Annotated in this window: 42 protein-coding genes and 2 pseudogenes; 22 read left to right on the top strand and 22 right to left on the bottom strand. The window is 45.9% G+C overall.

Going from position 1 to position 42,610, the window contains the following annotated elements; all coding sequences use genetic code 11:
- On the bottom strand, nt 1-2,818 hold a 2,818-nt coding region (locus QUA36_RS24385), incomplete at its 3' end, for a DUF4347 domain-containing protein (protein WP_333459365.1).
- A gap of 95 nt (nt 2,819-2,913) precedes the next feature.
- Here QUA36_RS24385 and QUA36_RS24380 point away from each other — a divergent pair.
- The gene (locus QUA36_RS24380) at nt 2,914-3,990 is read left to right on the top strand and encodes a TIGR03032 family protein (protein ID WP_333459364.1); all 1,077 of its coding nucleotides are present in this window, start codon (nt 2,914-2,916) and stop codon (nt 3,988-3,990) included.
- 97 nt (nt 3,991-4,087) lie between these two features.
- On the opposite strand, the gene QUA36_RS24375 is transcribed toward QUA36_RS24380, so the two are convergent.
- Nucleotides 4,088-4,726 carry a pentapeptide repeat-containing protein gene (locus tag QUA36_RS24375; protein WP_333459363.1) on the bottom strand — a complete coding sequence of 213 codons (639 nt, stop codon included), beginning with the start codon at nt 4,724-4,726 and terminating at the stop codon, nt 4,088-4,090.
- A 57-nt stretch (nt 4,727-4,783) separates the two neighbouring features.
- Between QUA36_RS24375 and QUA36_RS24370 the strand changes: the two genes are divergently transcribed.
- Together QUA36_RS24370 and QUA36_RS24365 are read left to right on the top strand one after the other, a co-directional pair.
- Nucleotides 4,784-5,329, top strand: coding sequence for a dual specificity protein phosphatase family protein (locus tag QUA36_RS24370; RefSeq protein ID WP_333454426.1), 546 nt, complete (start codon nt 4,784-4,786; stop codon nt 5,327-5,329).
- Between the two features lie 63 nt (nt 5,330-5,392).
- Nucleotides 5,393-5,527 (top strand): annotated as a pseudogene (locus QUA36_RS24365) (glycosyltransferase family 2 protein); the annotation flags it as partial.
- 88 nt (nt 5,528-5,615) lie between these two features.
- Here QUA36_RS24365 and QUA36_RS24360 read toward each other — a convergent pair.
- From QUA36_RS24360 to QUA36_RS24325, 8 genes are all read right to left on the bottom strand, one after another.
- Nucleotides 5,616-5,774 carry a hypothetical protein gene (locus tag QUA36_RS24360; protein ID WP_333459362.1) on the bottom strand — a complete coding sequence of 53 codons (159 nt, stop codon included), beginning with the start codon at nt 5,772-5,774 and terminating at the stop codon, nt 5,616-5,618.
- A 492-nt stretch (nt 5,775-6,266) separates the two neighbouring features.
- Nucleotides 6,267-8,519 (bottom strand): transglycosylase domain-containing protein, encoded by a 2,253-nt coding sequence (locus QUA36_RS24355; protein WP_333165873.1) that lies wholly within the window; start codon nt 8,517-8,519, stop codon nt 6,267-6,269.
- A gap of 334 nt (nt 8,520-8,853) precedes the next feature.
- A complete protein-coding gene (locus tag QUA36_RS24350) occupies nt 8,854-8,976 on the bottom strand; it encodes a photosystem II reaction center protein J (RefSeq protein ID WP_006635506.1) in 123 nt (40 codons plus the stop codon).
- A gap of 69 nt (nt 8,977-9,045) precedes the next feature.
- The gene (locus QUA36_RS24345; RefSeq protein ID WP_015176850.1) at nt 9,046-9,168 is read right to left on the bottom strand and encodes a photosystem II reaction center protein L; all 123 of its coding nucleotides are present in this window, start codon (nt 9,166-9,168) and stop codon (nt 9,046-9,048) included.
- A 9-nt stretch (nt 9,169-9,177) separates the two neighbouring features.
- Nucleotides 9,178-9,315 carry a cytochrome b559 subunit beta gene (gene psbF / locus QUA36_RS24340; RefSeq protein ID WP_006635504.1) on the bottom strand — a complete coding sequence of 46 codons (138 nt, stop codon included), beginning with the start codon at nt 9,313-9,315 and terminating at the stop codon, nt 9,178-9,180.
- Between the two features lie 20 nt (nt 9,316-9,335).
- A complete protein-coding gene (gene psbE, locus QUA36_RS24335) occupies nt 9,336-9,587 on the bottom strand; it encodes a cytochrome b559 subunit alpha (protein WP_333139432.1) in 252 nt (83 codons plus the stop codon).
- A 56-nt stretch (nt 9,588-9,643) separates the two neighbouring features.
- Nucleotides 9,644-10,657: a photosynthesis system II assembly factor Ycf48 gene (locus tag QUA36_RS24330; RefSeq protein WP_333070732.1), complete on the bottom strand. Its 1,014-nt coding sequence runs from the start codon at nt 10,655-10,657 to the stop codon at nt 9,644-9,646.
- On the bottom strand, nt 10,644-10,979 hold the full coding sequence (locus QUA36_RS24325) for a rubredoxin (RefSeq protein WP_333454424.1): 336 nt from the start codon (nt 10,977-10,979) through the stop codon (nt 10,644-10,646). Before QUA36_RS24325 ends, QUA36_RS24330 begins: the two co-directional genes overlap by 14 nt.
- Before the next feature lie 366 nt (nt 10,980-11,345).
- Between QUA36_RS24325 and ndhC the strand changes: the two genes are divergently transcribed.
- The 6 genes from ndhC (at nt 11,346) to QUA36_RS24295 (ending at nt 15,910) form a co-directional block, all read left to right on the top strand.
- A complete protein-coding gene (ndhC, locus tag QUA36_RS24320) occupies nt 11,346-11,708 on the top strand; it encodes a photosynthetic/respiratory NAD(P)H-quinone oxidoreductase subunit C (protein ID WP_006635500.1) in 363 nt (120 codons plus the stop codon).
- On the top strand, nt 11,699-12,421 hold the full coding sequence (gene ndhK / locus QUA36_RS24315) for a photosynthetic/respiratory NAD(P)H-quinone oxidoreductase subunit K (protein ID WP_333454423.1): 723 nt from the start codon (nt 11,699-11,701) through the stop codon (nt 12,419-12,421). Before ndhC ends, ndhK begins: the two co-directional genes overlap by 10 nt.
- Entirely contained in the window at nt 12,414-12,917 is a 504-nt protein-coding gene (locus QUA36_RS24310; RefSeq protein WP_333165880.1) for an NAD(P)H-quinone oxidoreductase subunit J, read from the top strand. Before ndhK ends, QUA36_RS24310 begins: the two co-directional genes overlap by 8 nt.
- Before the next feature lie 226 nt (nt 12,918-13,143).
- Nucleotides 13,144-13,773 (top strand): DUF4760 domain-containing protein, encoded by a 630-nt coding sequence (locus tag QUA36_RS24305; RefSeq protein ID WP_333459361.1) that lies wholly within the window; start codon nt 13,144-13,146, stop codon nt 13,771-13,773.
- Between the two features lie 1,564 nt (nt 13,774-15,337).
- Nucleotides 15,338-15,670 carry a DUF6883 domain-containing protein gene (locus QUA36_RS24300; protein WP_333459360.1) on the top strand — a complete coding sequence of 111 codons (333 nt, stop codon included), beginning with the start codon at nt 15,338-15,340 and terminating at the stop codon, nt 15,668-15,670.
- 18 nt (nt 15,671-15,688) lie between these two features.
- The gene (locus QUA36_RS24295) at nt 15,689-15,910 is read left to right on the top strand and encodes a DUF4926 domain-containing protein (protein WP_333459359.1); all 222 of its coding nucleotides are present in this window, start codon (nt 15,689-15,691) and stop codon (nt 15,908-15,910) included.
- Between the two features lie 470 nt (nt 15,911-16,380).
- Here QUA36_RS24295 and QUA36_RS24290 read toward each other — a convergent pair whose 3' ends face one another.
- The 4 genes and pseudogenes from QUA36_RS24290 to folD all read right to left on the bottom strand — a co-directional run bounded on the left by QUA36_RS24290 (nt 16,381) and on the right by folD (nt 19,429).
- Nucleotides 16,381-17,169 (bottom strand): calcium-binding protein, encoded by a 789-nt coding sequence (locus QUA36_RS24290; protein WP_333165891.1) that lies wholly within the window; start codon nt 17,167-17,169, stop codon nt 16,381-16,383.
- 73 nt (nt 17,170-17,242) lie between these two features.
- Nucleotides 17,243-17,386, bottom strand: a pseudogene (locus QUA36_RS24285) (bifunctional 5,10-methylene-tetrahydrofolate dehydrogenase/5,10-methylene-tetrahydrofolate cyclohydrolase); the annotation flags it as partial.
- A 324-nt stretch (nt 17,387-17,710) separates the two neighbouring features.
- A complete protein-coding gene (locus QUA36_RS24280) occupies nt 17,711-18,235 on the bottom strand; it encodes a hypothetical protein (RefSeq protein WP_333459358.1) in 525 nt (174 codons plus the stop codon).
- Between the two features lie 315 nt (nt 18,236-18,550).
- Complete coding sequence (folD, locus tag QUA36_RS24275; RefSeq protein ID WP_333459357.1) at nt 18,551-19,429, bottom strand: bifunctional methylenetetrahydrofolate dehydrogenase/methenyltetrahydrofolate cyclohydrolase FolD; 879 nt, start codon at nt 19,427-19,429, stop codon at nt 18,551-18,553.
- Nucleotides 19,430-19,573: 144 nt separating this feature from the next.
- Here folD and QUA36_RS24270 point away from each other — a divergent pair, with 144 nt between their 5' ends.
- Nucleotides 19,574-20,005, top strand: coding sequence for a DNA-binding protein (locus QUA36_RS24270; protein ID WP_333165902.1), 432 nt, complete (start codon nt 19,574-19,576; stop codon nt 20,003-20,005).
- A gap of 146 nt (nt 20,006-20,151) precedes the next feature.
- Nucleotides 20,152-20,574: an NUDIX hydrolase gene (locus QUA36_RS24265; protein WP_333165904.1), complete on the top strand. Its 423-nt coding sequence runs from the start codon at nt 20,152-20,154 to the stop codon at nt 20,572-20,574.
- A gap of 100 nt (nt 20,575-20,674) precedes the next feature.
- Here QUA36_RS24265 and QUA36_RS24260 read toward each other — a convergent pair whose 3' ends face one another.
- Nucleotides 20,675-21,223, bottom strand: a complete 549-nt coding sequence (locus tag QUA36_RS24260) for a LeuD/DmdB family oxidoreductase small subunit (RefSeq protein WP_333042404.1) — start codon at nt 21,221-21,223, stop codon at nt 20,675-20,677.
- 178 nt (nt 21,224-21,401) lie between these two features.
- Here QUA36_RS24260 and QUA36_RS24255 point away from each other — a divergent pair, with 178 nt between their 5' ends.
- The 4 genes from QUA36_RS24255 to galT all read left to right on the top strand — a co-directional run bounded on the left by QUA36_RS24255 (nt 21,402) and on the right by galT (nt 28,467).
- On the top strand, nt 21,402-22,277 hold the full coding sequence (locus tag QUA36_RS24255; RefSeq protein WP_333459356.1) for a hypothetical protein: 876 nt from the start codon (nt 21,402-21,404) through the stop codon (nt 22,275-22,277).
- A gap of 533 nt (nt 22,278-22,810) precedes the next feature.
- Entirely contained in the window at nt 22,811-25,036 is a 2,226-nt protein-coding gene (locus tag QUA36_RS24250) for an ATP-binding protein (protein WP_333459355.1), read from the top strand.
- Between the two features lie 441 nt (nt 25,037-25,477).
- Nucleotides 25,478-27,157: an AarF/ABC1/UbiB kinase family protein gene (locus QUA36_RS24245; RefSeq protein ID WP_333459354.1), complete on the top strand. Its 1,680-nt coding sequence runs from the start codon at nt 25,478-25,480 to the stop codon at nt 27,155-27,157.
- A gap of 224 nt (nt 27,158-27,381) precedes the next feature.
- Nucleotides 27,382-28,467: a galactose-1-phosphate uridylyltransferase gene (gene galT / locus QUA36_RS24240; RefSeq protein ID WP_333459353.1), complete on the top strand. Its 1,086-nt coding sequence runs from the start codon at nt 27,382-27,384 to the stop codon at nt 28,465-28,467.
- 85 nt (nt 28,468-28,552) lie between these two features.
- On the opposite strand, the gene QUA36_RS24235 is transcribed toward galT, so the two are convergent.
- Complete coding sequence (locus tag QUA36_RS24235) at nt 28,553-28,810, bottom strand: hypothetical protein (protein WP_333459352.1); 258 nt, start codon at nt 28,808-28,810, stop codon at nt 28,553-28,555.
- On the opposite strand from QUA36_RS24235, the gene QUA36_RS24230 reads away from it, so the two are divergent.
- Nucleotides 28,791-29,741 (top strand): M24 family metallopeptidase, encoded by a 951-nt coding sequence (locus QUA36_RS24230; RefSeq protein ID WP_333459351.1) that lies wholly within the window; start codon nt 28,791-28,793, stop codon nt 29,739-29,741. The genes QUA36_RS24235 and QUA36_RS24230 overlap by 20 nt on opposite strands.
- A gap of 231 nt (nt 29,742-29,972) precedes the next feature.
- Here QUA36_RS24230 and QUA36_RS24225 read toward each other — a convergent pair whose 3' ends face one another.
- The 3 genes from QUA36_RS24225 to QUA36_RS24215 all read right to left on the bottom strand — a co-directional run bounded on the left by QUA36_RS24225 (nt 29,973) and on the right by QUA36_RS24215 (nt 34,522).
- The gene (locus QUA36_RS24225) at nt 29,973-30,224 is read right to left on the bottom strand and encodes a TIGR02450 family Trp-rich protein (protein ID WP_242725377.1); all 252 of its coding nucleotides are present in this window, start codon (nt 30,222-30,224) and stop codon (nt 29,973-29,975) included.
- Nucleotides 30,225-30,982: 758 nt separating this feature from the next.
- Nucleotides 30,983-31,207 (bottom strand): hypothetical protein, encoded by a 225-nt coding sequence (locus QUA36_RS24220; protein ID WP_333042394.1) that lies wholly within the window; start codon nt 31,205-31,207, stop codon nt 30,983-30,985.
- Between the two features lie 1,479 nt (nt 31,208-32,686).
- Nucleotides 32,687-34,522, bottom strand: a complete 1,836-nt coding sequence (locus QUA36_RS24215; RefSeq protein ID WP_333459350.1) for a caspase family protein — start codon at nt 34,520-34,522, stop codon at nt 32,687-32,689.
- A gap of 282 nt (nt 34,523-34,804) precedes the next feature.
- On the opposite strand from QUA36_RS24215, the gene QUA36_RS24210 reads away from it, so the two are divergent.
- The 5 genes from QUA36_RS24210 to QUA36_RS24190 all read left to right on the top strand — a co-directional run bounded on the left by QUA36_RS24210 (nt 34,805) and on the right by QUA36_RS24190 (nt 38,620).
- On the top strand, nt 34,805-35,506 hold the full coding sequence (locus QUA36_RS24210) for a V4R domain-containing protein (RefSeq protein WP_242722140.1): 702 nt from the start codon (nt 34,805-34,807) through the stop codon (nt 35,504-35,506).
- Between the two features lie 94 nt (nt 35,507-35,600).
- On the top strand, nt 35,601-35,867 hold the full coding sequence (locus QUA36_RS24205; RefSeq protein ID WP_333165925.1) for a hypothetical protein: 267 nt from the start codon (nt 35,601-35,603) through the stop codon (nt 35,865-35,867).
- A gap of 170 nt (nt 35,868-36,037) precedes the next feature.
- The gene (locus QUA36_RS24200) at nt 36,038-36,508 is read left to right on the top strand and encodes a phycobilisome protein (protein ID WP_333459349.1); all 471 of its coding nucleotides are present in this window, start codon (nt 36,038-36,040) and stop codon (nt 36,506-36,508) included.
- A 43-nt stretch (nt 36,509-36,551) separates the two neighbouring features.
- A complete protein-coding gene (locus QUA36_RS24195) occupies nt 36,552-37,214 on the top strand; it encodes a V4R domain-containing protein (protein ID WP_333165931.1) in 663 nt (220 codons plus the stop codon).
- A gap of 239 nt (nt 37,215-37,453) precedes the next feature.
- A complete protein-coding gene (locus QUA36_RS24190) occupies nt 37,454-38,620 on the top strand; it encodes a pentapeptide repeat-containing protein (RefSeq protein ID WP_333165934.1) in 1,167 nt (388 codons plus the stop codon).
- Between the two features lie 17 nt (nt 38,621-38,637).
- Here the strand turns inward: QUA36_RS24190 and QUA36_RS24185 are convergent, their stop codons facing one another.
- From QUA36_RS24185 to QUA36_RS24175, 3 genes are all read right to left on the bottom strand, one after another.
- Nucleotides 38,638-39,108 carry a phycobilisome protein gene (locus QUA36_RS24185; RefSeq protein WP_333079514.1) on the bottom strand — a complete coding sequence of 157 codons (471 nt, stop codon included), beginning with the start codon at nt 39,106-39,108 and terminating at the stop codon, nt 38,638-38,640.
- Nucleotides 39,109-39,146: 38 nt separating this feature from the next.
- Nucleotides 39,147-39,629, bottom strand: coding sequence for a 2Fe-2S iron-sulfur cluster-binding protein (locus QUA36_RS24180; protein WP_006635922.1), 483 nt, complete (start codon nt 39,627-39,629; stop codon nt 39,147-39,149).
- A 127-nt stretch (nt 39,630-39,756) separates the two neighbouring features.
- A complete protein-coding gene (locus tag QUA36_RS24175; RefSeq protein WP_333165941.1) occupies nt 39,757-39,939 on the bottom strand; it encodes a hypothetical protein in 183 nt (60 codons plus the stop codon).
- A 192-nt stretch (nt 39,940-40,131) separates the two neighbouring features.
- Between QUA36_RS24175 and QUA36_RS24170 the strand changes: the two genes are divergently transcribed.
- The gene (locus tag QUA36_RS24170) at nt 40,132-42,066 is read left to right on the top strand and encodes a serine/threonine-protein kinase (RefSeq protein WP_333459348.1); all 1,935 of its coding nucleotides are present in this window, start codon (nt 40,132-40,134) and stop codon (nt 42,064-42,066) included.
- Nucleotides 42,067-42,610: the final 544 nt, after the last annotated feature.

Genomic DNA, 42,610 nt, shown 5'->3' with positions numbered 1-42,610 from the left:
CACCTGCTGCGAGAGTTGTCGGTAAATTTCCGACAATGCTAAATCCGGTTGGTAGGGTAGGATTGCTGAGGTTTAAAACTGCTGTACCGAGATTTTGGACGGTAAAGGTTTTGTTGAGAGTGCCGCCAATTAATGCACTACCAAAGTCGATCGTACTTGCAGTACCATCAGCTATATCCGTAGTTCCGTCTAATACTTGGATTTCCGGTACAGCAGTTGCTGTGACTGTGGCTGAAATCGGGAAATCAAAGGGATTTTCATCCGTATCATCATTGACAAATTGCAGCGTACCTGTTTTACTTCCTGCTACTGTCGTATCGACTTGAAGAAGCAGGTTAGCACTGGCACCTGCTGCGAGAGTTGTCGGTAAATTTCCGACAATGCTAAATCCGGTTGGTAGGGTAGGATTGCTGAGGTTTAAAGCTGCTGTACCGAGATTTTTTACGGTAAAGGTTTTGTTGAGAGTGCCGCCAATTAATGCACTACCAAAATCAATTGGACTTGCAGTACCATCAACTATGTCTATTGTTCCGTCTAAAACTTGAATTTCTGGTAATGGTGTTACATCATTATCAGTAATTGCAACGTTACCTGTTGTCGTAGTTCCGAGTGTGATACCGCTAGAAGGAGTCGAGATTGTGAAAGTACCTGTTTCACTTCCTTCTACCAGTGCATCATCATTAACATTAACGGTAAAGGAACCTGTGGTTTGACCGGAAGGAATGGTAATGCTAGTCGGAATAGTACCAGTAAAGTCGGCAGCAGTGGCAGTTCCAGACAGAGCCACATTTACTGTTTGAGCACCTACAACGGCGCTTGATGCTGTGGCAGTGACGGTGATAACTGGACTTCCGGTTTCTGTACTTGTGACTGGGGAAACTGAGAGGTTGACTGTGGGGGGCAAGTCGTTGTCGGTAATTGTTAGTGTCCCCGTCGTCTTGGCGACAACTGGATCTAGAAAGTAGTTAAAGCCAGTATCGGCAGTAACGTTAACTTTGATTGTTTCCCCTGGGTTGAAAATAGCATCATCGATGGGGACAGCATTGAGGACGGCGGTAGTTGCACCAGCGGCAATGGTGAAAGTATTAGCAGTAACTGCCGTGATATTCGTACCCGCAGTTAAGGAGTAGTGACCAGGAGTAGCAGCGGTACTGCCAGTGGTGTTGAAGTTGACGACTAAACCGCCTGCGGGGGCGGCAGTATCGAGAGTGATATTAAATGTGCCAGTGGTGGGGCCGGTTTCGGTGGGAGTAGTACCTGCGGCGATGCTGACTTTGGGGGTGTTGTTCAGCAGGATGGAGGCTTCTGTGTTGATGCGATAGTTCGCCACAGCTAAGTCTGGTTTGCTATCGCCGTTGAAGTCGCCGATGCTGACGGACCGGGGGTTAATCCCAGTAGTGAAGTCAACTTTGGTGGCGAAGGTGGGGGTGGTGGCTCCTGTGGCGGTGGTGTTCAGCAGGATGGAGGTGTTGCTGCTACTGTTCGCTACGCCATAGTTCGCTACAGCTAAGTCAAGTTTGCCGTCGCCGTTGAAGTCGCCGATGCTGACTGAGCTGGGGCGAGTGCCAGTAGTGAAGTCAACTTTGGTGGCGAAGGTGGGGGTGGTGGCTCCTGTGGCGGTGGTGTTCAGCAGGATGGAGGCGGTATTGCTGGTTTCGTTCGCCACAGCTAAGTCTGGTTTGCCGTCGCCGTTGAAGTCGCCGATGCTGACTGAAAAGGGCCTAGTCCCAGTGGGGAAGTCAACTTTGGTGGCGAAGGTGGGGGTGGTGGCTCCTGTGGCGGTGGTGTTCAGCAGGATGGAGGTGGTGTTGCCGTACCGGTTCGCCACAGCTAAGTCTGGTTTGCTGTCACCGTTGAAGTCGCCGATGCTGACTGATACGAGTTGACCAGTGGGGAAGTCAACTTTGGTGGCGAAGGTGGGGGTGGTGGCTCCTGTGGCGGTGGTGTTCAGGAAGATGGAGGCGTTAAAGTTCGCCACAGCTAAGTCTGGTTTGCTGTCGCCGTTGAAGTCGCCGATGCTGACTGAATAGGGGAAATTCGCACTAGGGAAGTCAACTTTGGTGGCGAAGGTGGGGGTGGTGGCTCCTGTGGCGGTGGTGTTCAGCAGGATGGAGGTGGTGAAGCTGTTAAAGTTCACCACAGCTAAGTCTGGTTTGCTGTCGCCGTTGAAGTCGCCGATGCTGACTGAAAAGGGGCTAGTCCCAGTGGTGAAGTCAACTTTGGGGGCGAAACCCAGGATGCCACTGTAGGTTTTGAGGGCGGTTTCTGTGAATGGGAGTTTGGGTGGTGTGGGGGATGGGGGGATGAGTTGTTGAATTTCCCAGTTGCCTCCTAGTGCTGAGTTGCCTGTGGGGTGGGCGTTGGCGGCGATTTTTACTCCAGTGAGTTGGTGGAGGCGAGTCAGGAATTGGTTGGCTTCTTGGTGTTCGTCTCGAAGTCCGCCGAGGGTGTGGCGACTCTCGGGGGTGTGGTCCTTCGCCACATTTACCTCTTGTGTATTTGTCGAGGCGACGTTACACCCGTAAATAATGATGGATGCGTTTTCTGTGAGGCTTGATCGCCACTGTTGTAGCTGCTGAGTATATTGGGGGAGAGTTTCAATATTTAATGCTGTATTCCCTAACTGAAGATGACCGGGTGCACCGTGTGAAATAATGTTGATGGCTGAGTATTGCTTACCTTTGAGGACTGCGGTGATTTGTGCCACAGCGTCGCGGTTGGGGTCAAGGATGGCGGTGTCGATGCCTGTGAGGATGCCGTCGATCAGGGTTTGGCTGTCTGGGATGTCCGAAGAGATGAAGGCGATATGTCTAGTCATTATTTCTAGTATTAACTTTACGGCAGTTGAATTGATAATAACTATATCATGGGGAATATTATATGATCCGGATTACAACTTGATATATAAAATATATGAGTTCTGATTCAACCGATAACGCATCAGTTTTGAACACTATCCACGAACACGATATTTTTGGCGATCGCGAGTTTCCAGCTTGGCTAACTCAACAACAAATCAGCCTTGCTTGCACTACCTATCAAACCAGCCGCTTAATGTTAATCGGTGCTGCGCCAGAGACTAACAAAATTTCAGCATTTTGGCGCATATTCGATCGCGCAATGGGGCTTTACTGCACGCCTTCACGCATTTACCTCAGTTCCAAATATCAACTCTGGCAATTAGACAATGTGCTAGCGGAGGGAGGGCAACATCAAGGTTACGATCGCTTATACATACCGCGCATCGCCTACACCACAGGCGATATCGACATCCATGATGTAGCTGTAGATAGCAGTGGACAAGTAATTTTTATCAGCACATTACTCAATTGTATAGCTACATTGAGCGATAGCCACAGTTGTAAACCTTTATGGAAACCACCCTTTATCTCACAATATATAAATGAAGACCGCTGTCACCTCAACGGTTTAGCAATGGTAGCTGGGGAAGCGAAATATGTCACAGCGTCGAGTCAGTCGGATGTGGTGGATGGCTGGCGCGATCGCAGACAAAACGGCGGTATAGTTATTGATGTTCAATCTAATGATATTATCGTCACAGGCTTGTCAATGCCACACTCACCGCGCTGGTATCAAGATAAATTGTGGCTGCTGAATTCAGGGAGAGGCGAATTAGGATATGTGGATTTAGAAACAGGGAAATTTGAGGCGATTGCGTTTTGTCCGGGATATGTCCGAGGGCTGGCATTTTGGCAAAATTGGGCAATTGTTGGACTCTCGAAACCTCGGGGAGGTGACAACACTTTTAGCGGTTTAGAATTGGATGAGCTGTTGGTAGCCAAGGATGCTGAGGCTCGCTGCGGTATGATGGTGATAGATTTGACTACTGGGGCGATCGTTCACTGGTTGCGGTTTGAAGGAATTGTCACGGAACTCTATGATGTGCAGGTGATTCCAACAGTCCAAAAGCCTATGGCTGTAGGTTTTCAGACTGAAGAAATTGCTCAGTTAATTACTTTGGAACTTTAACCGCAGATGGTGGCGGATGTATGCGGATTAACGCAGATAAATTTTTACAGGATTTACCCACGGGGTGTGAGAGAAAGTATTTAAGCGGGATTTGGTATTACTCAAAAATCGCCCCATTTAACGAAGTTTTTCTTAAGTCTACTCTAGCTAAATTTACACCTCTTAAATCAGTACCTGTTAAACAAGTATTGCTTAAATCTGCATAACTCAAATCAGCACCTCTGAGATTAGCATCCGATAAATTGGCTCCAGATAAATTCGCCCTCACAAGTTGCGATCCACTCAAATTGCTGCCACTCAAAATTGCCGATTGCATCTGCGCTGCCATTAAGTTTGCTTTGCTTAAATTAGTGCTGCTGAGGTTAGCCAAATTCAATTTAGCATAACTCAAATCAATGTTTTCCAAGCAAAGTTGGCTCAATTGCGCGCATCGCAAGTTAGCATTAATAAAAAACCTGTCTCCAATCGCATAACGGCGCAGCAATTCGTCAACTTCCAGCCGAATTAAAACCGGTTCGCAAGTATTTTGGTAGCACCACGATGTCTCCAGCAAACGGGCGGCTGCTTCAATTGCTACCTTGTCGCATTTAGGGAGTACCAAACTATTGCACCCATCCCACTCACCCTTGAGCATGAATGCCATGTCAGAAGCTGCTACAATTGAGTCGCATAGCAAAACGGTTTCTGACTTGGGTTGCAGCCAGTTCATTAAAGCGATCGAACTCTTGTTTTTCACTGTTGATTCAGGGTTTGTGCGTCTTTCTTAATTATAGGTAAAAATATTGACAACAGTATGCACAAATTCGCTGCGGCTTCAGAGAATGAATTAATTGTGTTTGGTGCAGCCAGACCAGGATACCGCGATGCAGAAGTTGCTCGCTGGATTGAATTTATGCAGGGGCATAATATCAAGCAAGTTTGCTGCTTGCTGGCTCAGACCCAGCTCATCTGCTACACTGATTTACTGGGAACATATCGGAAAATATTTGGGTGCGATCGAGTTTGCTGGGCACCGATTGCAGACTTTGAATTGGTCGATCGCGATATTTTAATCGATCGCATATTGCCGTTCTTGGAATCTGCAAATAGCAAAGGCGAACGGGTGGTAGTTCACTGTTCTGGGGGGATTGGACGTACAGGACAGGTTTTGGCTGCTTGGTTGGTCAGCGGGCGGGGATTGTCTAACAAACAGGCGATCGCAGCAGTAAAAAAAACTGGCAGAAATCCCTATGAAGCAGCAATCGCAGCTTGTTTGAAAGGTCGAAACCCCTGGCTAGTCGTTGAAAAACTTAATGCTATCTTAGATGATTGTCGCCTTGCTGCGAGAAATGATATATAGCACTATAGAAACTATATATATGTGCCAATTGTCTAAGTTTTAAAAGATTTAAAAGACTCGGCTTCCTACGATCGAACTCAGGTATCCAATAAATGGTTGTTTTGGCTGTCACCGTTAGCCGATCCGCTGGCGTTTTTGCGAATTCTAATTTCTGCTTTAAATCAGCCTACTCAGTGGCGCGGCAGGAAGTATGAATAATCGTTAAATTTTTGCTACAGCTTTTAAAATTGGTAGAAGTGCGAGATTCCTTTTGAATCGAACGGGCGATCGTACTTTTTTTGATTTCCTAAATCAACCGAAAATTCGCCGATGTAATCGCATTGGCACTCACTCCAATCATCACGCCTAACTCCTCTCCTGTCAAGACATTTTTGATAAGATTTCCCTGAGTATTTTGAGTGCTTGCTAACTGAGCAAAGCTTAAACCTTCGCTTAATCTAATCACATTTTGACCGCTTGTAAAATCAGCAATCCGGTCAAATCCTTGACCAGCTTTTAAGACAAAGATACAGCATATTCGATATATTCCATGTAGATATACTTCATAAACCTGGAATACGCTGTATCTTTCCTAAAAATACAGCGGTTGTAAATTTTGCAGGAGATTTACATTTCTGGATTGCTTATACTTTCCTGGCGTTTATTGTACTGCACACGATCGACCAACGAAAATATGTGCGATCGTTTTGGAGACGAACAACCCAAGCCCTGAAAAAATCCTCGCTAAGTTAACCTTAATCAGCCTGGGAATCAATAACGTATTGATGTCATTGATCGCGGGGATTGTTAGCTGGCGCGCCCTCTTAGAAAAGCAATCGCAGCATCTGTTTTTCATGGGTTCTGCCTTGAGGATTCGGAGATTGAGTTGACAAGCTGTACCGCATTTAAATTGTATATTTCAATGCCGTATCAAAATTCTTCCAATCCCCGCACCTACTCAACGCGCCACCTGCCGCATATATTCCCCCCACAACTGAGCGGCATTTGAACTACCTCCCCCAGTCGGAGAATTATCATCATTTCCCAACCAAACTCCTGTCACCAGTTGCTGACTCGGAATATAACCGACAAACCACAAATCTCTATTATCATTAGTTGTGCCTGTTTTTCCAGCTTCTCCCAACCCCAAAGCCGCACTACTGCCCGTACCTCCCCGCACCACACCTTGCAGCATATCAGTCATCGTATCGGCTACTGCTTCAGAAACTAACTGCCGATTGGCAACACCATCTTTTTGATACTCATAAATTACCCGGCAACTGTTAAAATCATTTCGATCTTTACAATCGCTGCTGTCAATAATTCGCTTAATTACGTGGGGGCGATTTCCCAATCCCCGATTGGCCAAAACCCCGAAAGCTCCCGTTAATTGCAACACATTAACTTCACTTTCACCTAATACTAAACCAGGGTTAGAACGCAGTTCAGAAGTAATTCCCAAACGTCTAGCCATTCCCACTACATTGTCTAAACCGACATCTTGTGCAATTCTCAAAGCAACTGCATTTTCCGACTGTGCTAAACCCCGATACATATCAGCAGTACCGCTGGTTCTTTCGCAGCCGCTGTAACTTTGTCCGCCCCAAGAAAGGGGGGCGCAAGAATAAGTTTTATCGGGTGAGATTCCCTGTTCCAGGGCGGCTGCATAGGTAAAAATCTTAAATGTAGAGCCGGGCTGTCTCAAAGCTTGGGTAGCCCGATTAAACTGACTTTTCAAGTAATCTACGCCTCCAACTAAAGCTAAGACTTCCCCGGTTGTACTATTGAGAGTTACCACGGCTCCTTGAGAAAAACCTGCACTGGCTCCCGCATTTTCAACAGCATTTCGGAGGGAACTTTCCGCCAACTTTTGCAAGCCAGGGTTTAAACCTGTTTCTACAATAAAATTGCCTTCTCTGGCTAACTGCTCCCCTAGCAAAAACTCCAATTCGTCAAAGACATAACTGTAGAAATAAGGAGCGATCGTACTTTGCAGATATTGACGAGCTTTGGGATTGATATCAATTCGCGATCGTCTCGCGCGATCGGCTTCTTCCTGAGAAATCGTCCCCAGTGCCCGCATCCGTTCGATCACTCGATCGCGGTACTGTACCGCCAACTGATAATTTTGAATCGGATTAAAACTGTTTGGCGCAGGCAAAATGCCGGCCAAAGTTGCCGCCTCTGACAAAGTTAAATCCTTCGCAGACTTCCCAAAATAAAACCGAGCCGCATCCTCAAAACCGTAAAGGTCAATCCCCAAAAATACGCGATTCAAATAAGTCAGCAACAGCTCATCTTTGCTGTAATAATTCTCCAGTTTCAACGCAACTACCGCTTCCCGTAACTTGCGTCCTGCCGAATCTTGAGTTCCCACATAATCTCGAAACAAACTCCTCGCTAACTGCTGCGTCACAGTGCTGCCGCCTTCGCGAATTCCTCCCCCGCGAACATTAGTCAAAAGCGCGCGCAAAACCCCGATCGGATCTACCCCCAAATGCCAATTGTAGCGACTGTCTTCCGAAGCAAGTACCGCCTTGGATAAATAAGGCGAAAAATCCTGCAATTGCTTTAATTCTAAGTGAGCGTTATTCTGAGGAGGACGCAGCGGAGTTTGCCCATCGCGGGCGTAAACAATCACGGGGCCATTGATACTTCTTGGCAGAGGCCGCACTTGAAACTTTGTCGATTCCATGCCTACCAACACGGCAATCAAAGCGGTGATTCCGCTGACGCCGTAAAAGCTGTAACGCAGAAGTTGCAAATACCAAGGCGGCGGATATACGTACTGAATTCTGACAGCGGCGGCTAGTTCCGGCGGCCCTAAAGTGAACACGTCTCCGTGACGCAGGGACATACTTTTAACTCGCCTTTTGCCGCTGTAAATGCCGTTGGTGGAGTCTTCATCTTTGATGACAAAAGGAGTCCGCCGCCGAGTATCGCGCGACAGGGATAAGTGCACGTGACTGACAACGGGATTGCGAACTACAATATCTGAAGATTTCGACGATCGACCTAACAAATATCGATCGCCCAACAGCGGATAAACCTCAGCTTTAGCTGCACCGGCATCCTGTACCCACAATTCGGGTACTTTGGCATTAGGTTTCAGCGCTAGCTGGTTAAAATTAACCTTAGCAATAGTCTGGACTGCTTGGGTAATCGCACCCAAGACGGTTTGAGGTTTGCGGGGCGGCGGCGGTGGGGTCATATTTCGCTGTGCACTACGATCGAGCGATCGGCTCTTGCACCATTCTACTCGCAACTTTTGGCTAATTTCACGATCGGCCCACACTCGATCGGCGATCGTCGGCTAGTGGCGATCGATTTTGGGGTTATTGGTGAACCCGCAAGGCCAGCAGTTGATTGAGCAAATCTCCATCCAACCACCAAAAATCCCCCTCTCGCCAGATGATTAAATTATCATAAATTTGCCAAAACATCCACACTTTCGATCTAATTTATCCCTGCTTTACCAACAATTCGCATATTAAAACCCCCCTTTTTCAAGGGGGGTTAAAAGCCGAAAATCAGCTTGATTCTCCTTACATCGAAGAACCCAAACCGGCATAAGCACCGTAGAAGAAAAGACTCACAATGCTGAGAACACCGAGGCCTGCAACAGTAGCTACCAGCCACAAAGGAATTCTGCCACTTTCACTAAACATAGCCATCACCTCACTAATTTACAGCTAAACAAATTCGATGGAACTATCGAAAGCCAACTCAGACACCAGTTAATTAAAGAAATAACTGGAAAACAAAATACCCAAAACAAAAATCAGCAACAAACCCAAATACAAAGAAGTCCGGTTTAACTCAACAGGCTGCTCGTTGGGATTAGGAACGCGCTCAGGCATTGTAAACTCCTATCGTTGAATAAATTGCATTGCTGCGATCGCGCCCAAAAAGAAAATTGTTGGGACGCCTAAAGTATGAACTGCCAACCACCGCACCGTAAAAATCGGATACGAAATTGGCTCATTATTTGGGGTTCTGCTCGTCATTTTTCCAAATCCTTGTTAAATTACTTGGCGTTAATGAACTGATCTACTTGTTTCTTAGCTTCAAAGCGATCCGAGATAATCGGCACTTCTTCGCGCTGCTGTGTGAAATACTGGTTAGGGCGAGGAGTTCCGAAAGCATCGTAAGCCAAACCCGTTTGCACAAACAGCCATCCAGCAATAAACAAAGCCGGAATGGTGATGCTGTGAATTACCCAATAACGGATACTTGTAATAATGTCACCAAACGGACGTTCTCCAGTTGTACCAGCCATTTAGAATCCTCCTTTCAACAACAAATTGACAGACAATCTCTATTACTATTCTACTATCAAGCAGCTTGCGCTGAACCTTGATATTTAAGTAGAGTACCGCTCGCGCCGATCACAAATCCGCGATCGGGGCCCATAAAGACAATCCTGTAAAAATTAGCGGGAACATCTTCTACTTCGCGGTCTTTTAGCCATGTTTTCCCGCCGTCCAAACTGCACAGCAAATTGCCGCCACCGCCGGCTACCCAAACTTCATTATCAGTCCGGTAAGCCATGTCCAGCAAACCCCAACTCGCCTTGCGATCTGGAAAAAACGGTTTTCCCCAACCTTCAGGATTGGACGGGTCGCTAAACTGAATCTGACCACCACGGGCGAGCATCCACAAACGCCCGTCCTTGGTAAAGCCCATATTTTGCAGGCGCCGAGAACTATTGCGGTTGTGAGGTTCCCAAGCTTCTTGTCCGGGTTTCCACACCGAGTAGAAATTTCCCTTCGAGGAAACCGCAACATACTGCCCGTCTTCAGAACGGTTGATATTGCGAACTACCCCAAAAGAATCCTGCACGACAGCTTTCCAATTTTTGCCCCCGTCCGAAGTCCGGTAAATCGCCCCCACATCGGTCGTCATTTCGGCGGAATTCGGGCCCAAAGCCGCGATCGTACTCGGAGAACCTGGCAACTGACTGCTCAAAGCAATCCGCGTCCAAGACTTACCTTCATCGTTCGTGTGGAGCAAAACAGAAGGCTGGCCGACAATCCAGCCTTCGGAACCCGAAAAACTCACCGACGCAAAACGCGACCTCGGATCGTCGATATCCAGTGCTATAGACTTCCAGCTAGTACCGCCGTCCAGCGTTTCCAGCAGAGTAGCCTCAGAACCCACAACCCAGCCGTGCTGAGGATTGCCCGTAAAGGCAATATCCTGCAAATTAGCTTCTGTCGGCAAGGAAATCACTTGCCAGGGGTTGTAACTCACAGAACCGATGGTGCTGCAACTCGTACAGATGAGCGCAGCGGCCAATAACATTACAATTCGTTGCCAAAATCTCACAATCGTTTTACTGCAAACCATACATACTAAGTAACAACAAGAAACCAACGACCAAGCCGCCAAAAATCAGCAAACTTTTCTGACCTTCGGTCATGCCGTTGACACCGACACCGTAGCGCTGATTTGCCTTAAATCCCGATACCCCTTCCATCTGACCGAGATTTTGAAACACCGATTTGCGCGCCCCGCAAACGGGACAGACCCAAGTTTGGGGCAAATCTTCAAAAGCCGTGCCCGGGGCAATGTCAATTTTAGGATTTCCCTTTTTCGGCTCATAGACGTAGCCGCAGGCGCGGCACTCGTGCCGATCAAGGGTTCTGGTCTCAGTGGCTCGATCGCTCATAAATCCAAAATTATGGGTCAGCTAATCGTGAAGTACCTCAACTAAACTTCGTTCGAGTTGGGGCTTCCAACTAAAACTCATATTAGGACGGTCTTATTCGTCTTCAAGGTTTCCCGTCTCAACCGCCGATGCCACGTTAGGTACACCACTTGGGTGTTCGACACTTAAGTCGAGGATGGTCTTACTTAGCGTCCACAGGCAGCCGCCCGTCTTCCACAGGCAGTTACAATATTAAAATATACATTAAAAATTATTGCAGAAGATGGACGATCAATCTCAACCAACTCGTAATTTTAGCTACCCAAAATCTATATAATGTAACAGACAAGTTACAGAACCCTTTCACCTAGGCAGTAATTATTCACCGTGTTTGCACTCAGCGGCTACGAGTATTTCTTAGGCTTCCTGTTAATTTCCAGCCTAGTTCCTATCCTCGCCCTCACGGCGTCTAAGGTACTGCGCCCCAAAAGTCGTCCCTACGACCGACGCACTACCTACGAATCCGGCGTCGAGCCGATCGGCGGAGCCTGGATTCAGTTCAACATCAGATATTATATGTTCGCCTTGGTCTTCGTCATCTTCGACGTAGAGACCGTCTTCCTCTATCCTTGGGCGGTTGCTTTCAACCAGCTAGGACTCTTGGCTTTCATCGAAGCCTTGTTTTTTATCACGATCCTCGTTATTGCTCTTGTCTATGCATGGCGCAAAGGAGCCTTGGAATGGTCTTAAGTTCTGACAAATCACAAAAAGCGCTGATCAACCCTGTAGAGCGCCCCGAAGTTACATCGCAACTCTCAGAGAACGTCATCTTGACAACAGTGGATGATCTCTACAATTGGGCGAGACTTTCGAGCCTGTGGCCGCTGCTTTTCGGCACAGCCTGCTGCTTCATCGAATTTGCAGCTTTGATCGGATCGCGCTTTGACTTCGACAGATTCGGCTTAGTACCGCGATCGAGCCCCCGGCAAGCCGACTTGATCATCACCGCCGGCACAATTACCATGAAGTACGCCCCCATCTTGGTGCGGCTGTACGAACAAATGCCGGAACCCAAATACGTAATCGCGATGGGCGCTTGCACCATCACAGGCGGAATGTTCAGCATGGACTCCACCACAGCAGTCAGAGGCGTTGACAAACTGATTCCTGTAGACGTGTACATCCCCGGCTGTCCCCCCCGCCCAGAAGCGATTATTGACGCAATTATCAAACTGCGGAAAAAAATCGCCAACGATTCCATGCAAGAACGGGCCAGATTGCTGCCAACCCACCGCTACTACACCAGACCCCACAAAATGAAAGTAGTAGCCGACATCTTGGACGGCAAATATTTGTCAGTTCCAGGCCGAATAGCGCCGCCGAAGGAATTGACAGAAGCAATGGGAATGCCAGTACCGCCGGCCCTGCTTGCAGGACAAAAACAGGAGGTAAACCGTGGCTGAGACAGAATCTGCAATTGTTGAAGCCGGGAAGGTTTCCCAGTGGTTGACTCAAAATGGCTTTGAACACGAAGCTTTAGCGGCCGATAATTTGGGCGTGGAGATATTAAAGGTCGATCGAGACTTCTTAATTCCAATGTCAACAGCACTGTATGCCTACGGGTTTAATTATATGCAGTGCCAGTGCGCCTACGACCAAGGGCCGGGACAAGATTTAGTCAGCGTCTACCACTTGGTTAAACTGACAGACAATGCTTCCAAGCCTGAAGAAGTCCGCGTCAAAGTATTCGTACCCCGCGAAGATCCCAGAGTGCCATCAGTCTACTGGATTTGGAAAGCAGCCGACTTTCAAGAGCGGGAATCCTACGATATGTACGGCATTGTCTACGAAGGACATCCGAATCTGAAACGGATTTTGATGAACGAAGATTGGGTAGGCTGGCCGCTGCGGAAGGATTACATTTCCCCTGATTTCTACGAATTGCAAGACGCTTATTAAGAGAGTTTTGAGTTTTTAGCTCAAAATACAGTTGGTCGTTTTGCACCCACTTCTTTGAGGAGTGGGTGCAATTTTTTTGCTCCTTTCTGGAAAACCCTCGATTGCACGGTATTTCTGAAAAGCACTCGCCCAAGGCAAAACTATTTTAAATTGATGCCGGAAAACCCTGAGTAGATTTGTAAAAATGATTAATATTTGAGATTCATTGAACACTAAGGAGTTAAAAATGCTAACCAAACCGACAACTCCACCCAGCAAAAGAGAACCCGACGGATTCCTCAAAATCAGTCTAAATCTCACAATGGGAATTGGAATTACTACCTTTATTGCAGCTTTAACTTTAATCGCTGTTCATTTTTATGAATCAAAATACCGAGACACTTTAAATTTTGCGGTAACCACATTAGCTACTGCCGCAGGAATATCTAGCGCCGTATATGCTTTGCGGGGAATCGAAATCAATTTAGAGGACAAAAAAATCGATCGAACCTTACGTTACATACAAATATGGAACGATCCTAGCTATTTTAGTGTTCGACAAATTGCAGCAAAAATTCATAAAGATCTCAAATCGCTAGCTAATGATGATAGCAAAAGTGATGAGTACATGAATCAGATATATGCAGATGCAGAGAAAAAGCAGGAAATAGTCAATATTCTTAATTTTTTAGAAGAAATGTCTATGTGTGTCCATTTCGGTCTCGTTGACGAAAAATGTTTGAAAGAGTTTTATCGATATATAGTTTGTACTTATTGCGATACCTTCACGCTCTTTGTTCACCGATCGCGAAGAGACAAACAGAGCCCCAGGCTTTACATCCACTTAACAGATCTATGTGAGCAATGGAGACATTAATTACCCGACTTTTTATTGTTTGTAAAAGGTTTTACCGAGCGGATTCAGGATCGAAATGAGTCAAATGAAGAAAACAATCTGGAAATATTTCCGGATTGTTTCTCGACAAAGGGAATAGTCAATTAAATGAAGTGTAAACTGAGCCATAAAAAGGTGCATCAGTCTCCTTGAAGGTCTTTACTACTCTGGAGACAAGGACGTAGTTGTGCTTTTTGTGTAATAAAAGGAGAAATGATGAAACGATTTACTTGTTACTCAATCGACTTACTTTTTGAAGGTGATACAGGCTTCTAAAACCTGTTTGCTTTTGTCTGTCATTAATGATTATTAGTGTAGCAGATGCGAGAGAAACTCACCTATCTTTAAAATCGCATCCAACCGTGACAATTGTCACGAAAGCTAACATTTTCATACTCGACAGAACCGCTAATTTTTGCAGAGAGTGAGGGGCAACTCACTTTCTGCACTTGACTGTTACCTAATTCCCTAGAACTCATCAACCTAATTTCCATCTAGAGAGTTAGGTTGATGAGTATCTCCATATTTATCCACCCTCACACATTCCAGTTTATAGATCTCCCTCAAAATATGAAGGCGATCCCATTTGTTGATTCTCAGCATTACTTAACAGTGTAATCGACAAGCCCGATGCCACTCGCTCGTTATGTTTTGTGTTAAAGTCATTCATTTTCTGCTTTCTCCAAAATGTAGATGGATCGGAAAACCTAGCTTGAGAACGGGGAAAAATGCTTCGAGCGCAGTACATTTTGTTTGGAAAATCATAGAAGCCTCTCAATAATCTGAGATTGAGCCATATCCTGAACCATTCCAAGTCAAATAAATCTGCAAAACACCAAACTTACATTGCAACACGCTAAAAATTATCGTTTGGCCCGAATTCAGCTAAGTTATGATGCGTCATCGAGTAGCTTAAACATGGAGAAATCCCGATCTAGTTTGCGACCCATCATAGACTTAACTCCGTTTTAAGGGTTTAGGCAATCCTACGCAATTAAAAAAATGATAGTCTAAAAGACCTCTCTATGTCAACTTTTTTTGTTAACGAGTTTTAGAGAAGTCTTTGGATTATACAAGACTGAGCCCATTGAGCTATCAGCCTATGATTTGTCGCATTTACCAATATAAAACAAATCGCAATAAACGTCAAGCTTGTCGATGATATACGGCATCAACTTTAACGAGCCTCATCTCCGCTCGTTAGTGATATAGATCGCTTGAAGATCAGATTGAAATCCTTTCCGGTATCCAGAATAAACCCTGTACCGATAATTAACATCAGTTATTTTACTGAAAAAAGCAAACTCGATATTTCAGAACCTAGTTAACTCTACTATTTAACTTCCAAGCACAGCCTGGGAACCCATGTTCAGAGGCTCTGCCTCGCTTGCTTGAGAAAACAGGAGGCTCTGCCTCCGGATCTACTCTCTTTCAGTCTCCTCGCGGGGAAAAGGTAGTATGTCGCGAAACTTTAATTTCCCGAAAGTCAGCCTGCATCACAAATTGCAAGATAAACTGAGGGCTGCTTATTCGTATCAGCTTTTCTATGCTCATTCCAAATGCAAAGAATGCAGTTGTTGATATTCGTAAACTTCGTGACTACTGCCTCAATCCAGAACACGACGATGGCAAACACAAAGCGCGACTTTTTTCGTCAATTCTTGGGATGACACCTGACAATGCTAAGGAATTGCGCCAAATTTTGCTTGAAGTCATTCAAACTCACGAAGCTCAGTTAGGTAGGCCGGATGGGTTCGGGCAACGCTACATCTTAGATTTCACGATAGAATGGCAAAATAGAAGTGCAACCCTTCCGAGTGGCTGGATTATTGAGCATGATTCGGAGATTCCGAGATTAACAACCTGCTATCCTTTGTAGTGCGTGGAGCTAATAAGAGTGGCAAAGAATACAATTAAATTACTAGATGTCGTTGCATTGACAGTTGACCTTCCTGAATACAACCTGTGGCGTGGACAAGTTGGGACTGTGGTTGAACTGTTGGCTGATGGTGCAGCGTTTGAGGTTGAATTTAGCGATCGCAACGGACGCACTTATGAATCTGTCGGGCTGCATCCAGAGCAAATAATGGTCTTGTACTTTGAGCCAGCATTCACCTGATAGCAAATCCGAAATGGTTACAGCATACGCAGCCCAATAACTTGCGGACGTTATAAAAAATTTGATTTCAGGTTGATAAGTGAATATCCACTCAATAACCGGGCGTAAATCCCTCAACAATGCACATCAAATGACGCAAAATTGTTCCTGAGTGGGTAGTCCGCCCCGAATTATTGAGCGGATACAAATTTCTCAACTTGGAATCATTCCCTCTCTCTCCCCTATTATTCGCGAAAAATCTTCTCTTTATCCCTTGGGCTTGTCTTGGCAACTAGATTAACTGCTACCCCTACTTATTGAGCCGATACTGATACAGCATATTCCATGTAGATGTAAATCGCGAGAAACTGGGTTTAGAGCAACAGAATTAGTAATGATGTGAGAACTGTAAAGAAACCGGGTTTTTGGGTGTACTTTATAAACCTGGAATACGCTGTAAGTTGGTCAGCTTACCACTGATTGTCCTTACTTTAGAAACGCTGAACGGAAAGAATCCTGTTTTGAAGTTCATTAGGGGTTACATTCTCTACAAAACCTAAAATCCCGTTAGAATTCTTGACTCTGATGAGAGTTCCTGAATAAACTCCGTTAATTCCGCCTCTGAGTTGAGTTCCTGAAGCAGATCCGCTAAATTCGTCGGCTACATCTTGTAGTATAGCTTGTGGCCCATCGAACCTATATGTTAATGCCACATTCTGTATCGGCTCCAACACTATATCATTGACCGTTAAGTCACTTGCTAATCCAATGCGATCAACATCAGGATCAAAACTTTCGATTATATCGCTAGAATTGATATCTGTAGTGGCAGAATCTATTTCCAGAACGCATAAATTATTGCCAAGCCCACACTCTAAGAAGTCTCTGCCCAAGCCGCCAACCAGAGTGTTATTCCCATCTGTGCCGGATAGCAAATCATTGCCTCTCCCCCCAAATAAAATATCATCGCCAGCATCTCCAAGAAGCCAATCAGCATCTAGACCACCACTGAGCGAGTTATTCCCCTCCTGTCCAAACAAGGCATCTTTTCCTTTTCCCCCAAATAAAGAATCGTTGCCTGCAAAACCTATGAGAATATCTTCCCCTTCATTTCCCAGGATTAACTCGCTAGCTCCTGAGCCATTTACTGTATCATCGCCATCGAGCGCCCAAGCTCCTAAAGGGAAGTTTGTTAGCTCTCCAAAAGAAAGTTGAATCAATTCTGAGGTGTTGTCGCCAATTAAGCGCACTATCCCTGATGGATCGGGTTTTAAAGCCATAGCTAAAATCTTTGTGTGTTGGTAGATTACTAACCCTACTTGAACCCATACTGGCTCACAAGTGGGTCATAATTCAATTAAAACCATATTCAATATAACTCAAAACGGTATTTTCCAAAAGCCTAGCAACAGTCACTGGCCCGATTACTCCCGGCACCGGCGTGATAAATTCGGCTACTTTTTTAACAGCATCAAACTCCACATCTGGAGCCAAACGGCTCGTACCGTCTGGATTGACAACGCCGAATTCGCGTTGTTGCTATCTTGAATTCCTCACGGTAAATCTTAGTGATTCGTGATGTCGATCGGAGCTTGAAATCGTTACTAAACCAACTTTCTTCCGTCGATGCGGACTCAAAGAGTAAATAATTTTACTTACAAGACTTACGCTGCATAGTCAATTTTTACGCGATTGGTAGTAGTTGGGTGCGTATTTCGCACCCAACTACTAGCGTTTCTCCGTAACTCCTGTAAATATCAGGAGTTAATTTGTGCCTAACAAAATGATAAGTTTTTCAGCTTACAACTGATTTTACTGAACTTAGAAACCCTGAACGGAAACAATGCTGCTTTGTAGTTCATTAGGGGTTACATCCTCTACAAAACCTAAAATCGCGTTAGAATTCCTGACTCTGATTAGAGTGCCTGAAGAAAGTCCGCTAATTCCACTGACTAAAGCTGGAGGAATTAATGGTTGTAAAGCTTGCGACACATCGAACCTAAATGTTAATGTCACATTCTCTATCGGCTCCAACACTATATCATTGACCGTTAACCCACTCGCTAATCCAATGCTATCAAAACCAGGAACAAAACCTGCGATCCCATCACTAGAATTGATATCTGTAGTGGCAGAATCTATTCCCAGAACGCATAAATTAATGCCAGACTCACAATTTAAGAAGTCTCTGCCCAAGCCGCCAACTAGAGTGTTATTCCCCTCTGCGCCGTCTAAAAAATCATTGCCTCTACCCCCAAATAAAATATCATCGCCTGCCTGTCCAAACATAAAATCAGCCTCTAGACCACCACTGAGGCAGTCATTTCCATCAGATCCATCCAGCAAATCTCTTCCTTTTCCCCCAAATACAGAATCGTTGCCTGCAAAACCTGTGAGAAAATCTTCCCCTTCATTTCCCAGGATTAACTCGCTAGCCCCTGAGCCATTTACTGTATCGTTGCCATCGAGCGCCCAAGCTCCTAAAGGGAAGTTTGTTAGAGATCTCCAGGAGTAAGTTGAATTCCTTCCGAGCTGTTGTCGCCAATTAAGCGCACTATCCCTGACGCATCCGGTTTTAAAGCCATAGCTAAAATCTCTGTGTGTTGGTAGATTACTAACCCTACTAATTGAGCCAATACTGGCTCACAAGTTTGCCCCAATTCAATGAGAACCGTATTCAATATAACTCGAAACGGTATTTTCCAAAAGCATAGCAACAGTCATCGGCCCGATTCCTCCCGGCACCGGCGTGATAAATCCGGCTACTGTTTTAACAGCATTAAAATCAGCATCTCCGGCCAAACGACTCGTACCGTCTGGATTGACGACGCGGTTAATACCGACATCAATTACTACTGATCCAGGTTTGACCATATTAGCTGTAATCATTTCTGTGCGGCCGACGGCGGCTATTAAAATATCGGCTTGATTGGTAATCGATTCTAGGTTTTGCGTTCGTGAATGAGCTACAGTAACAGTGCAGTCGGCTTCTAATAGCATCAGTGCCATCGGTTTACCCACCAAAATACTCCGTCCCAAAACAACGGCATTTTTTCCTTTCAAATCAATCTGGTATTCCTGCAATAACCGCATCACTCCGGCGGGAGTACAACTCCGCAAACCTTGCTCCCCGCGCACGAGACGGCCTAAATTTACAGGGTGAAGTCCGTCAGCATCTTTGTCGGGGGCAATTTGGTACAGCAGCGAAATTGCATCTAAGTGTTCTGGCAGCGGTAATTGAACTAAAATGCCATCTACTCGATCGTCCTCGTTGAGCGCACGAATTGCAAGTTCTAGTTCGGCTTGAGTAGCGTTTGCGGGGTAATGCTGGCCGAAGGAAGCTATGCCAACCTTAGCGCAGGCTCGCTCCTTATTGCGAACATAGGCTGCGCTAGCTGGGTTGTCCCCTACCATCAGCACCGCAAGTCCCGGAGGACGCCCCTTCTGGGGTTGTAGAGCACGGACTCGATCGCTCAGCTCGCTTTGAATCTTTGTCGCTAAAGCTTTGCCATCTAGTATTTGAGCAGTTTTGGCATCCATTGTAGACTCTGGGTTAGGGGCGGACGATTTTAGATTTTAGCTTAATCCCCGCCAAGGACTACACTAGAGAAATTTCTTACTTGCGATCGATTCTGGGGATTCTGTTAAAGTAAGTCGTATCTCAAATCTCAACTCAGTTGACCAATGACTACTGCAATTAAGCAAGTTTGGGTTCAAAGATTCTGCACCGGCTCTTTATCGCTAATCCTCGCCAGCGGTTTTTTCAGTTGTGGCAATTTACCTCTGTCTCAACTTAATCTTGGCTTTAATGTGGCTAGCATTGGCGACGTTCAACAAAAGCGGCAAGTGGATGCTGAAGTTTATCTCCGGGGAAAGGTAGAAAATCGCGCTCCGTTTGTAGGGAATGCGGCTTATCAACTTGAGGATGGTACTGGCAGTATTTGGATTTTAACCAAGCAAGATTTGCCCCAGCTTGGGGATGAAGTGTTGCTGAAGGGAGAAGTCCGCTACAAAAGTATTACTCTGAAGGAATTGGCGGGAAAGGATTTAGGTGAAATTTATGTTGAGGAAATGGAACAGTTAAAGCGCACTCCCAGTTCAGACAAGGGGAAATAGGCATTGGTTATTTGTTGTTTGTTATTTGATAATTGCTCTTTGTTCCCTCTTCCTTATTTAATATCTGAGGAATACTCCATAATTCATCCGTGTATTCGTGTTAAATAACTAATGACTAATGACTAATGACTAATGACTAATAACACATGACTAAAATTCACGTTGCGATCGCGATTTTGTACCAAGACGGCAAGTTTCTCTGTCAGTTGCGAGACGATATTCCTCATATCAGGTATCCCGGACATTGGGCTTTGTTTGGCGGACACTTGGAACCGGGAGAAACTGCGGAAGTGGCTGTATTACGGGAATTATCAGAGGAAATTTGCTATGCTCCTGCAAGTGTTTCTTTTTTCTGTTGCGATGTCGAAAAAGATGTGGTTCGCCACGTTTTTCACGGACAACTTAGTGCGGATGTCAAGGATTTAGTGTTGCTGGAGGGTTGGGATATGAAGTTGTTGACCCCGGAGCAGATTCGGGCCGGCAAATGCTATTCTGAGCAGTCAGGAGATGTGCGACCTTTTGGCATTGCTCACCAGCGTATTTTATTGAATTTTATTGACTCGATTTGAGAAAATTTCCACGCACCCTAGATGGGAGCGGTTTGAGCAAAGAGATATTCGTAAGGTGGACGGCAGAGCCGCGCACCCTACATTGCAGGGGGTTTAACAGTTAAGAGCGAGCCGCAATCATTCCCGTCTGGCGCGCGTAGTCAAACAATCCTCCGGCATCAATTACGGGGCCTACTTCTCCTAAAGGTTTGAGCGAGAAAGTTCGATCGAGAGTGTGGTTGACAATTACCTCTGCTGTAAAGTCGATCGTCACTTCTTGGCCGGTTACAAACAAGTCGCAGAGCCTCTCAACTGATTCTATCGGGTACAATTCGCCAGTAGCCGAGCAATTGCGAAAGAAAATGCGTGCGTAAGACAAAGCCACCACTGCTGTAACGCCAGCGGCTCCCAGAGCGATGGGAGCGTGTTCCCGCGAAGAACCGCAGCCAAAATTTTCGCCCGCTATTATAATCGGATACCGGGTTTTCTGTTCACCGGATTCGATAAACTTACCGTAGCGATCGGGCAACCCAATCATCGCATAACTGCCTAGTTTCTCGTACTCATCCGGCTTCGAGGGAACCAGGGTCAGGTATTCGGCCGGGATAATTTGATCTGTATCGATGTTGTCGTCTACAACAAAAATTTGACCGCTAATTACTTTACCCATAGTTTATTTCCTGTTAGCCTCGCTCGATGCTGTGGTGATAATTTTAAGTGGATCGGTATGCAAGATTTGCATCTGTTCATTTTAACCTGGCAGTGTCAGTGATAACCTGTATGAGTAAAAATTAGATCCGAGACTTTGGGTTAACAATTAACAGATTGCTAAGCGTCAAGATAGTTTTATGGCAAATCCAATAGATGACATTGCTCGACAAGCTCGCGAGGGCTCGGTTGCATCGATTATTCAAATCCTTAATGACGAACTGGCACTGATAGGGGTCAGGGCCCGAGCTGTGTTTGCGGACGGGGTGCTGCAACTGCTGTGCGAAGCTGCAACGCCCCAACTGCTCGAACAGTCGAGTTTGGTCGATCGAGTCCGAGAAATTTTGGAACGCATTTCCCCCCGCAATATTCGCCGAGTCAACATCAACAGCCGGCTTGTGCGAGAACACCAACTGCTGTGGCTGGAAGAAATTAGCCGCGATCCCGATAATCAACTGTTGTGGTCTCAAGAAATTAAACTCAGAAAGCCCAATTTGTTCAAGCGTTTAGCCACCGCCCATCACGAACGCCACGCTCAAGCAGGCAAGCGGGCTTTGCCGAGAATCGCTATACCTCGATCAATGCAGCAACCGCGGCAATTTCAGCGCGGTATCGTCGGCGGCATCAGCTTGACTGTGCTGTTGCTTGCAGCAGCGGCCGCCATCCACAAAGGACTTAATTCCCAAGTGCCAAACAGCACACAAGCAAGCACCCAAGCAGTTGCCACTGCCGCTTCCTCTGAGGCAAAATCTGCTTTGAAAATTTCTAAGGAGACTGTTAATTCTGCTGTTGACTCTTTTGCCCAAGCAGTGCGAGTAGCCGAACAAGCAGCCACCCAGGGCAAAACCGCTCAATCTCGCCAGGATTGGTTAGTCGTAGCTGCTAAGTGGCAGCAAGCTTCCGATTTGATGGCGGCCGTGCCTTCCAAACATCCCCGCTACACAACGGCTCAGAACCGGACGGCACTTTATCGCCAAAATAGCGATAAAGCCCAACAGGAAGCACAAAATAAGTAAGCAGGTAAGTCGGATAAATTTAACCTTAGAGTCCACCATGCTGCTCTAGGTATTGTGAAAAATGAGTTTTTGAGTCAAAACTCGGAAACTCTCAGCTATGTTATGAGTGATAATTTTGGGATTTTGAATTTTTGCGATCTGCGTCACTCGATCGGCGGATTTGTATCAAAATAAAAATTTGTTAGGATCACAAACTTAAATAGGAAATATCACACACTAAGAAGAGGGGTGTCACTAAGCGGTCTCTAGAAAAGCTTTATACTAAATAACCGTCAAAATTAGCGGGAATGGGATTGATTATCATCCGGTAAAGGATGGTAAAGTTCACTCCGTACAGATCCAAGGGTAAAAAACAGGAAAATAGAACTCGGTCTGATCTGGGTATATTTTTACATAACGAGCGACCCGCCGACCGGCTGCACAAACACAGAAAGCAGGCTCATAACGGTCAAGCCGACAGTTATTGAGAGGTTCTATATTTGTTGTTGCAGCGGGAGCCGGCTCAAACATCTTAGAATAAAGGCTTGGTTGCCATGATCGATCGCCAGGGAAATCAAGAGTTTACTTCGATCGACCGATCGCCCTCAGAGTCTTGCACTTTGCATTTACCGCAAATCGCAGAACCAGTCTCAGTCCCAAAATTTCTGGATCGTCTTATGCAGTTCCAGGTCGATCCTGCCCTTCTAGGGCGACAAATTTGCCAAATTCTCGCCACCAGCTTTGATCGAGAACTCCTGCTGCTGCAAATAGCCAATACTTTGGGGGTTGCATGGGGGGCAGATTTCTGTTTGGTTACTGCTGTGGTTGACCAGAAAGTAGTACATCCGAATGCTTGCTGGGAAAATACGAGCAATCTACCCTATGTTGCCGATATTGCCGATTCCACTGAAACACCGGAACACCCCCAAACCACAAGATTAAAACCACCTAGCATATCACTCGAACACCCCGCTTGGGCAAACCTCCTAGCAGACGGCGAGATAGTGGCGATATCCGACTATCTGGATATTCCGGCAACTTCATCGCCCAATTCCCCTGTGAATGCGCTGCCTTTTCGGGCAATTTTGGCAGGGCCTGCGCGATTTGGAGGGGCTGTAAATGGCATGATCATTGTTGGTAAGTCGCAACCTCACGAGTGGTCAGTAGCCGATCGGCAGCGCCTTGAAGCAGCATCAGACGCGATCGGCAGCGCGATTTCTCACCTTCAAAAAACTCAAGAAATTTCCAGCTTAAACGAACAGTTACAGCGACAAGCTAAATACAAAAATCTACTCATGTCAGTTGGTGCCTCGATCGACACAAATTCAGAAGTCGATCGAATATTGCAGCAAGTTATTGAAAATACCGTCGATACCCTGGAAGTAGATAGAGGTCAAATCCTCCTATTGAAATATACAGATCCTCTATTTACAACTCGCTCCCCCAATCAAACTCCCAAAGCGAAAGTCGAATTATTTTGCGAATCTGTTGTCAAAAAAGAGCCAAACAAACAGCCAATAGCACAAAGCGCGATCAGCAAAAAAAGCTCAACATCCAAAACAAAAAACAAGGATAAAACTGCTAATTCCCAGTCCAAAATTCCTAACTCAAAACCAAATAACTCTCCCGCTTTTTGGCTGTCAGAATCTAATTTGTGCCAGCAAGCATTCCACAGCGCACCCAAACCCCTCGCCCTCGCTGACGTAGGCGCATTAATCGCCAAAGAACAAGAAGCAGCCACAGAAATTTTGAAACTCCAAGGCATTCGCGGCTTGCTGCTGGTTCCCATCACCGACGGTAGCTGCCAGGAAACAGTTCTGGGTTTCTTGGTTTTGCAGCACTCGAAGCCGCGCACTTGGAACCCGGAAGAATTAGAAGTTCTCGAATCAGTCAGCGCTCAAGTGAGCAAGATGATTATCCAAACTCAAACGCTTAAGGAATTGCAAAACGTAGTTTTAGACAGAACCTCTCAGTTGCAGCAAAGTCTAGACCTGCAGGGGAAACTGTACGAACAATCAGCCAATCAGCTAGAGCAAATGCGGAAATTGAAGCTGATTAAAGACGAGTTTCTCAGCACTCTGAGTCACGAGTTGCGTACCCCCTTAACAATCATGAAGCTGGCGATTCTGATGCTCAAACAAGCTGAACTGCCGTCAGCGAATCGGACTAAGTATCTCGACATTCTAGAACAGCAGTGTTCTAAGGAAACTGCTCTGGTTAATGATTTGCTGGCCCTCAAGCAGTTTGAGCCTCAGCAAGTCCCGATTTCTCTAAGCAAAATCGATCTCAACCGTTTATTTCAAGATTTAGCTGGGGATTTTGAAAAACAGTGGGCGGATAAGCAATTAACTCTGAAGGTGGATTTGCCCAAGTTAACCCCTTGCTGGGAAACAGACCCCGACATTCTCAATCGGATACTGCTGGAACTGCTGACGAATGCTGGAAAATACTCTGCTTCTGGAACGACGGTAGTTTTGGAGGCGTCTGAGGCAGCCGGCTATATTGTCCTGAGCATTTCTAATTTCGGGCGCGGCATTTCTGCGGCTGATTTGCCCCACATCTTTGACAAGTTCCGCCGTGGCACTGGCATTACTGACCAAGCTATCGCCGGTACGGGTTTGGGTCTGGCTCTGGTAAAGTGTTTAGTGCAGCACTTGAATGGTACTATTGATGTATCTAGCTGTCCGGCAGAAAGTTCAGAATCTGACAATTTGTGGCGCACATCTTTTACTCTGACTCTGCCGCAATTTGCAGCGGAACTCTGTAATGTAGAAGAATAGTTCGGTTGAGAAGCTGCTGGGAATTGGCAGCGAACAGGCGAAACTAGAAGACTTGCCAGAAGAGGGAGATTGGGAAATGTCGTAAACACTACCAAAGTCCTCTGTTTTGAATTTTTGATCTGGTTGCCGTCTAAATTGCCGGTTCTCGATTGCTGATTTTTCCCAGAACTTATATTATGTCTGGTTATTGTCCCGTAATTAGCGCGTGTTTTTAGTGAGTGCGACTGTCCTCTATTTATGAATTAATCAGGACTTGCATTACTTACTAGGAACTTAATTATAATTGTATAGTCGGAGATGATATTACGCAGTATAGACCAAATAAACTGAGTTTTTAACTGCTTCAAAGGCCTGCCACCCGTCTTTTCGTACAAACGGGTTTCTGCGTCCTGGATTGTCCCTAAAAATTGTCACGGTGCATGGAATTTGATCGCCAATATTATGCTCACAAAAGCTGCACCTAAAACCCTGCGTTGGCAACGTTCTAAATATTCGCCACTGGCACGGCAAATAGACATTTTTGCAGCGGCGGGAAAGTTTATGTTTTTTTTGTGGTGGGATGCACTGCTGCAAAATAATTCGCCTCAAACTAGAAGAATTCGCGCTCACTGGTTGGTCAATACTTTGCTGAATTTAGGCCCGACTTTTATTAAAATCGGGCAGTCTCTCTCGACTCGGGCGGATTTGCTGCCGCTTGAGTATGTGAAGGAACTCGAACAGTTGCAGGATCGGGTTCCTCAGTTTAGTTCCGAAGAGGCGATCGCTCTTGTAGAATTAGAGTTAGGCAAGGATATTTATGCTTTGTACCGCGATTTTGACCCGTCGCCCATTGCTGCTGCGAGTCTGGGACAGGTGCACAAAGCGAGGCTGCACACCGGGGAAGATGTGATTGTGAAGGTGCAGCGTCCGGGTTTGGAAAGTTTATTTGATTTGGATGTGAAGGCGGTGCGCCAAGTGATGCGTTTTTGCGATCGCTATTTGCCTGGGACGCGCAAATATGACCTAGCATCTATTTATCACGAGTTTTTTAAGATTTTATATCAAGAAATTGACTACGTGCAAGAAGGTAAAAATTCCGATCGCTTTAGCCATAATTTTCGAGAATATCCTCAAGTTATTGTCCCGAAAGTCTACTGGCAATACACTACTAAAAAAGTGCTTACTCTAGAATACGCACCAGGCATTAAGGTGGACGACCGCATTAGTTTAGAGGCGATTGGAGTCGATATTGTGAAGCTCAATCAACTCGGAATTTGCTGTTATTTGAAACAGTTGTTAATAGACGGTTTTTTTCAAGCTGACCCGCATCCGGGAAATTTGGCGGTGACAGAAGATGGTAGCTTGATTTTTTACGATTTTGGGATGATGGCTGAGATAAAGTCTCTGGCTAAAGACCAAATGGTCAAGACTTTTTTTGCTGTGATGAGAAAGGATGCTGACGAGGTACTCAATACTTTAATTTCGATCGGCTTAGTTGAGCCGATGCCGGATATGATGCCGGTACGCAGGCTGATTGCTTTTCTGTTGGATAAGTTTATTGATAAGCCGATCGACTTTCAAGCTTTTAATGAAATTAAGAACGAACTTTACATCATGTTCGAGCAGCAACCGTTTCGCTTGCCTGCAGAAATGATGTTTATTGTCAAGTCAGTCACGACTCTCGACGGCATTGCTAGAACTCTCGACCCTAACTACAATTTCCTAGCATCCGCTCAGCCTTTTGTCAAGAGTATTGCGGTGAGCAAGGGGCGGGGAAATGCGATCGGAGAATTGGCAAGGCAAGCGCGAAGTTTTATTACATATAAGTTACGGCAGCCGAGCAAATCGCAAGTTTATCTCAAGCGTTTGGAGCAGCGAATTGAAGAAGGCGAACTGCAAATTAGAGTGCGAAATCTAGAGAGCGAAAGAGCCTTGAAACGCATTAATTTAGCCCTGAAAACTCTAATTTTTGCTTGTTTGACTGGTTTTGTGTTTTTGTCGGGTGCAGTGCTGCTAGTGGGCGGATATCAAACGGGGGCGATCGCAGCTTTTGCGGTTTCGGGATTCGGTGGCTTGTTTGTGTTGCGCTCGTTGTTAGACTTGTTGGTTAAGGAAAAGCTCGATCGAATAGTCGATCGATAAATATACTAGGTAATTGGGAATTGTGATCGTAAGCTGCTACGCATTTAAATTGAATCCAGAGCCGAGCTCTGGGGCCCGTTCTACAATAGCAGACGATCGGCTGAGGTTGGTACTGCAAACTAAACTTGTTAACATAATTTGCGACTTTAGGTAGGGGCGGACTTTCAAAGCACGAAGTTATACTCCTAACATATATTAAAAGCGATCGCCCGCCCCTACAAAAAATGTACGCCCAAACATTGCTAAAACCAGACGGCCGCCCACTCACACTGTACAGTCGCTACCCAATCCCAGAAGGTATCGTGGCCGTAAGTCCCAGCAATGAACCCGTACAGGCAAACCCGCACTTTCGCTGGCATCCTTTGCGGGGGGAATGGGTAGCATACGCCAGCCACCGTCAGGGAAGAACTTTCATGCCGCCGCCGGAATACAACCCCCTGGCAGCTACAATTAACCCTAAGTTTCCGACAGAATTGCCGCCGGGAGAGTACGATGTAGCAGTGTTTGACAACCGCTTTCCCTCGATGACTTTGCAAGCAAAAAACGCACCTGCAAATATTGTAGAAACTTTGCCCGCAAAGGGCATTTGCGAAGTCGTTGTTTTCACTCAAGATCCGCTGGCTTCCTTGGGATCTTTGGAGTTATCTCACTTGGAATTGCTGTTAGAAGTATGGGCCGATCGCACTTCAGTTATTGGCAGCAATCCCGAAATTCAATACGTCTTGCCCTTTGAAAATCGCGGCGTCGAAGTCGGAGTAACTTTGCACCATCCCCACGGTCAAATTTACGCTTATCCGTTCGTGCCACCGGTGCCAGCGCGGATGTTAGAAACTCAGTCAGTTTACTATCAAAAAAACAGTAGCGGTTTGCTGCAAGATTTGATTCAAAAAGAGATTGCCGACAAACAGCGAATTATTTATTTAGACGAAGAGGCGATCGCTTTTGTCCCCGCTTGTGCCCGCTACCCTTACGAAGTGTGGATTGCCCCGATCGCCCCCGCTGCTACATTTATCGATTTGACGGAAAAACAGCGGCAATCACTCGCTAAGGCCTTAAAAACAGTCACCCTCAAATATGACGGTTTGTGGCATCGCCCATTCCCTTATTTGATGGCATGGTTTCAAGGGCCCACAGACGGGAAACCCCATCCAGAAGCGCATTTGCACGCCCAATTTTATCCGCCCTATCGATCGAGCGATCGGCTAAAATACCTCGCAGGAACCGAACTCGCCGCCGGAATGTTTGCCAACGACGCTTTACCCGAAGAAAAAGCTAAAGAATTGCAAGCAGTATCCGTCAATCTATTTTAGATTTTAGATTTTAGATTTTAGATTTTAGATTTTAGATTTTAGATTTTAGATTTTAGATTTTAGACTTGGGAAATGTTAACTAAAATCAGTGATTTTCTTCCTTCTTCCTTCTTCCATCTTCCTTCTTCCATCTTCCTTCTTTCATCTTCCTTCTTTCATATATGATAAACTCATTAAACCAAGAAGTTGACAGCAAACTCGAATTCATCCGCAAAGCCTTAACCGAAACAAAAGCGAGATCCCTTCGCTTGCGAGGCACGGACTGGTTTGCCTGGGCCACAGCCGGCGCTTCCCATACAGTATTGCTAACCGCAGAAACCGGAGTGGCAGAACTTTTAATCACCGCCGAAACAGCTTGGGTTCTCACCGATGAAATTGAAGCTCAACGCTTGCAGGACGAGGAATTACCAACCAACTTTCAAATGCACATATATCCTTGGGCTGATGTTGCACAGCGCGAAGCTTTTGTCAAAGAAATTACTGGTGGAGGTAACGTGATGAGCGATCGGCCAACTTCCCAAGAAATGCCAATAATCGCATCTTTACAATCCCGCAAACAGACAATGATGTCAAGCGAATTAGAGCGATACCGGCGAGTCGGGTGTTTAGCCAGCGAAGCGATGACAGAGGTACTTTCCGCCGCCAAACCCACATGGACAGAATATCAGCTAGCGGGAGCCGGTGCAGAGGCTTTGTGGGCGAGAGGTTTGCATCCAGCCCTGACATTAGTTGCTGGAGAAAGGCGTTTGCCGCTGTACCGCCACGCCACCGCAACCGCCGAAGAAATTGGGCGACAAGCAATGTTAGTATTTTGCGCCAGAGGATGGGGTTTGTATGCAAATTTAACCAGGTTTGTCTGTTTTGGTTCTCTTGCAGAAAAGGACGCACAACTGCACCGAAAAGTCAGAGAAATTGAAGCCACAGCGTTGAATTTTTGCCAGCCCGGAGTATCGCTGAATGCGGTTTATGATACGCTGAAAACTACTTACGAACAGCACGGATATCCTCAAGCAATTCGGGAACACCATCAAGGCGGAACTACTGGATATTTGGCGCGGGAAGTTGTGGCGAATCCAGCTACTTCAGATATTTTGGCAGAAAATATGGCTGTGGCTTGGAATCCGAGTTTGTCGGGAGCAAAAATTGAGGATACGTTTGTAATTCACAGCGATGGAACGTTGGAAAATTTGACTTTTGATCCGAATTGGCCGAGTGTAGAAGTAGCGGGAAGGTTGCGCCCTGTGCCACTGGAAATATGGGACGATCGACCTTAGTCAATTTAACTTATCGCTTTAAAGAAAAAAAGTACACTACCCTACAAAACGCATTAAATTGAGTTCGGATCGCCGTACTTAATGTTTTGTTACATACTTATGATTTTTCCCACCACTTTCTTGGTGAAATATTTTTCAAAACCGGGAAAGTCTCACTCCGTATTGGTTTGGAGCGGAACGATAGCAGCAGGCGGCGGAACTTCCCCTCACTCTACCCCACAGCCCTGTCTTTTAGTCTGCAGTTTCTAATTCCTCTAATTCTTGCGTAGACTGCCATCCAGCTTGCCAGAGCGATCGGTCTTTGAGCTGTGCGGCGTTCAGCCAAAAACGCACATTTGGATCGCAAGCCGCCACCATTTCTGCAAATACCCATTTACCTTCGTTTTTTCGGTTGACCACTTGAAAGTGTCGCCACCCCCAAGTTTTTTGGTGTGAAGTCCATCGGGAACCAACTAAATAAGGAAATTTTTGTTTTTTGCTCACAGTATTTTTGTGGAAAGATATATTAGAAAGCCAGTGAATTGTAATATAGCCATCCTAAATCCTTTGTGTAATTCTTGTAGGGGCAAACCCCCCGTGGTTGTCCCCATGAGGCAGGGGTAGGCACTCTTGGCACTATCTCTACATCTTTGTACGACTCGTGCAAGGGTTGCTATAACTCGTTCTGTTTGATGATATTAATTCCCTATTAAAGCTCGTCAAATCCTCTCCCCCTCTCCCCTTCTCTCGAACATACCAGATAATATAGAGTCGCTGCTGCTTACATGAGAGTTGACCTAAACTCTATCTAAAAGTAGATGCGTTTATTGTAACTTGCAGCAATTTCGCATCGGGGTTCAAAAGTAAGGGCAGTTCAATGACTGCCCCTGTAATTAGTTATACCTATTGAATAGGATAATTTTTCAGGCGATCCACAAATAGCAAATTTATCCAGTACGAGCTAAATCGTGAATCTCAAATCTAAAAGCAAATAACCCAGGTTATAGTTGTGCAGAATAATCCCTTCTGTGAAACTTACTCAAATCTACTTTTAGAGCAGGTTTGACGTTCACTTCCTGCTTCTACCAAAGCGGTCGGCCGCTTCTTGTCCACAGGCGTGTTTTCGAGCCCAACTTTCCCTACAAACATTTTTTCAATCTTAATCGTGTTTCATTGATCCTGTACAGCTCAATAAAAACGCACTTTTAGGCAAGATTGACTAATTTCTTTGATTCTGTCGCTACGTCTTGATTACTTCCCTGTTAAGGCTTTTGGCCCGATAAGTCCAGAGGAAGTTGGGGAAGCCGGAGGCGAACCGCATTTGTTTGCAGCCAGAGAGTGATGGCGTGCTTCCGTTGCGGAGTCACGTACTCTCCTGGTCGGATCACGCCAGCACAGACGCCGATGTTTTTCATAAGGGTTTCTCGCTCCGATGAACTTGCACCCTGTAGCAACCTGACTTGGGCTTTGATAAAATCCACGTTCATAGCTGAAACTAAAAGTAAGTAAAGAACTCAGTTAAATAGCGATGCTTTGCTTCCGATTGTAACTCTAAAACCACTTGGTATGAATCAAATTGATTCAACATCCCCTGGATGGGGATCGGGGCGTCTAGAGCTAGCCAACTTTATTTACTTTATCTGTTTTTGCTAGCAAAAGTGTCACTATGCTAGCAGTTTTGGCAGAATTATTTATAGTTAAGAACTGTTACAAATTTGGCTCGCTTTCTACAATACGGCAGAGTTTAGTGCTAACGCTACTTTCCTGAACTCAAAAAGTTCAGCATTGTCTCCAACTCCTTGCCTTCCTAGCTTTTACACTCCCCGATTGGGAAGCGATCGCTCGGTGAACATTCCTCTTCGATCGCCCTTCTTAACACCCGGACACTGCCACATCACCCTATTGATTTAGATTGTCCAGTAGACTTGGCTGTGGACTATAACTTCAGGCATACGTGTTGTTACCGGGGCTACAATAAGCGAGCAAATTTTTATTCTTATTTGCCAAGGAAAAATTTTTTGAATTTTCTTGCAAAGCCCCTATTTGTGTTAATTAAGGTAGCTTTGTGATCTCCGGGTCAACGAAGACTCGCAGCTTGTGAATCCAGATATTTTGTCCTGTGTGGCGCTGAATCTGTTTCCTGAATTCATTAGGGGCGATCGCTCGTCCGCGAGAATTGTCAGTAACGGCTCATTTTGTATAATTCATAACAGATCTGTCACTGCTAAAAATTTAAAAACAGCACAAGTTTAAATAGTCTTCCATCAGTCGATCGCTCCTAATAGCCCACAAAGAGGCATAAAAAAAAGTAACTCTGCATCCCGATTTTTTAAGGCGATTTTGCCTTAGCTATTCTCCTTAGATAGCAATTTGATATAGCCCTATTTGCTGTCACTAAAGTTAAAATTAACTCTAAATTAAGCTAATACCCTAGGTGATAAAATACATAAATTAACTTTTTTAACCATCCATCAAAATTAAGTAATTTAAAACTCTTTCCTCATCAACCAATATATATTTACAGTCATCCTTATTGTTAAAAAAAATCTTTTTTGACGTTGGATGCGTCGGTTTAGGGAACTCTGGACGTGAATTAAAGATATTAATTAATCGGCGTTGCACAATTTAAGATTATTGTAATGATTAGGGTTAGGCGTCCCGCCTGCTTTGAAAATACACGCCTTCGGGTTCATGGGCTCATCACAAAAAGAATCCAAATCATTCCACTATTATGCAGCCCCAATTAAGCAGCCCATACGATATCTTTTACTCTACAAAAACGAACCAGCTAGGCAGCATAGAAAATCCCCTCGCGCAGAAGCTGGGGAGGGGAAATGGGGAATAAAATTATTGGTTTTAAATTATCGATGTGTAGATCTCTTTTTGCAGCATCAAGAGGTATCGGCCTACTTCAGCCAGTCGCTAAGATAATTTCCCGGTGGGAAACCGAGAAATTATCAACTAAATCAACCTTTTTTCTGCTGGCGTTGGAGCTTAGTTTTCCAATTGGCGATCTCCTTCTGAGCCGGCTGATAACTCTTAGTACCCGACGGCACCAGCGAAGCAGCTTCAACTGCCTCTTTCAGCTTTCCTTGAGAGCCGCGCAACTGAGCAATTTTGAGAATACTTTCGCTCCACTCTCCAATTAACTGTTGAGCTTCTTCATACTTCGGCTGACCGGGTTCAATTTTATTAGCTTGCTGGATGCCTTTACTGTAAGAAGAGGCAACCCCCCGCTTAATTTGACCCTTAGCAGCCGATAGCAAAGCAGCATTTACATCCTGGTCTTTGGATAGCTCCTCCCACTGAGCGATCGCCTGTTTCGACTGATTGTACACAGGCTTATTGACATCAGGCATCAATTTAGCCGCCCCGATCGCCCCCTGGAAATCGCCCCGAGCAGCCCGCCCGTTAGCTATATCCAAAATCGTTAAACTCCAGCGCTCAATATCCTGCTGAGCCTGCGGGTAGAGCGGATCGCTAGGCGGAATCGTTCGAGCCTTAACCACCGCTCTATTAAAACTAGAAGCCGAACCATCTTTGAGGAAAGTTTTCGCCTCAGCCCACACCTGCTGGCTGGATGGTGGCTGCTTGGTTCCAGTCCCCGCTTGCACCGCCCGCGGTTGGTTCTGTGACCCCCCAGTACCAGTAAATTTTTGAGATCCAGAGTTTTCGGCATTTTTAGCAGGCGATTGAGGATCTCCTTCTTGCTGACCAACAAAAATTGATTTGTTGGTCACAAAAACCCCCAACAGTAGCACCAAAGCCGTAGCTGAACTCCATAAAACTAGCTGCTGCAAAAATGACTTATCCGACCCCCCGTTATGCTCATCCTCCGGCTTTGGCAAGTTCGGTCGATCGCCCCCCCCATTAGCAGGGACCACGGCCTTCGGCTGCGACACAGGCGGCATCTCAACCGACGAATCCTGAGCGTTGCGAACTGCCGGAGGCAGATCCATTCGAGCCGTCGCGGTCGCCATTTGCGGGCGATCGAACCCATCAGCCGTACCAACCGCCATATTGCCGTTGCGTCCTGCCAACGCAGCAGTTGGTACCCCTGAAGCATCCGGCAAAATCACCAAATTAGCCTTTCCTGGAGGATTCACCACCATCAAAGGTTCTTGTTTCGGACGCAAATGGTGGTCACACAGCTCCGGCAGTCGATCGCTCAAAAAACGGTCTAAACCCTTAATGGTCATGCACTGTCCCGATCGTAGCCCCTCCAAAAGCGCCGTCGTAAAAAATCCCTGACGCAGAGCTGAAGTTTCCCGCGAAACTTGATTCGGGCGGCAAGAAAGCACCGTCGGAATTTCCAGTTGCCGGGCCAGCTCGGCCGTTTGAGAGCCGATCGTTTCCCCCGCTTTCACAATCTGGCTGCGATTCATATCAACCAGCACCAACACCGTTTCCGTAGGAGCGTTTTTCAGAGTATTCAACAGCAACTCTACCGGAATCCCTGTACCCTGAATGTCAGCCGGATTGCCGTCAACCGGCATCAAATAATCCTTACCTTCATAGCTGACACCGTAGCCACTAAAAAAACACCAGAGTAAATCTCCCTGTTGCACATGTTCCGCGCATAGGCTTTGGGTCAATCTCAGAATATTTTCCCGATTTGGATATGTAGATTGACCCCACAGCGACGGCGAGCTATCGGTCATCAGCAGACATCCATCCGGCGCAAAACCCGCCTCCTCAGTCAAAAAACCGTACAGGGCCTCTGCATCCTCTTGGGCATAACTCAAAGGCTGGAGTAACTGATATTGATTGATGCCTATTGCAATACAAGCGTGATTTTTCATCCCCATATGCCCTATATATATAGTGGACAGCTTGCACAAAACGATAACACATACCCGTTTAAGGTTATACCTACTTTTGCCAGCACTCAGAGAGCAGTTGTCCGAAGGCAGAACTCCCAAAAGCCCCCAAATTTAGCATCCTAGAATATTTAATTTTTATATGGCAGTAAAAAAATTATCCCCTGTGCCTGCCTTTAGAAAAATAAAGTTAAATTGGATACACAGGCCAGTCTATTTGACTCTAATTTTCACCAAACTACACCAAAAAGGAATAACCCGCCCATGGTCTCTACCGCCAAAAAAGAAATCTCCCCCCACAGCGAATCGCTACTGAAGCAAAAGCATCCTAAAACTCACAGCCACTACAGGTTTCAGGATTTTTTTGCCTTCGATCGCCAGATGGGTACAATTGACGACTGGAATCAGTCGCGCAACATTTTTACCAGCGAAGACTTCATTATCGGTTTGGTGGAGGGGCTCGAAGAAGAAGTCGGCCCCGCGTCCTCTGTCATCATGTATACTATTGGTTGCCAGTGGGGACTCCAAGATTCCGAATTTTTTCAAAAATGGTTTAGTGCCGAATACAGCCAGAACATTCGCCAGTCAAATCTCATGTTTCTGCTAGAAACTTGGTGGTGGCCTTTCACGGCTCAAGGTTGGGGTCGCTGGGAAGTGGACATGAGCGATCGCAAACACGGCTGCATCTTCATCAACCTCTTTGACTCAGCAGTTGCTCGCACTTTGGGCGACGTAGGCAAACCGGTTTGTCACCTATACGCCGGTTTGTTCGCCGGTTTCTTCGGCTCTTTAGTCAAAAAGCCTCTGAGCTGCATAGAACTCCAATGTTACTCAATGGGAGAAACCTATTGCAAGTTCCTGCTTGGCAACCCAGATAAAATTGATGCAGCAGCATTCTGGCTCAACGAAGGTGCCAACGCCCGCGATATTCAAAATCGACTGCAACACGGTGAAATATTGCGGTAAACAACCTGGAAAGGCACATCCCCTGCCCTGCCTTTCCTCCCACCAATTTCGCGCTCAAAAGTGCAATGGTGGATTTCTCCAGGCAGGAAGAAAGATGAAAAGTCAAACTTCATGGTTGGACCAATCTGTCCAAGAATTCTTTGGTCACTATAATTGGCTGGGAAAATCTTTAGAAACCCCGAATGGCTCGACCCCCGGTCAACTTCTGAGTTTAACCCAGCCAGTAGCAGGCTTTTTTCAAGCTATCTCTTGGGAAGGAATTCCGGAAGTAGGTGCCCTACCCCTACCACCACCCTTGCCAGTAATTTCTATTTCTGAACAAGCAGAAGTCACCATTGATGACCTATTCGACCTGTTTTAATCTGTGTAGGGAATGGAAAATGAAAGATAGGGCAATCCTTAATCCATGTTCCCTCACCTCTCTTTCCTCATTCCTCAAAATCAATTAGTTAAATCCGTTAAATCCCGTACACTGCTCGTTGCCGAACTTCCTTCCTTTTATCAATTACCGATTACCACTTAATTAAAATCATGCACCCTGAGATTGAGGCGCTGCTGGATCAGGCAGAAAACCGCTTTTTAAAAGGCGAAGAGCTCATAGCTTTTAAGCGTCAAGCTGTAACCCTTGTCCAGCGCTTAAAAATTTACGAATTTTTGCGAGAGAAGGAAGCAAGCATCTTCCAACCAGTAGCCAACAAGCTACAAGAAACTTTCCCCGACGAAAAACAAGAAACCTTAGAACGATCGCTCAAACATTGGGTGTTAGTCTTGCGGTACAGCGCTATGGCTATGCTGCTAAACGATCAAAATTTTCTCGAACAGCGCCTTGTAGACTGGCTTTCCGGCATAGTCGAAGCCCACCAAACTCAAAAAATCGAAGCAACTGTTTGCAATCTGCTGCAAACTCGTATAAAAGAATTGCTTTCCGAGCAAGCCCGGGCTATATTGCAACCATTTTTCGACCAAGCGCAGTCAATTATTATTGACCAAGGTAATAAATAATCAGCTTTATTCCCAATTTCCAATTCCCAATTCCCAATTCCCGATGATTAATATTGCCGACTTACTCAAACAGCCTCGACTCCCTGGAAACTACTTTGCCAGCGATGCCTACGTCCGAGGCGACCTCGAACTCGGCCTCCTCGAAAACCGCCGGGGTGATCGGCTCTTAGCACTCCCAGAAACACTGATTCAAGCTATTTATATCGGCTTAGAACAAGAAACAGGTCAAGCTTCCCGCCTCGTGCTTTTCAACTGCGGTCGCTGGTGGGGTAAAAACTTCTACGTGCGTTTTTGCGAAGAAGTCAGCGAATACTACGGCCAGCCAGTTTCTGAAATGGAAATGGTAGAATTTCTTCAGTCCTTGCAACAGTGTTGGAAAACTCATGGATGGGGAACATTTGAGCTTGATCCTACCTATTCCGAACATGGATTTTTAATAGTAAAAATTGCTAACTCTCTTTTTGCTAAAACAGCTCCCAAGTCTAAGCGACCAGCCTGTTTTTTAGAAGCAGGTATTTTAAGTTCGTTCTTTAGTCAGCTTACGGGTCGAGAACTTCACTGCCTGCAAACATCTTGCGAATCATTGGGTTCGGACTGCAACCGCTTTATTTTAGGGCTGCGCGATCGCCTCCAACCTGCCGATTCTATGGTCGAAGAAGGAAAAGACCATGAAGATATTCTCAGTCAACTTTTCCAAAAAAACTGAATTTTTTGACAGCTATTAGTTTGTTAATAGCTGTTAAATCGATTGTTTTGCACCCATATTATCCACCGTATCATCAAAACCGTGAGTTAAATTATAAAAAAGCTTCTGAGTTGAAAAATCAGGTTTTAGTAATTCAAATAAAACCTGATTATAACTAGCAGCTAGAAAATTCATAACTTACTTTAGAAATTCATAAAATTTAAAAGCAATCAAAACCTCAAACATTTTGCTAGAACTTAATGGACGCCAATGAACTTCTAACTCGATATGCAGCCGGCGAAAGAGATTTTAGACTGGCAAATCTGCGCGGCATTGTGTTGAGTCCGATCGATTTATACCGTTCCAGCGATGCCCCAACTCTAATTTTGGCAAACCTCAACCAACACCAGCAACGACCCTACTTAATCGGTGCGAACCTCAGCGGGGCCGACCTCACCAAAGCCCATCTGAGCCGAGCCAATCTCAGCAAAGCTGACCTCAGCGGCGCCAATCTCACCGGCGCCAACCTCATGGCAGCCAGTCTGAGCGGCGCCAATCTCATCGGTGCCAATTTCACCGGCGCCAACCTAGCCGGAGCTCACCTGAATTGGGCAAACCTGACCGGAGCAATTCTTCCCAATGCTAATCTCATAGGTGCAGATATGAGCGCCGCTAACCTCACCAAAGCCGTTCTCACTGAGGCCAACCTCAGTAAAGCCTATCTGATTAAAGCCAATCTCAACGGCGCAAACTTCAAAGATGCTTACTTAAGTCTAGCGAGTCTGAAAGAGGCAGACTTGACCGAAGCACAGCTCACCGGAGCCGAATTATCCAAAGCCAACCTAGCCGGAGCCAACTTAACTCGTGCTAACCTCAGCAAAGCCAACCTGTTGAAAGCTAATCTCAGGCGAGCTAACCTCACTCAAGCCTATTTAAACGGCGCCTGCTTGATCGGATCAGACCTTAGCGAAGCTTGTTTGGATAGAGCCAATTTGTGCAAAGCAGACCTCAGCAAAACCTATCTGAGAAACATTACTTTGAATGGCAGCCACTTAAGCGGTATTAACCTCAGCGGGGCAGATCTGGGCGGTGTAGACTTGAGTCGCAAACTTTTAACTGGAATTAATATGGCAGAGGCATTGTTGAATGAAGCCAACTTGAGCGGTGCTTATCTGATGGAAGCTAACTTGAGCGGGGCAAACCTCAGCAAAGCCAACTTGAGTATAGCCTACCTGATCAATGCTGACCTTTCTAATTCTTGCCTGCATGAAATTAACTTGACCAAAGCTAACCTGAGTAAAGCCAACTTGCAGAAAGCTGACTTGACAGGAGCCAACCTGCGGGGAGCCATTCTCACTGAGGCGGACTTGACGGGAGCGAAGTTGATTGGAGCCACTCTTCCTAACGGCACAGTTTATCGGCGTTAACTTGTCAACTCCCTTGATTATTTACCGAGTAAAGTACGGTTGATGTCCAGAATCGGAAAAAATAGGTTCCTTTCTTCCACCGTGAGATATTGTTTGAGGACCTTTTTCATCACATCGTAGGTCACGGTCGCACTATTTCTAACTTGAACAGCCCCTAAAATAGTTTGCAACCAAAGTAGTAGTCGATCGCGCAACCGTTCAGTATCATTAATCAACAGTGCTGCCGCCGAATGCCTCAACACCCGCACAATATCTCCACGGCACTTTTCAGTCATATCGTTAGCCCCGCGCCGAAATAAACTAGGGTCTAGAGACAGCATTTGTGCTTCCACCTGCCGCATAATTTCTGTTTCAGAGGCTTGAAGTTTTTTATAAGCACTCATCCGGTGATTCAAAGACTGAAAGTAGTCTTTCAAAAATTGGAGTTCTTCTGCACTGGCGTAGCGTCCGTCTGCTTCCATGCTCAAACGCGCAAGTTGGCTCAACATAGATTTTTCTCTACTACTAAAATACAAACATATCAGTTTTAAGCTTCTTTAGTGCGAACTAAATACTGTCCTACTTGAAAGCGGGTTTCATTAAGCTGTGTCACGATAGAACGAGTAATTAACTTTCCTGATTCTACAACTACTTGACCCGTAATTGGGTGTAATAAATCTTGCTGGGCCCGGCGGCCGATCAGAGCTTCGACATTTTCAATAGCATTAATGTACATCCCCGCAGGCAACTGTACAACCACACCCTCGCCCATAATTTGAGCCTGACAAGCAAGTCGCGAATTGGCTTTAGCCGTAGTAATGACTTCCAACGTCCTTCTCTCGCGGCGGTTCATGTCCGACAAGCCTTCCATGCCTTCTTTAATGTAAACATGGCAGGTAGCGCACATTCCCCGCCCCCCGCATTCCTTGAGAACGTCTAAGTCTTTGGAAAGTAAGGCAGACAAAATATTTGATCGGGTTTCGACTGCTATTTCCTCCGCAATTGGATCTAGTTTAATAATTTTAACCATATTGATGTTTGCTCCTGTCAACTTCAGTATTTAGCAAGTTACGATCAACTTATTCAAAGCGCAAAAAAAATTGGCTAATACTCAAAAAGGTTAAGATGCCTTGACGACAGCATCGGCTTCTGGCTCTCTAACCCCTATGACATAACCGCACTTCTGTTTTGGTCATATCGCTGTTCCCTCGCCCCGATTCCTCAGCTTCGCCTTGAAAAGCTAAAACCTTAGATACTTTCTCGATGGCATTGAAAAAACTGTAATAGTCGCGATCGACTAAAATAGCAGCCACAGGTAGTTTCCGATCAGGTAGCGGCATCCGGCAAGATTGATAGTGATTCCGAAGCTCCAGGATTTTAGTAGGTGCGACTGTGCGATCACTCTCAAAGAGGCTGAGAATGAACCTGAGATAACATAGGCTGTACCTGGCGAGGGATTCAAAAATTTGAATTTTTGTCAGAATTATTTACATATTTTAATACTAGCTCAAGCTTTTTCTATAATTAGACCGATGCAACATTCTAAGTACCGTATTTTAGGGCTAGTCGGACAAGGACAATTTGGTCGAGTCTTTTGTGCCAGCGTTCGAGAAGCTCCCGCCCAGGACTCCCGCCTCACCAGCCAACTGGTTGCTCTCAAAGAACTTAGTCATCAAAAAGCCCCAACTAGCGAATTCTTGCGAGAGCTGTGGTTTCTGATCACCTTGCAGCACCCGAACATTGTTACCTGCCGAGCTCTAGAACACACAGCTACAGGGAGGTACTTGGTTATGGACTACTGCGAGGGAGGAACCCTCCGCAACCTGCTCAAACAAGAGCGCCCCTTGCGTCTGCTTGAAGGTTTGCAGCTAGTCATGGAAGTTTTAGCAGGCTTAGACTACGCCCACCGGCGAGGCGTAGTTCACTGCGACATCAAACCCGAAAATATCCTCCTCACTTTAGGGGCAAAAGGTTGGTCGCCCCGACTGTCTGACTTTGGCATCGCGCGTCGGCTGCCAGAAATTGGTACCACTCGCCTCCACCAAGAACTTTCTCCCGACGCTACCGTAGGTTCCCCCGCTTACATGGCCCCTGAGCGGTTTTACGGTCTTTTTTCTCCGATGTCAGATATATATGCAGTAGGAATTCTGCTGTTTGAATTGCTAATGGGCTACCGCCCTTTCGGGGGAACCCCCGGAGACTTGAGGTGGGCGCACCTGAATCAACGCTTGCAATTTCCCGACGCCATCCCCGAACCTTTGCAAGCAATAGTTAAAAAATCTTTAGAAAAGCTGCCAGCCCGCCGTTTTGCCAGTGCTTCCCAAATGGCCCAAGCTCTGCGACTGATCATGTATGACCCCGCTGTTAGGCAATTGGGCGACTGCATTATTCCTTGGGAAAATCCCACAAGTGGTGATAAAAGTCTGAAGTCGGAAACTGAGTCTTTGCAAGAAGTTGAAGAGGAAAAAGCATCACTGTCGGCGATTAATTTACTTGGGACTGTCCGCTATGCGCTTTCGCACCCCAAGCCACTGATACTTCCAGCACCGTTGACCGCTTTAATTGCCACTGAAACATATCTCTATGCTGCTGTAGGTACAGAGGTAAAGGTTTGGTCTCAGCCGGGAAAACAGCTAGTTACAGGAGAAATATCTACTTCTATTTCATTAATGCCGGAAATCGTGCGGGGCATTTTACCTGTTTCCCACGGCTGCTGCGTTCTCACTCCGCAAAAACTTTACTGGCTCAACGATCGCTCTTGGGAACCTCAGTGCCTGCTGGATATGGGTTTTAGGCAAGGCCCAGATGCTTTAAAAGCTGCTATTGACTCTCACGGTAACTGGTTGACAGTAGCGGTTCCTGGCGAACTGCGTTTTTATTCTTTAGCGGGAAACAGCACTGCGGGCGATCGGGAAAAAGCCCTGAAGCTGATCGCTACTGTGCCGTTACCAGAACACTATTTACCAGAATTAATTTTTTTGGATCGGCGACACGTCTTAGCAATTTGGCCGGACAACGAACCAAAAAATCCCCAAACTATTTTTAGAGTTTACACTCGCCGCGGCACGCCGGTGGGTTCTGTGCGGTTGTCTGCCAGCGTCGGACAGATCCTATTGACACCTGAACCTTATACTTTGCTGGGAATTCCCCAAGGTGGTAAAGCGGCGGTGCTGTTGATGAAATTGTGGCCGCTCAAGGTAGCGCGAATTCCCCTTGAAAGTTTGCCCGTGTCTGCTTGTGTGGCTAATTGGGGATGGGTATTGGCCGATTTTGGGGGGCAGATAGAAGTGTTAAACAGTCAAGGGATTCAAGTAGGGAATTTTAGCAGTCCTGCCTCACCCCGGGCGATCGCTCCGTGGGGGAATAAAGGTTTGGTGATTGCTGTCAATACTGAGGAAGAGAGTCACTTGCACTTTTTAGATGTAGATGTTGAGGAGACCAACTCGCGCTCGCTCATCAAAGGCTGATAACTGGCGTAACTAAAGGAGTTTCGGGGTGTAATTGAGGAGAGTGTATTTGCGGGCGATCGATTTTTCGGAGTTTGATCTGGGTTAGAGTACGGTGTCGTGTCAACTTCTGGATTTTGAATCAGAGGAATTGTTAAGGGCGATCGGCTCAATCTGAGACCTCAACCTCCCTCACTAAAGTCCAAGAAATGCAAACACCACTTAAATATATATATGACTCATGCACCAGCCTGCTTCGGTCATCCTAACCCCATGATGCAGCCTCACACCTCACACTCTAACTTTGCCTTACCTCTACTCTAAGTAAGCCCCATTATGTTGAACCACTGAGTCCTTCTACTCATGCGGGGGAGATAGTCTGCCCCAAAGTCGTATTTTCGTCAAAAAAAAGACCCCTTAGTTAAAAGAGGAGTGAGGCAGAGGATACCGGAGCCGACAATAAGTGTCGAAAGCCTTGGTGTGTATACCTTTAAAAAAAAGTCAAAAATATTTTCGCAAAACGCTTGACAACCCTGGGGAGAGTTGATACATTAATAAAGCGCCA

This window comes from Microcoleus sp. Pol10D4 (genome assembly GCF_036701555.1).
Lineage (GTDB): Bacteria > Cyanobacteriota > Cyanobacteriia > Cyanobacteriales > Microcoleaceae > Microcoleus.
This window is presented reverse-complemented; position numbering and strand designations above follow the sequence as displayed.

Coding starts and splice junctions, on each gene's coding strand:
- QUA36_RS24380 (WP_333459364.1), top strand. CDS start 2,914: ATGAGTTCTGATTCAACCGATAACGCATCAGTTTTGAACACTATCCAC.
- QUA36_RS24370 (WP_333454426.1), top strand. CDS start 4,784: ATGCACAAATTCGCTGCGGCTTCAGAGAATGAATTAATTGTGTTTGGT.
- QUA36_RS24265 (WP_333165904.1), top strand. CDS start 20,152: ATGACTAAAATTCACGTTGCGATCGCGATTTTGTACCAAGACGGCAAG.
- QUA36_RS24290 (WP_333165891.1), bottom strand. CDS start 17,169: ATGGCTTTAAAACCCGATCCATCAGGGATAGTGCGCTTAATTGGCGAC.
- QUA36_RS24260 (WP_333042404.1), bottom strand. CDS start 21,223: ATGGGTAAAGTAATTAGCGGTCAAATTTTTGTTGTAGACGACAACATC.
- QUA36_RS24215 (WP_333459350.1), bottom strand. CDS start 34,522: ATGAAAAATCACGCTTGTATTGCAATAGGCATCAATCAATATCAGTTA.
- QUA36_RS24220 (WP_333042394.1), bottom strand. CDS start 31,207: ATGAACGTGGATTTTATCAAAGCCCAAGTCAGGTTGCTACAGGGTGCA.
- QUA36_RS24355 (WP_333165873.1), bottom strand. CDS start 8,519: ATGACCCCACCGCCGCCGCCCCGCAAACCTCAAACCGTCTTGGGTGCG.
- QUA36_RS24185 (WP_333079514.1), bottom strand. CDS start 39,108: ATGTTGAGCCAACTTGCGCGTTTGAGCATGGAAGCAGACGGACGCTAC.
- psbF (WP_006635504.1), bottom strand. CDS start 9,315: ATGACGAGCAGAACCCCAAATAATGAGCCAATTTCGTATCCGATTTTT.
- QUA36_RS24325 (WP_333454424.1), bottom strand. CDS start 10,979: ATGAGCGATCGAGCCACTGAGACCAGAACCCTTGATCGGCACGAGTGC.
- QUA36_RS24200 (WP_333459349.1), top strand. CDS start 36,038: ATGCACCCTGAGATTGAGGCGCTGCTGGATCAGGCAGAAAACCGCTTT.
- QUA36_RS24300 (WP_333459360.1), top strand. CDS start 15,338: ATGCTCATTCCAAATGCAAAGAATGCAGTTGTTGATATTCGTAAACTT.
- QUA36_RS24350 (WP_006635506.1), bottom strand. CDS start 8,976: ATGTTTAGTGAAAGTGGCAGAATTCCTTTGTGGCTGGTAGCTACTGTT.
- QUA36_RS24190 (WP_333165934.1), top strand. CDS start 37,454: ATGGACGCCAATGAACTTCTAACTCGATATGCAGCCGGCGAAAGAGAT.
- QUA36_RS24305 (WP_333459361.1), top strand. CDS start 13,144: ATGCTAACCAAACCGACAACTCCACCCAGCAAAAGAGAACCCGACGGA.
- psbE (WP_333139432.1), bottom strand. CDS start 9,587: ATGGCTGGTACAACTGGAGAACGTCCGTTTGGTGACATTATTACAAGT.
- QUA36_RS24255 (WP_333459356.1), top strand. CDS start 21,402: ATGGCAAATCCAATAGATGACATTGCTCGACAAGCTCGCGAGGGCTCG.
- QUA36_RS24205 (WP_333165925.1), top strand. CDS start 35,601: ATGAAAAGTCAAACTTCATGGTTGGACCAATCTGTCCAAGAATTCTTT.
- QUA36_RS24250 (WP_333459355.1), top strand. CDS start 22,811: ATGATCGATCGCCAGGGAAATCAAGAGTTTACTTCGATCGACCGATCG.
- QUA36_RS24195 (WP_333165931.1), top strand. CDS start 36,552: ATGATTAATATTGCCGACTTACTCAAACAGCCTCGACTCCCTGGAAAC.
- QUA36_RS24270 (WP_333165902.1), top strand. CDS start 19,574: ATGACTACTGCAATTAAGCAAGTTTGGGTTCAAAGATTCTGCACCGGC.
- QUA36_RS24245 (WP_333459354.1), top strand. CDS start 25,478: ATGCTCACAAAAGCTGCACCTAAAACCCTGCGTTGGCAACGTTCTAAA.
- QUA36_RS24180 (WP_006635922.1), bottom strand. CDS start 39,629: ATGGTTAAAATTATTAAACTAGATCCAATTGCGGAGGAAATAGCAGTC.
- folD (WP_333459357.1), bottom strand. CDS start 19,429: ATGGATGCCAAAACTGCTCAAATACTAGATGGCAAAGCTTTAGCGACA.
- QUA36_RS24170 (WP_333459348.1), top strand. CDS start 40,132: ATGCAACATTCTAAGTACCGTATTTTAGGGCTAGTCGGACAAGGACAA.
- ndhK (WP_333454423.1), top strand. CDS start 11,699: ATGGTCTTAAGTTCTGACAAATCACAAAAAGCGCTGATCAACCCTGTA.
- QUA36_RS24345 (WP_015176850.1), bottom strand. CDS start 9,168: ATGCCTGAGCGCGTTCCTAATCCCAACGAGCAGCCTGTTGAGTTAAAC.
- QUA36_RS24330 (WP_333070732.1), bottom strand. CDS start 10,657: ATGGTTTGCAGTAAAACGATTGTGAGATTTTGGCAACGAATTGTAATG.
- QUA36_RS24210 (WP_242722140.1), top strand. CDS start 34,805: ATGGTCTCTACCGCCAAAAAAGAAATCTCCCCCCACAGCGAATCGCTA.
- QUA36_RS24175 (WP_333165941.1), bottom strand. CDS start 39,939: ATGCCGCTACCTGATCGGAAACTACCTGTGGCTGCTATTTTAGTCGAT.
- galT (WP_333459353.1), top strand. CDS start 27,382: ATGTACGCCCAAACATTGCTAAAACCAGACGGCCGCCCACTCACACTG.